Genomic DNA, 54,634 nt, shown 5'->3' on the forward strand with positions numbered 1-54,634 from the left:
CCCCGTCGACGGGGAGCCCAACGCCGTCCCCACCGCCCCCGTCCCGCCGGTGGAGGCGCCCGAGGCGCCGCCGGCCAAGCTGTGGGACCGGATGCGGGAGGATCCGCAGTACGCGCCGGAGCACCTGGCCCTGGAGGCGGTACGCCGGCTCGGCCCGGAGGCCGCCCAGTGGGCCGCCCGGGAGCGGGCACTGCGGCCGGGCGTGCCGCCGGAGCAGCTGGCCGACCAGGCGGTGCGCAAGTTCGTCAACCACGCCCGGCTCTCCGGCGCGGTCTCCGGCGCGGCCGGGCTGCCCGGTGCGGTGATCGACGTGGGCGTGCTGGCCTGGACCCAGGCCCGGCTGGTGCTGCACGTCGCGGCCGCCTACGGCGCCGACCCGACGCACGTCGACCGGGCCACCGACCTGCTGGTGCTCCAGCGCGTGCACAAGGCCGCCCAGACCGCCCGCCTGGCGCTCGGGGTGGCCGCCGGCCGGGAGCGGGCCGGCGCGTTGTTCGGCTCCGCCGCCGACCGGGCGCTGGGCCGGGTGATGCTCCAGCTCGGCGTCCGGCTGGCCCGGATGGCCGGCGTGCGGGCCGCCAAGCGGATGTTCGCCAAGGTCGTGCCGGGCGCCGCGATCGTGCTCGGCACCTGGGCCAACTCGTCGGCCACCAAGGAACTGGCCGACCGCACGCGTGCCCTCTACCGTGCCGCCGGCCCTCGGCAGCTACCCGGCCCGCGCCAGCCCTGACCAGCCTTGCGCCGGCCGCTCCACCCGGGACGGCCGGCGCCGGCCGGTCAGCTCGCCCAGCCGGAGGCGTTCCAGGCCACCTCGGCCAGCCGGCCCTGCCCGGCCGCGTTCGGGTGGAACCAGTCGAGCGCGTTGACCTGGTCCAGGTCGAAGCGGTGGCGGTGCACCGCGCCGCCGTCGAAGCGGCAGCGTGACCCGTACGCCCGGCAGGCGGCACGGAGCTGCCCGTCGTACGCATCGATCCGGTCCTTGACGCGTGCCCGCCTGGCGACCGCGGCGGGCGCGGTCGACGTGGCGTCGGCCAGCAGCGCCGGGCAGACGCCCCGCGACCAGGCCCGCACGGCGCGGGGCTCGGTGTGCCCGATCTGCCAGAGCCGGTACAGGTCCGGGATGCTGACCACCAGCACCCGGGCCTTCGGCCGGCCCTCACGCAGCACGCCCAGCGCCGCGTCGACCTGGTCGCGGAAGGTCGCGACAGGCGTCATGTCGTCGACGTCGCCCCGGCAGGCGTCGTTCGCCCCGATCAGCACGGTGGCCAGGTCGGCCTTGTCGCGCACCGCCGACCGGGCCTGGCCGGTCAGCGCGGAAGCGCGGGCGCCGGGCGCGGCCCGGTTGTACGCCCGCAGCCCTGGCGCGTCGGCGCGCAGCCGCCGGTAGAGGCTCTCCACCCGCAGGCCGTCCCCGGTCGACCAGGAGTTGCGTTCGCAGCTCACCAGCACCAGGCAGGAGCCGTAGCCGGTGGTGACCGAGTCGCCGAGCGCGGCGATGACCCGGGGCTCGCCGGGGCGGGGCGTGCCGGACGGCCGGGGTGACGCCTCGCCGGAGCCGTCACAGGCGAGCGCGACGAGCGCCGCCAGGCAGGCCAGCGCGGCGATCCAGCGTCTCATCGGTCCCCCGTCCGGCGGCGGCAACGGGCGCGTCGACCCTATGCCCCGGCGGGGTCCCGGCGGCGGTTCTGTCGGCTATCGGGCATCGACCACCGTCGTTCACATCTGTCGTGTCGGCGCAGGGCGGCCGTGCAGCCAGCGGTGCAGCGCCCGGGTGATCCGGGGCAGCACCAGGTAGGTCATCAGCGGGGTGAGCACGAGCGTCATCAGCAGCGTCCGGCCGGCCAGCGGCACGTCGGCGAGGAACCGGGTGGTCAGCAGCGTGGCGGCCAGGCTGAGCGGGAAGAACGCCAGCCAGATCGTGACCGCCTGCTTCCAGCGCGGCGGCGCGGCCGGCTCCGGCTCGCCGAACGTCTCGACCACGTGGTCCACCGGCGGGTCGAACCAGCCCTCGATGCCGGTTCGCCGCTCCACCCGGGTGTGCTCGACCATGCCCTGCGCCGAGCCGAGCCACCAGCGCCGCTGCGGCGAGTCCTCCCAGTCGCGCAGCGTGTCCGCGTCGGCGAAGCGGTACATCACGTGCCACTCGCCCGAGCCGGGGGCGCTGCGGACGAAACCGGCGCCGAGGAAGCCCGGGAAGCTCTCCGCGAGCGCCGTCCCGGCCCGCATCCACGCCACCACCTCGTCGGTACGCGCCGGGTCGGCGCGCCGGGACACGGCGACGGTCACGGGTACGGCCTGCGTCGTGGTCATGCCATCCTCTCCACCGGCCCGCGGGATCTCCGCCGGAACCGGCACCCCGAAGTAACGCACCCGCCCGCCGGCCGCATCCGGCGACCGCCCGCCGGGTGTCCCGGATCACCGGCGTTCCCGCGCCGGCCGGTTATCCCCGCCCGTGCCGGGGTAGGCCCCAGGAATGACCCGATCACAGCCCCGTCGCGCCCGTGGCACGGTCGGCCACGCGAACAGCGCCCTGAACCTGCGGCTCGTGCTCGCCACGTTCGGTCTGGTCGTGATGACCGTCTTCGCGGTGCTCGCGTTCGCCGCGGACATCGCCTGGCTGGGTGTCGTCTGCGCGCTGCTCGCCGTGGTGGCGGTGGTCGACCTGGTCGTGATCCAGCGCCGCCGCGCCGCGCGCCGCCGCGAGGAACCGGGCGTGCGGCACTCGCTGTTCGAGTGACAGGAGTACGAGATGCCCATCGCCACCACCAACCCCGCCACCGGACAGGTGCTCAAGACGTACGAGGCGATGTCGGACGAGCAGATCGACGCCGCGATCGAGCGGGCCGACCTCGCCTTCCGGCAGTTGCGGGAGACCACCGTCGCGCAGCGGGCCCGGTGGCTCACCGCCGCCGCCGACCTGCTCGACGCCGAACGCGACGAGACGGCGCGGCTGATGACCACCGAGATGGGCAAGACGTACGCCGCCGCGAAGGCGGAGGTCACCAAGTGCGCCACCGCCTGCCGCTTCTACGCGGACAACGCGCCGGGGATGCTCGCCGACGAGCCTGCCGACGCCGCCGCGGTCAAGGCGAAGCGGGCGTACGTGCGCTACCAGCCGATCGGCCCGGTCCTGGCGGTGATGCCGTGGAACTTCCCGCTGTGGCAGGTGATGCGCTTCGCCGCCCCGGCCCTGATGGCCGGCAACACCGGCCTGCTCAAGCACGCCTCCAACGTGCCGCAGACCGCGCTCTTCCTGGAGGACCTGTTCCGCCGGGCCGGTTTCCCCGAGGGCGCGTTCACCACCCTGCTGGTCGGCTCCGACGCGGTCGACCGGATCCTCAGCGACCCCCGCGTCCGCGCCGCCACGCTCACCGGCAGCGAGCCGGCCGGGCGGTCCATCGCCCAGATCGCCGGCCGGGAGATCAAGAAGACGGTGCTGGAGCTGGGCGGCAGCGACCCGTTCGTGGTGATGCCCTCGGCCGACCTGGACACCGCCGCGGAGGTCGCCACCACCGCCCGCTGCCAGAACAACGGGCAGTCCTGCATCGCCGCGAAGCGGTTCATCGTGCACACCGACGTCTTCGACGCGTTCGCCGAGAAGTTCGCCGCCCGGATGGCGGCGCTGCGCGTCGGCGACCCGATGGACGACGGCACCGACGTCGGCCCGCTGGCCAGCGAGCGCGGCCGCGACGAGGTGCACGCCCAGGTCACCGACGCGGTGGACCAGGGCGCGACGGTGCTGTGCGGCGGCGAGAAGCCCTCCGGGGACGGCTGGTACTACCCGCCGACCGTGGTCACCGACCTGCGCCCGGAGATGCGGATGTGGAGCGAGGAGGTGTTCGGGCCGGTCGCCGGGCTCTACCGGGTCGGTTCGTACGACGAGGCGATCGAGGTCGCCAACGACACCAGCTTCGGCCTCGGCTCCAACGCCTGGACCAACGACCCGGCCGAGCAGGAGCGCTTCGCCGTCGACCTGGACGCCGGCAACGTGTTCATCAACGGGATGACCACGTCCTACCCGGAGCTGCCGTTCGGCGGCGTGAAGAACTCCGGGTACGGCCGTGAGCTGTCCGCCGCCGGCATGCGCGAGTTCTGCAACACCAAGACCGTGTGGATCGGTGCGGGCGAGGCCGGCGCGGGCGCTGGCGCGCACTCCGAGTAGGGGCGATTGGCCGGACGCCGTCACGGGTAGGAGTGGCCACCATGACGGCGTTCGGCTTCCACGCATCCCACGAGCAGATCCACCCGGCCCGGCTGCTGGAGGCGGTGATCCACGCCGAACGCGCCGGCTTCGACGCGGCCATGTGCTCCGACCACTTCTCGCCGTGGAGCGAGCGGCAGGGCCAGTCCGGGTTCGCCTGGTCCTGGCTCGGCGCCGCGCTCCAGGCCACGAACCTGTCCTTCGGCGTGGTGAACGCGCCCGGCCAGCGCTACCACCCGGCGATCATCGCGCAGGCCATCGGCACGCTCGGCGCCATGTACCCGGGCCGGTTCTGGGCCGCGCTGGGCACCGGCGAGGCGGCCAACGAGCACATCACCGGCGAGGTCTGGCCGCGCAAGGACGTCCGCACCGCGCGGCTGCGCGAGTGCGTCGACGTGATCCGGGCGCTGCTGGCCGGCGAGGAGGTCAGCCACGACGGCCTGGTCACCGTGGACCGGGCGAAACTGTGGACCCGGCCGGAGGAGCCGCCCGCGCTGGTCGGCGCCGCCGTCAGCGTCGCCACCGCGCGCTGGTGCGCCGAGTGGGCCGACGGGCTGATCACCGTCAACGCGCCGGTCGAGCACCTGCGGCAGATGATCGACGCCTATCGGGACGCGGGCGGACGCGGTCCGCTGCACCTCCAGGTGCACGTGAGCTGGGCGCCCGAGCAGGAGCAGGCCGAGGCGATCGCGTACGAGCAGTGGCGCAGCAACGTGTTCGCGCCGCCGGTCTGCTGGGACCTGGAGACCCCCGAGCACTTCGACGTGGCGAGCGCCGACGTGCCGATGTCCAAGGTCGCCGAGACCGTGAACGTCTCCGCCGACCTGGGCCGGCACATCGGCTGGCTGGAGGAGTACGTGGCGCTGGGCTTCGACCAGATCGCGCTGCACCACGTCGGGCAGGAGCAGCGCGCGTTCATCGACACGTTCGGCGCCGAGGTGCTGCCGAAGCTGCGCTCCGCCGCCTGATCACACATCGGCCCTCCGGCGCTTAGGCTCCACGTTCGTGGATGCTCTGTTCGAGGTCGTGGTCTTCCTGGCCATCGCGACCTTCGGCGCGGCGCTGGCCCGCCGGCTCGGCCTGCTGGCGCCGATCCTGCTGGTGGTGCTCGGCCTCGCCCTGTCCTTCCTGCCGTTCTTCCCGCACGTGCGGCTGGACCCGGACCTGGTGCTGGTGGGCATCCTGCCGCCGCTGCTCTACGTGGCGGCGCTGGAGACGTCGGTGCCGGCGTTCCGGCTCAACCTGCGGCCGATCCTGCTGCTCGCGGTCGGGCTGGTCATCTTCACCGCGTTCGTGGTGGGCACCGTCGTGCACTGGTTCCTGCCCGAGCTGCCGTACGCGATCTGCCTGGCGCTGGGCGCGGTGGTGGCGCCGCCGGACGCGGTCGCCGCCACCGCGGTGGCGCGGCGGGTCGGCCTGCCCCGGCGGGTCGTCACCATCCTGGAGGGCGAGAGCCTGGTCAACGACGCCACCGCGTTGGTGCTGCTGCGGGTGGCGATCGTCGCCGCGACCGCCACCACCGGCGGCGTCGGCGTCGGCGACGTGGCCCGGGAGGTGGTCGTCGCGGCCGGCGGCGGCATCCTGGTCGGTCTGCTGGGCGTGGTGGTCTTCGGCTACCTGCACAAACGCATCACCGACCCGGTGCTGGACAACGCGCTGTCGCTGATCGTGCCGTTCGCCGTGGTCTTCGCCGCCGAGGAGATCCACGCCTCCGGCGTGGTCGCGGTGGTGGTGACCGGCCTGGGCATCGGGCACAAGCTGCCCACGCTGCTGTCGGCCGCCTCGCGGCTCCAGGTGACCGCGTTCTGGCGGCTGATCCGGTTCCTGCTGGAAGGACTGGTGTTCCTGCTGGTCGGCCTGCAACTGCCGGAGGTGGTACGCGACCTCGACGAGCCGTTCGGCTCGCTGGTGGCGATCACCGCGGCGGTGCTGGCCGCCGTCTTCCTGACCCGGTTCGTCTGGGTCTTCCCGGCCACCTACGTGGCGCGGCTCGTGCCCCGGGTCCGGCAGCGCGATCCGGCGCCGCCGGTGCAGTTCCCGGTCGTCATCGGCTGGGCCGGCATGCGGGGCGTGGTGACGCTCGCCGCCGCGCTGGGCCTGCCGCTCACCCTCGCCGGCGACACGCAGTACCCGCGCGGGCTGCTCATCTGGCTGGCCTTCGCGGTGATCGTCGCGACGCTGGTCGGGCAGGGCGCCACGCTGCCCTGGGTGGCCCGGCGGCTGCGGCTGCCGCCGGACGACCCGGTGCAGGACGCGTTGTCCGCCGCCGGGGTGCAGCAGCGAGCCAGCCGGGCGGCCCGGGACCGGCTCGACGAACTGGCCGCCGGCGCGCCGGCGGCGGTGGTGGAGCGCCTGCGCGGGCTGACCACCTCCCGCGCCAACCTGGCCTGGGAACGGCTCGGCGGCACCGAACGGGAAACCCCCTCCCAGGCGTACGCGCGCCTGCGGCAGGAGATGATCGACGCCGAGCGGGAGGTGTTCCGGGCCGCCCGCGACTCCGGGCAGATCCCGGAGGAGGCGCTCACCCGCGCCTATCGTGATCTGGATCTGGAGGAGTCCATGCTGCGACAGGAGGCCGTCGAATGAGTTGCCAGCACCTGGCTGAGGCGGGCACGGCCGAGCCCGACACGACCACCGAGTGCCCCGACTGCGTGGCCATCGGCAACCCGGACTGGGTGCACCTGCGCGCCTGCCTGGCCTGCGGGCACGTGGGCTGCTGCGACTCCTCGCCGTACCAGCACGCCACGAAGCACTTCGAGTCCACCGGGCACCCAGTGATGCGGTCGATCCAGCCGGGGGAGTCGTGGCGCTGGTGCTTCGTGGACGAGGAGATCGGCTGACTCAGCCGACCCGGCGTTCCAGCACCTGCCCGGTCCACGTCGGACGGCCCGGCCGCTCCACGGTGAACGGCTCGGTGGCGGTGAAACCGCAGCGCTCGTAGAACCGCACGAGTGCCCGGTCCGGGCTGCGGAAGCAGTCCACCCGCAGCAGGCCGACGCCGCGTTCGCGGGCCAGCTCCGCCGCGTACGCCAGCAGCCGCGCCCCGACCCCGCGTCCCGCGTACGCCCGGTCGGTGACCAGCAGGTTCACGTACAGCTCCGGTTCGGTGGCCGGCGGCACGTACTCGGTCGCCGCGCCCACCACCAGCGCGCCCACCACAGTCGCGTCGATCTCGGCGAGGTGCAGGCCGTTCCCGGCCGCCCACGCGTCGGCCTGGGCGATGCGGCGCGGGTCGATCGACGCCGGCTCGGTGCCCCACTGCTCGGTACGCCCGCGTTCGGCCAGCCATGCGGTGGCGCTGTCGAGCAGCCGCAGCAGCGTGGGCGCGTCGCCGGGCCCACCCGGTCGGATGGTGATGCTCTGCTGGTCGGTCATCCCGCCATGCTGCTACACCGGGCTCAGCCGGGCACCCCGGCGGGCCGTGCCTCCGGAGCCGGCCGATCGGCGATCGCCCGGCGGGCCAGCGCCGGGGCGGCCAGACCGGCGGCGGCGAAGATCCCGCCGAGCGCCAGCCAGCCGACCGGACCGCCGCCGAGCACCAGCAGTGTGAGCAGGCCCCGGCCGAGCGCCTGGGCCAGCCCGGCGAGCAGGCCGTCCGCGCCCTGGTAGGCGCCGATCGCACCAGCCGGGGCCAGGTCGTAGGCGAGGCCCGCGCCGGCCGCGCTGTGCCACAGGTCGCCCACCGTCCACACCGCCGTCGCGACGAGCAGCAGGACGACCGCCGGGAGCACCGGCAGGACGCCCGTCACGGCGTACAGGGGCGTCGCCGCGGCGAGCACCAGCCCGGCCCGGCGCAGCTTCCGGGCGGCCGGCGCGGCTCGCTCCGCGCCCCGGCTCAGCCGTACCGCGAGCAGCACCGTGAGCACCGTGTTGACGAGCAGCACCGTCGACACCACCGGTGGCGGCGCGCCGGCCCGGTTCACCGTCCACAGCGGCACGACGAGCACGAGCACCGTCACGTGCGTGCTCAGCACCGCCGACGCGCCGCTGACGGCGAGGAACCGTCCGTCCCGCAGCGGTCCGCCGCGCCGCAGTGTTCCCGGCGTGCGTCGTGCGCCGTCGGCGGCCGGTTGCGGCGGCAGGCGCAGCAGCAGCGCCGCCGAGAGCAGGTAGGTGGACGCGTTGCCGACCACGAGCACCTGGTACGCCCGGTGTGTGTCCACTGCCAGGGCGATCCCGGCCAGCGCGGTGCCGACGGTGATGCCCAGGTTCGCCACCGCGCGCAGCGTGGCGAAGGCGTGCACCCGGCCGTCCGGGCCGCCCACCGAGGCGACGAGCGCCGCCCGTACCGCCAGGTTGCCGGCCGCGAGCAGCGCCTCCGGCACCGCCACCGCCAGGAACGCCGGGAACGAGTCGACCAGCAGGTACGCCAGCGCGGCGACCGCCTGGCCCACCTGGAGGACGGCCCGGAGCGTACGCGGATCCCACCTGTCGGCCAGCCCGCCCAGCGGCACGCTCGCGCTCAGCCCGACCAGCCCGGCGGCGGTCAGTCCGGCGCCCACCGAGGTGGCGGAGAGGCCCACGTCCCGGGTCACGTAGAGCGCCCCGCCCGCCAGCCACAGCCCAGCGCCGACTGTGTTGACCAGCGTGGCGTACGCGAGCGTGCGCAGCGGCCCGGGCGGCGGGAGCGGCGAGACGCGTCCCATCAGTAGTGGGGTCCGGCGAGGGCCATGGGGTCGACGCTAGGCGCACCCGCAGTGGGTCCGATGCCCCGGACGGAGCGACGCCGCTCACACAGCGGACCGGCTGTGGCGCTCCGCTCCGGGCGGTGCCGCCGGGCGACGACCGTTCGGGTGGGTCGCCAGGCGGTCGCGTCCGGCAGTTCCGGCCCGAAAGAAGGGTGAGCTTCCAAGCGGTATGACTCTCAGGCATAAGTATGACCGAGAGTCATATCGGACGATGGGCATCTCTTCTGTTCCGGAGCGGCACGCCGCCTGCCGGAAAGCGCCGTTAACCGGTCGACCAGGGGCTCGGGCCGTGCCACGATCGCGCGGTGCCCGCCTCCGTGACCGCCCTGCTGCGCCGGCAGTTCGACCTGACCTGGGCGCTCGCCGAATATCACCTCGACCGGCTGGAGCCGGCGGACTTCCTCTGGGAGCCGGCCGCGCTGTGCTGGACGATGCGCCCCGACCCGGCGGGCGGGTGGCGTCCCGACTGGGCCGACACCGAGCCGGACCCGGTCCCGGCGCCCACGGTCGGCTGGCTCACCTGGCACATCGGCTGGTGGTGGTCGGTCGCCGCCGACCACGTGCGGCAGCGGCCGGCACGGGAACGTGACGACATCCGCTGGCCCGGGCCGGGCGCGGACACGGTCGCCTGGCTGCGAGGGCTGCGGGCGGAGTGGACGGACGCGCTGGACGGGCTGACCGAGGACGACCTGGACCGGCCGGCCGCGTACCCCTGGCCCGCCGACGCGGGGTTCACCGTCGCGGACCTGGCGGCGTGGGTGAACGCCGAGCTGATGAAGAACGTCGCCGAGATCGGGCAGCTCCGGCTGCTGCGCGCGGCGGGGCTGCCGGGCTGAGCGGGGCCGGGCGGGTCGCGCTCAGTGCGCGCCGCCGAGGTTGAGCACCACCACCCCGGCGATGACCAGCCCCGCCCCGGCCACCTTCGCCACGCTCAGCGGCTCACCCAGGAACGCCGCGCCGATCGCCATGATGGCGGCGGTGCCGAGGCCGGACCAGACCGCGTACGCGACGCCGACCGGGATGTCCTTGACGGCCAGCGAGAGCAACCCGAACGCGGACAGGTACGCCACGGCGAGGCCGAGCGTGGGCCAGAGCCGGGTGAAGCCGTCGGTGGCCTTGAGCAGACTGGTGCCGATCACCTCGGCGGTGATCGCGCCGAGCAGGAACAGGTACGCCATCGCAGGACCGTACCCGGTCCTGCGATGGCGCCCGGTTGGAGCGGCAAAGCCGGTCAGGAGACCGTGCAGGCCTTTCCGTTCAGCGTGACCAGCCCGGGGTCGGGGTTGGGACCGGGGGAGGAGACGCCGTTGAAGCCGAACGTGGTGCTGGCACCGGGCGCCAGCTTCGCGTTCCACGACAGGTTCTTCGCGGTGACCGTGGCGCCGCTCTGGCCGACCTGCGCCGACCAGGACTGGCTCACCTTCTGACCACTGAGGAAGGCCCAGCGCAGGTTCCAGCCGTTCACCGCCGTCGTGCCGGTGTTGCGGACCGTCACCTGGGTGGTGAAGCCGGACGGCCAGCTCCCGTGCGTGGTGTAGGTGACCGCGCAGGACGGCGCCGGCACCGCGCCGGCGTCACCCTGGTCGGCCAGGAACGACGCGAGCCACGCCAGCGCCGAGTTCCAGTTGATCGCCACCTCGTTCGTCGCGTACGAGTTGATGTCGTCGACGTAGCAGAACATCGGCGCGCACCCGGCGAGCAGGTTCGCCGCGAACGGGTCCTGGAGTGCGGCGTTCGGACCACCGGCGAGCGAGCCGGCCGGCGGACGCGGCAGGTCCGGGTTCAGCTGGTGGCCGAAGATCCGGCTGTGCTGGTTGCGGGCGTGCTGCTCGCCCCACCCGGTCACGTACGACATGTTCAGCGCGTTGCGGCCGAACAGGTAGTCGGCGGCCTGCACCGCGCCGTCCCGGTACTTCGCGTCCCGGCTCAGGTCGAACGCGGTGCCCAGCACGATCGCGTTGTTCACCAGGTTGCTGTTGCTGCCCCAGACGTACGCGTCGGCGCTGCCGGGGAACGGCAGGCCGTACGCCTGGCCGGCGATCGTGGCCAGGTAGCTGTCGGCGGCGGCGGTGATGGACTCGCGGATGCGGGTCTTCTCCGCCGCGGGCAGCGTGTTCGGCACGGTGGCCAGGTCCAGGCGGCCCAGCGCGGCGACGCTCTGCCAGCCGAACGCGCCGTTCGGGGCGAACACGTCGGCGGTGTGCAGCGGCGAGCCGGTGACGTCGGCCAGGTACGCCTTGTCGCCGGTGGTCAGCCACAGCTCGGCCGCGGCCCAGTAGAACTCGTCGCTGACGTTGGTGTCGTCGTACGCGCCGCCGCCGGTGCTGTCGCTGGCCGGGGCGTAGATCGCCGGGTTCGCCTTGGCCGCGGCGTACGCGGTCTTGGCGGCGGTGCCGCAGCGCGCGGCGAACGCGGCGTCGTACGGGGCGTACAGCCGCTGGCACTGCGCCGCGACGGCGGCCAGGTTCAGCGTGGCGGCGGTGGACGGCGGGTGCAGCTCACGCGGCTGCGGGTCGTCCTGCGGCTGCAGCGGCAGGCCGGTCCAGTTCCGGTCGTGGATCTTGTGGTGGACCATCCCGGCCAGCGGCTTGCCCGCCGGCACCTGCATGCGCAGCAGGAACTCCAGCTCCCAGCGGGCCTCGTCGAGCACGTCCGGCACGTCGTTGCCGCGCTCGGGCAGCCGCAGCGTGGAGTCGCCCAGAGCGGCGCCGCCGCCGGCGGTCTCGGCGGTCTTGGTCCGCTCGAAGGTGCTCAGCAGCTGGTAGGTGGCGATTCCGCCGTTGACGACGTACTTGCCGTGGTCACCGGCGTCGTACCAGCCGCCGCGCACGTCCAGCGAGTAGTCGCAGACGCCGGCCTGGCACGGCACGTCGGTGTCGCCCTGGTTGGGCTCGACGCCGAGGTGCCCGGCCGGCCGGGCGTACTCCTCGCCGATCAGGTCGCCGTCGATGGCGATGCCGCTGCGCTGGGCGTAGAAGAACTGGAGCGAGTCGGCGCGCAGCCGGTCGTAGAGCGCGCCGGAGATGTCGAACGGGTGGCTGGTCTCGCCGTCCACGGTCAGCGTGTAGCCGGTGCCCGGCTTGCGGTAGGCGGAGAAGTCGACGGTCTGCACGTTCTGCGCCGAGGCGGCGTCGGTGCCGCGCGGCGTGGTCTGCCCGCTGGCGACCACCGCGCCGCCGCCCGACTTGAGCTGCCAGGGCAGCGCGTCGGTGGCCTCGGTGACCACAGTCGCGTGCTTCGGCCCGCCGGGCAGGTAGCCGACCTGGTTGACCCGGACCCGGGGACCGGTGTCCGGCTCGTACGGCGGCGCCGGCTCCCCGCCGCGCAGCGACACGTTGTCCAGGCAGAACGTCTGCGCCTGGGCGCTGCCGCCGACCTGGAAGATCAGCTGGGCGGTGGGGTTGTCGGCCGGCGAGGTGAACGTGGTGGTGACGCGCTGGGCGGTGCCGGTGGCGGTCGCGTCGACGCTGGCGTAAGTGGTGTAGGGGGCGCTGCCGAGCTGGAGCACCGCCTTGACGGCCGCGCCGGGGGTCGCGGAGACGTCGAAGGCCAGCTCGTACTCGGCGCCCTGGGTCAGCGGCACCGCGTCCTGGCCGATGCCGGCGTCCCACGGGTTCGCGGTGCCCGCCGCGACGGAGGTGCAGAGCCGGCCGTCGACGACCGCGAGGTCGCCGGTGCCGTACGAGAACCAGGGTGAGACACCGGCGCTGAAGTCGCCGTTGCGGAGTTGTTCGGGGGCGTCCGGCGGCACCTCGGCGCTCGCCGGGCCGGCGGTGAGGCCGGTGAGCGCCAGCGTGGTGGCCGCGAGTGCGGCGAGCCGACGACGGGATCGGGTCACGGAGGTTCCTTCCGTGCTCGGGGGTGGTGGGGGAGACCGGGAGCTGGGAGCGCTCCCAATATCAGCCCGATGTTTCCACCGCGTTCCGCCGCTGTCAATCGATCCGGCCCGATGAGGGGCGCGCGCCCGCGCGCGGTGGGATTCGGCGCGCCACGTACGATGTCAGTGATCTCCTAGAGACATCCGAGCCCTCGACCTGGCAGGCTGCGATCCATGACCCTGAAGCTTCGTTCCGTCGGAGCGAGCGACCGTGGGCTGATCCGCAGCGGTAACCAGGACGCGCAGCACGCGGGCGCCTGGCTGGTCGCGGTCGCCGACGGCATGGGCGGCATGGCGGCCGGCGACCTGGCCAGCCGCATCGCCATCGACGCGGTCGCCCCGCTGGACGTGGAGACGCCGGAGCACGCACTCGTCGCCGCGCTCCAGGGCGGGATCGAGCTGGCCACCGCGCGGATCCGCGGGGCCGTCGAGGAGGACCCGGAACGCCAGGGCATGGGCACCACGCTCACCGCGCTGCTGTTCGCCCGTACCGGCAGCTGCCTCGCGCTGGCGCACGTCGGCGACTCGCGGGCCTACCTGTACCGCGAGGGCGTGCTCAAGCAGGTCACCCGCGACGACACGTTCGTGCAGATGCTCGTCGACCAGGGCGTCATCACCGCCGAACAGGCCAGCAGCCACCCCCGGCGGGCCGTGGTGACCCAGGCGCTGCAGGGCGACGAGGTCTCCCCGTCGTACGCCACGATGGTGCCCCGGGCCGGTGACCGCTGGCTGCTGTGCAGCGACGGCCTCTCCAACGTGGTCCGCGCGGACACGCTTACCGAGGTGCTCAGCGAGCAGCCGGAACGCGACGCCTGCGCGGCTCGGCTGATCGACCTGGCGCTGCGGGCCGGCGGCCCGGACAACATCACCGTCGTGATCGCCGACGTGGTCGAGGAGTAGCCCTCACCGCCGGCGCGGGCTGGCCCGGCGGGTCGGCTCGGCGGTGGTCGGGTCCTCCGGCCAGGGATGGCGCGGGTAGCGTCCGCGCAGCTCCGCCCGCACCTGCGGGTACCCGGTGCGCCAGAACGAGGCCAGGTCGGCGGTGACCGCCACCGGCCGCCCGGCGGGGGAGAGCAGGTGCAGCAGCACCGGCACCCGCCCGTCGGCGATGCGCGGCACGTCCCGCCAGCCGAACGTCTCCTGGAGCTTGACCGCCAGCACCGGTGCGGCCGGGTCGGCGTAGTCGACCCGGATCCGCGAGCCGCTGGGCACCTCCAGGCGCTCCGGGGCCAGCTCGTCCAGCCGCGCCGCCTGCCGCCAGTCCAGCAGCCGCCGCAACGCCGCCGCCACGTCCACCCGGCCGAGGTCGGCCCGGCGCCGGGCGCGGGCCAGCTCCGGGCCGAGCCAGACGGGCGCGTCGGCGAGCAGCGCCACGTCGGAGACATCCGGCCAGTCGTCACCGAGCGCCTGACGGCAGAACGCCAGCCGGTGGCGCAGCGCGGTCGCCTCGGGCGTCCACCGCAGCAGCCCCGGCCCTTCCTGCCGCAGCCCGTCCAGCAGTGCCGCCGCGACCAGCTCCGGCTCCGGCGCGGTGAGCGGCCGGTCGACCAGCTCGACAGCGCCGAGCCGCTCCACCTCGCGGGCCACCACGTCCCCGCCGGACCAGGCCACCTCCCGTTCGGCGCGCAGCAGCGCCGCCCCGGCCTCCCGGGCGGTCGCCTCGTCGATCGGCGCGGCCAGCCGCACCCGGGCGGCCGGCGCGCCGGGGGAGCGGTCGGCCACCGCGACGGCCAGCCACGCCGCTCCGGCCAGCCCCGACCCGGGCGCCAGCTCCGCGGCGGTGCCGCCCGCCATCAGGTACGCGGACCCGCCCGGCCGCCGCGCCCGGGCCAGCCGTTCCGGGTACGCGAGCCCGGCGAGCAGCCCCGCGGCCAGATCGTCCGGCAGACGCTCCCGCTCGTCTCCCGACGACCGCCCCGCGTCGCGCCGCTGCGCCGCCCGGCCGGCGGGCGCGCCGGTCTGTCGCCGGTCCGCCGGGCCGGCGGGTGAGCCGGGGGGCTCGTCCGCGCCGTCGGCGGGCAGGGCGGCGCGTAGGCGGCGTACCTCGGTGCGCCAGCGCGCGGTGGCGGCCGGGTCGGCGCCGTCGCGCAGCCGCCGCCATCGGGCGGGCAGGTCGTCCCCCGTCCCGCCCAGCGTGTCCTCGCCGAGGATCGCCACCACCTGGGCGGCCCGTTCTGCGCCGACCCGGGGCGCGCCGTCCAGCAGCGCCCGCGCCAGCCGGGGATGCGTGCCCGCCGCCGCGACCGCCCGCCCGCGCGCGGTGATCCGGCCGTCGTGGTCCACCGCGCCGAGCGTGGTGAGCGTCTCCCGCGCCACTGTCAGCGCGGCCGGCGGCGGCGGGTCGGGCAGCGCCAGCCCGGTGCCGTCCGGTGTGCCCCAGGCCGCCAGCTCCAGCGCGAACCCGGTCAGGTCGGCGGTGGCGATCTCCGGTTCGGGCTGCGGTGCGAGCCGCGCGTGCGTCGCGGCGGACCAGCAGCGGTAGACCGCGCCGGGCGCCTCCCGTCCGGCCCGGCCGGCGCGCTGGGTGGCCCCGGCCCGCGACACCGGCACTGTGACCAGCGAACCCAGTCCTCGCGCCAGGTCGGTACGCGGCACCCGGCTCAGTCCGGCGTCCACGACCACCCGTACGCCGGGGACGGTCAGGCTGCTCTCCGCCACCGCGGTTGCCAGCACCACGCGCCGTCCGGCGGCCGGCGTGAGTGCCGCGTCCTGGGCGGGCCCCGGCAGCCGTCCGTGCAACGGCAGCACAGCGGTGTCGCGCAGGCCTGCGAGCCGGCCCGCGACGGCGGCGATCTCACCCGCGCCGGGCAGGAAGACCAGCACGTCGCCGTCGCGTTCGCGCAGCGCCCGGCGGACGGTGGCGGCCACGTGGTCGAGCAGCGCCGGGTCGACCCGGCCGGCGCCGGGCGGCGTCACCGGGCGCGGCGGCGGCGCCCACACCCGCTCGACCGGGTGCAGCGCGGCCTCGGCGCGTACCACGGGGGCGGGGTCACCGGCGCCGAGCAGCGCCGCGAACCGGTCCGTCTGCGGGGTGGCCGACATCGCCAGCAGCCACAGGTCCGGGCGCAGCGTCGCGCGGGCCTCGACGCTGAACGCCAGCGCCAGGTCGGCGTCGAGGTGCCGCTCGTGGCACTCGTCGAGCAGTACCGCGTCAACCCCCGGCAGCTCCGGGTCGTGGTGCAGGCGGCGGACCAGCAGGCCGGTGGTGACGACCTCGACCCGGGTACGCGGCCCGGCACGGCGCTCGCCGCGCACCGCGTACCCGATCCGGTCGCCGACCCGCTCGCCGAGCAGGGCGGCCATCCGGTGCGCGGCGGCGCGGGCGGCCACCCGCCGGGGCTGGGCGATCACCACGCGGCCGGTGACCGCGTCGGCGACCGCGAGCGGCGCGGTGGTGGTCTTGCCGGTGCCCGGTGGCGCCACCAGGACGGCGGCGCCGCGCTCGCGCAAGGCGCCGACGAGCGCCGGCAGGACCGGGCGGACCGGCAGGTCGAGCGGGACGTCGGCGAGCACCGACCCACTCTCGCACCGCGCCGCCGGACGGTCCGCGTCGCCCCCGGGACGCGGAACGGCCCGGCCGGCGCACCGCCGACCGGGCCCGGTGGGCCGCCGCGCCGGGTCCGCCGACCCGGCCGCCCCCCTTGCTAGTACGTTCCGTCGAGCTGACCGCGCAGCTTCGTCAGGGCCCGGGCCAGCAGCCGGGACACGTGCATCTGCGAGACGCCGATCTGCTCGGCGATCTGCGACTGGGTCAGGTTGCCGTAGAAGCGCAGCGTGAGGATCTTCTGCTCGCGCTGGTCGAGCGTGGCGAGCGCCGGGCCGAGGGCCACCCGCATCTCGGCCAGCTCGAACTCGCCGTCCTCGCCGCCGAGCAGGTCGCCCAGCTCGGTGGCCCGCTCGCCGTCGCCGGTGGGGGTGGACAGCGACACCGCGTTGTACGCGCGGGCGCCCTCCAGGCCCTCCAGCACCTCTTCCTCGGTGAGCTTGAGGTGGGCGGCGATGTCGGCGACCGTCGGCGAGCGGCCGAGCGTCTGCAGCAGCGTGCTGTTGGCGTCGGAGATCGCCAGGCGCAGCTCCTGGAGCCGGCGGGGCACCCGGATGTCCCAGGTGCGGTCGCGGAAGTGGCGCTTCAGCTCGCCGATGATGGTGGGGATGGCGTAGCCGGCGAAGTCGACGCCGCGCGACGGGTCGAACTTGTCGATCGCCTTGATCAGACCGATCGCGGCGGTCTGCGCCAGGTCGTCGTTGGGCTCGCCCCGGCCGCTGTAGCGATGGGCCAGGTGGTTCGCCAGCGGCAGCCACGCCTCGATGGCGCGGTCGCGCAGCGCGGGCCGGGACGGGTGGTCGGCGGGCAGCGCGGCCATCGCGGCTAGCAGGTCGGCTGCGCTGTCGGTGAGCGAGCGGGGGTCGAGCTTCGCGGCGGCGGCCGGCGTGGTCGCCGGGGCGCTGATCGTGGGAGCGGTCATGGGTGGTCCTCCCTGCACCTCGTCCACGGAAGAAAAAAGACGTGACGCTTAGGTTTAGATGTCGGTCGTACGTTCGGAAGCCACCATAGCCCGATCGTGCTGCGGAAATCTAGCCGAAAGTACGATGTACTTAAGGTGTAAGGAGCCACGAAAGGCGTGAGGCGGGCGATATCTCGCTCGGCAGGGTGGCGAGCGGCGTCGACCGGTCGGCCCCGGTCCTACCCCGGCCGGTCAACGTGGAACCCGACAGGTGGCCGAAGTGTCGCCTTTCTGTCGTTGTCCCGCCGACGGGACCGCCCGTACCGTCCGTAGCGACACGTCAACGGAGGCACCGTGCTGGATCCCGCCGCGCCGCAACTCGTCATCAACGCCCGGACGCTGCTGTTCAGCTGGCTCCCGGCGGATCCCGGCGCGGTCGACACGCTGCTGCCCGCCGGTCTGCGCCCGCACCCGCAGCGGCAGGTGTTCGTCAACCAGTACGTGGTCGACGACGAGACGCAGACCTCCGGCTTCGGGGCGTACTCGCTCACCTACGTCGGTGTCTCACTGGCGGACATGGACCCGCCCGACGGCGAGACGCCCGGTGGCTGGTGGACGCACTACTTCTCCTCCAGCGAGCGGGTGCGGCGGTACGCCGCCGCGCGGGGCGCGCCGGCCGCCGCCGGGGAGACCCGCCTCGACCTGCGAGGTGATCAGCTCACCGCCGAGACCCGGGCCGCCGACGGCACGCTGCTGATCCGGGTCACCGCCCGGGTCGGGTACACCGGCACCGAGGCGCACAACGGCCACCACCGCTACCTCACCCGCAGCGACGGTGAGCTGATCGTCACCGACTACCCGTACGTGGCCGAGCCGGTGTCACCGTTCGAGGTCGAGTCGGTGGAGTTCCCGGCCCGGGAGCACCCGGTCCACGCGCTGCGTCCGGCCAACCCGCTGCACGTGTGCTGGGGCTTCTACTCACCGCGCGTGTCGTTCGCGTACCCGGCCCGCCCGAACGTGCCGGACGAGGTGTCGGACCTTCACCAGGTGCCCGCCCGCCGGGCACGCAGCGGCCTGCCGTCCGGGTCGTAGACCAGCCGGTACGCGGGCAGCGCCCAGAGCCGCGTACGCCAGGGCAACCGCTCCGGGCGGTGCGGCCGCAACCGGCCCGGCGGACGGGGACCGGCCCGGCCCCCGGCGTGCCAGCGGTCCAGCTCGTCGGCCGCCGCGGTGACCGCCGCCACCGCGTCCGCCGGGTCCAGCAGGTCGTCGTCCTGCGCGCCGCCGGGATCGCGGTCCAGGTGCTCGCGCCACAGCCGCAGCCGCAGGTCGCGGGCGAACACGCGGGCGCCGTCGCCCAGCCCGGCCGGATCGGCCGGCGCCCGCTCGTCACGGGTGTCGTCGAGCACCGCGCAGGACAGCTCGCTGTCGTGCGTCCAGGACCGGCGGTTGAAGTTGTCGCTGCCCACGCTGGCCCAGACGTCGTCCACCACGCAGACCTTCGCGTGCACGTACACCGGCGTGCCGTCGTGGTTCTCCACGTCGAACACGTGCACCCGCTCCGGCGCGGCCCGGTGGCACAGCGACAGCGCCTGCTCCCGGCCGACCATGTTCGGCGGCAGCGCGAGCCGGCCGTCCACGTCCGGGTGCCGGGGGACGACCGCCACCAGGTGCAGGTCCGGGTGCTCGTGCAGCGCCTGCGCGAACAGCTCCGCCACCTCGGTCGACCAGAGGTACTGGTCCTCCAGATAGATCAGCCGCCGGGCCCGGCGTACCGCCTTGGTGTAGCCGCGGGCCACCGTGCGCTCGCCGTCCGGGGCGAACGAGTAGCGGGGCCGCACGGCCGGGTAGGTGCGCAGCACCTGCACGTGGTGCGGCCCGCATGGCGGCGGGTCGGCGGGCTGCTCGGGCAGCGGGTCCGGGCGCAGGTCCGAGCCGCGCAGCCGGTCCCGCAGGTATGCCATCGGGTTCTCCGAGTCCAGCGGCATCGGATCGGTCCACCGCTCCCGGAACGTGGTGTCGAGCGCGCCGACCACCGGCCCGCGTACCGCGAGCTGCACGTCGTGCCAGGGCGGTGTGGGGCCGTACCGGGGGGACATGCCGACCGGCTGCGGGTCGCCGGAGTGACCGGCGTCGTCGCGGCGGCTGTGGCACAGGTCGATCCCGCCGGCGAACGCGATGTCGCGGCTCGGGTCGCCGGGCCGGCGCAGCACCACGAGCTTCTGGTGGTGCGAGCCGCCGCGCCGGACCCGCTGGTCGAGCAGCACCTCGCCGCCGGCCGCGCGGATCGCCTCGCTGAGGTCGCGGTTCTCCGACTCGCTGTAGGAGAGCGTGTCGAGGTGGGAGCGCCAGACCAGCCCTTTGACGATCACGCCGCGCTGGGCGGCCTGGGCGAACAACTGCGCCACCGTCGGGCCGTCCGGGCGCAGCCGCTCGTCCGGGTCACCACGCCAGTCGGTGAAGAACAGGTGGTCGCCCGCCGAGAGTGACTCCACTTCGCTGACCAGGCGGTCGAAGTACGCGGCACCGTGAATCAGCGGCTCGGCGAGGTTTCCATCGGTCCAGACGGGTAATTCAGAGCCCGGGTTGGCGCGTTCCTGTGCGGTGAGGAACCAGTCCCGCAGAGTCACGTTCCACCCCCCGAGGTCGACGACGTCCTCACACGGTAGGACCCCCGGCAGGGCCCCGCACGTCGAGCAGCAGGTCGGCGTCGCTGCGCGCGTCAGGGGTGCGCCGGACCCCTGGACCGCGAAACCGAGGAGGCACCGACATGCCCGCCGAGACGACGAACACCGTGACCGACGACCGCGACCAGGCGGTGGAGGGGGAGCGGGGTGCGCTGGTGGCGGTCCTGTTGATGGTGATCCTCGGGGTGGCCGGGATCTTCGCCGTCTCCTGAGGCCGCGGCCGGGCGCCCCGGCGAACCGGGGCGCCCGTAGCAGGTCAGGGGCGGTCGCCCTGGCCGTCGCTGTGCGGCACCCGCCCGGTCGGGATCACCCCGAGCCGGCCGGCCTGGAAGTCCTCGACCGCCTGGATCAGCTCGGCCCGCGTGTTCATCACGAACGGACCGTAGTGGGCCACCGGCTCGCGGATCGGCTGGCCGCCCATCAGGTAGAGCTCCAGCGCCGGGGCGTTGGAGTCCTGCGTCCGGTCGGCGGTGATCCGCAGCGCCTCACCGGGCCCGTGCACGGCGAGCTGGCCGAGCTGGATCGGCCGCCGGTCGGTCCCGACCGTGCCTCGGCCGGCCAGCACGTACACCAGCGCGTTGAAGTCCGACCGCCACGGCAGGCTCAACTCGGCGCCGGGCTGCAACGTGACGTGCGCGATGGTGATCGGCGTGTGCGTCGAGCCCGGACCCTGGTGCCCGGCGACCTCGCCGGCGATGACCCGGATCAGGCCGCCGCCGTCGGGCGTGGTCAGCAGCGCCGACTCCCGGCCGCGGATGTCCTGGTAGCGGGGCGCGCTCATCTTGGCCACCCGGGGCAGGTTGACCCAGAGCTGGAGGCCGTGGAACAGCCCGCCGCTCATCACCAGGTGCTCCGGCGGGGCCTCGATGTGCAACAGGCCACTGCCTGCCGTCATCCACTGGGTGTCGCCGTCGGTGATGGTGCCGCCGCCACCGGTCGAGTCCTGGTGGTCCATGATCCCGTCGATCATGTAGGTCACGGTCTCGAAGCCGCGGTGCGGGTGCCAGGAGGTGCCCTTCGGCTCGCCCGGCGCGTAGTCGACCTCGCCCATCTGGTCGAGGTGGATGAACGGGTCCAGCTCGGTCATCGGCACCCCGGCGAAGGCCCGGCGGACCGGGAAGCCCTCGCCCTCGTAGCCGCTGGGCGCGGTGGTGACCCGGCGGACCGCACGGTATTCGGTCGCCTCGCCGAGCTTCGGCAGGCGGGGCAGGACGAGGACGTCGTCGACGGTGATCGCGGGCATCGCGGGACTCCTTACTTGTCGGCCGGGGTGGACGACGCGGTGCGGTCGGCGCGCAGGCGCCGGCCGAGCCGCTCGAAGACCCGGGTGAGGCAGGCGACCTCGGCGTCGTCGAGGTCGTCGATCAGGTGGGCGCGCACGGAGCGCAGGTGGTGCGGCGCGGCCTCGCGCAGGGCGAGCAGGCCGGCCGCGGTGAGCACGGCCTCGCTGCCGCGCCGGTCGGCCGGACACGCCTCCTTCGCCACCAGGCCGCGCTTGCGCATCGTGGCGACCTGGTAGGTCAGTCGGCTCGGTGAGAACACCAGCCGGTCGGCCAGCTCACCCATGCGCAGCCGCTGACCGGGTGCCTCGGAGAGCAGCACCAGCACGTGGTAGTCGGCGAAGCTCAGGTCGCTGTCGGCGCGCAGGTCGTCCTCGAGCCGGGTGAACAGCCGCTGGCTCGACTCGATGTACGCGCGCCAACAGGCCATTCGCTCCGCGTCCAGGCTCTCCGTCATGGCTCCGAGAGTAGCACTATTTAAAATTTAAACAAGTGTGTCTGCCGTGGGTGGGTGCGCTAGACCGCAGTCTTATTAGAAGTTTGAACGTATGACCCGGCTAGGGTCGGGGGATGGACGATCTCGACCTGCTCGACTGGCGGGAGCGGGTGGCCCGGCTCTACCTGTCCGACCTCGACCTGACCGGGTTCCGGGCCGCGCGCGACGAACTGTTCCGCACCCACCCGAGCAGCCCGGTGCCGCCCGCCGACCGGGCCGGCTTCACCGGGCTGCGCTGGTACCCGCCCGACCCGTCGGCCGTGGTGGAGGCACCGCTGCGCCCCGCTTCCGGGGAGCTGCGCATCGACACCGGCGGCCCGGACGGGGTGGTCGCCTACCGGCGCGCGGCAGTCGCCGAGACGCCGTGGGGACCGCTCACGCTGTGGTGGATCGAGGCGTACGGGGGCGGACTGTTCCTGCCGCTGCGCGACGCCACCTGTGGCGACGGCTCGTACGGCGGGGGCCGGTATCTCACCGACACCGTCAAGGGCACGTTCGGTCGCGGCCTGACCGTGCTGGCCGGCGACCGGGTCCGGCTGGACCCCAACTACCTCTACAACCCCAGCTGCGCGTACGACGACAGGTGGGCCTGCCCGCTGGCCCCGCCGGAGAACCGGGTGGACGTGCCGCTGCGCGCCGGTGAGCGGGCGTACCACTGACGCGGCGAGGGAGGACCCAGGCTGGGCCCTCCCTCGATGTCGCGTACCGCCGGTCAGCGGGCGGTCGCGCCGGTCGGTGTCAGGTGCATCCGGCTGAGCAGCTGCTGGGCCTGACCGGCCAGCTCCGCGTCCACCGTGACCGCGTACTGGGCGGCCCGCAGCGAACTCGCAGACGTGAAGTCACGCTGCCCACCGCTCATGGCGTGCGCGACCGCGCCGAACACAGCACCCCAGATCGCGCCGATCACCAGCCCGACCAGGATCACCGCCAGCCAGTTGCCCGCGGTGAAGATGCCGAACAGCAACCCGATGAACAGACCGAACCAGGCGCCGGTGCCGGCCCCGAGCAGGGCCGCCCGGCCCGTGGTGAGCCGTCCCATCACGGTCTCCACGAGTGTGAGGTCCGTACCGACGATCGAGGTACGTTCCACCGGGAACCTGTTGTCGGCCAGATAGTCCACCACGCGCTGGGCGGACGGATAGTCCGGATACGAACCGATCGTGACGGTAGTGGCCCCGGCCTGCGGGCCGTGCCCGTCCCCGCTCGGCGGCGTCGGGCGACCGCCCGGGCCGGACGGGAGGTTGTCGCTGCCCGGCATTCCGGGCTGCCAGGCCGCGGTCGGAGTCGAGGGTCTGGTCATGAGCATCCTCCTTCGTCAACCCGCCGCGTTCCCGCCGCCGGGCAGCGGTAACGCGCCGACCGGGACCGATGTGGCCAGGCATGGTGGCACCCGGGCCGGGTAGCCACAGTCGTGCCGACCCGACGGATCAGCGAGCACGGGTTCCTCGCCGACGGGCGCAGCGCCGCCCTGGTCGACCGGGACGGCGCGGTCAACTGGTGGTGCCCGCCCCGGTTCGACGCGCCGTCGGTGTTCGGGCGCCTGCTCGACGAGGACGCCGGCCACTGGAGCATCCGTCCCGAGGGCCCGGCCACCAGCAGCCGGTCCTACCTGGACGACACGCTGGTGCTGCGTACCGTCTTCACCACGGCGACCGGCACGGTCGCCGTCACCGACGCGCTGGCGCTGGAGCCCGGCGCGCGCGGTCACGACATCGGGATGCGCTCGCCGAGGGTGCTCGCCCGGCTGGTCGAAGGGCTGACCGGCGAGGTGCCGATGCGCGTCGAGTACGCGCCGCGTTTCGAGTACGGCCGGGTAGGCGCCTACCTCACCGAACGTGACGGGGTGGTGGCCGCCACGGCCGGCGCCTGCCGGCTGGAGCTGCGCGCCGACGTCCCGCTGACCATCGCCGAGGGGGCCGCCGCGGGACGGTTCACCGCCCGCGCCGCCAGCACCCACCGCTTCACCCTCGGGTACGCCCCGACGTACGCCGGCGGCGAACCGGCGCTGCCCGACGCCGCCGAGGTGGTGGCCGAGACAATCGCCGGCTGGCGGTCCTGGTCGGCGCTGCACGACTACCAGGGCGAGTATCGCGACGAGGTGCGGCGCAGCGCGCTCGCGGTGCAGGGGATGACCTACGCGCCCAGCGGTGCTGTCGTCGCGGCGGCCACCACGTCGGTGCCGGAGCGGCTCGGCGGCGACCGCAACTACGACTACCGCTACGTGTGGCTGCGCGACTTCAGCCTCACCCTCCAGGCGCTCTGGCGGGCGGCCTGTCCGGACGAGGCGGACCGGCAGTTCACCTGGGTGGCCCGGGCGATGGGCCGGATCGGCGACGAGCCGGTGCCGATCATGTACGGCGTCGAGGGGGAGCGGGACCTGACCGAGCACGACCTCGACCACCTGGCCGGGTACGAGCACAGCCGGCCGGTGCTCGTCGGCAACGACGCCTGGCGGCAGCGGCAGAACGACGTGCTGGGCGAGGTGCTCGACGCCGCCTGGCTGATGCGGTACTACCTCGACCCCATGTCACCGGAGGTCCGCGATCTGCTGCGGACGCTCGCCGACCAGGCCGAGCGCGGCTGGCACCGGCCCGACGCGGGGATGTGGGAGGGGCGCGGCCCGGAGCGGCACTACGTGTCGTCGAAGGTGGAGTGCTGGACCGCGCTGGACCGGGCGGTGCGGTTCGGCTCCCGCATCGGCGAGCCCGCCGACGTGGCACGCTGGGCCTCCGCACGCGACGAGGTACGGGCGGCGGTGCTCGCCCACGGCTGGAACGAGCGGGTCGGCGCGTACACCGGGGCGTTCGGCTCGGACGACCTGGACGCCTCGGTGCTGGTCATGCCGCTCGTCGGTTTTCTCCCGGCGGACGACGACCGGATGCGCGCCACGATGGACGTGCTGGAGCGGCGGCTGTCCCGCGACGGGCTGCTGCGCCGCTGGGACGGCGACCCGGCCGGGTTCGTGATCTGTTCGTTCTGGCTGGCCGCCTGCCTGGCCGAGGCGGGGGAACTGGACCGGGCGCGGCGGTTGGTCGAACGCCTCGCCGCCCGCACCAACGACCTCGGCCTGTACGCGGAGCAGATCGACCCGGACACCGGCGAGCAGGTGGGCAACTTTCCGCAGGCGTACTCACACATCGGCCTGATCGTCGCCGCCGGCCGGATCACTGACGCCGCCGCCCGCGCCGCCGCCGAGCGCCGCCCCGCCACCTCTTCCCGTCGATCATGAGGTTGACGGCGAAGTCGATCTCCCTGAGTGCCGCCAACTTCATGATCGACGGTGCAGGGAGGGAGTGGGGGAGGATGGGGGTGTGGAACTCGTGATCATGGCCGACACGCATGTGCCCAAGCGGGCGCGGGATCTGCCCGCGCCGCTGTGGGGGGCGGTGGAGGCCGCGGATGTCGTCGTGCACGCCGGGGACTGGGTGGACGTGGCGCTGCTGGACGCGCTGGAGGAGCGGTCGCGCCGGCTGGTCGGGGTGTACGGCAACAACGACGGGCCGGCGCTGCGCGCCCGGCTGCCCGAGGTGGCCCGCGTCGAGCTGGACGGCCTGCGGGTCGCCGTCGTGCACGAGACCGGCCCGAAGACCCGTCGCGAGGAGCGCTGCGCCGCCGCGTACGGCGACTGCGACCTGCTCGTCTTCGGGCACTCGCACATCCCGTGGGACAGTGTCGCCCCGGGCGGCCTGCGGCTGCTCAACCCCGGCTCACCCACCGACCGGCGGGCGCAGCCGTACGCCACGTACCTGACCGCCCGGGTGGCGGCGGGGCGGCTCGACCGGGTCGAGCTGCACCGCCTGCCCCCGCGCTGACCTCAGCGGCCCCGGCCGGTCTCCGCCTGGAGCTCGTCGATCCGCCGGGACGCCTCGGCCTTGGTCAGGCCCTCCGGCACCGGCTCGCCCGCCTCCTGGGCCAGGGTGTGCAGGTACGACTCCTGGGCGGCGGTGGGCGGCTCGTCGCCGGTGACCCAGTCGTCCGGGTCCTTGACGGCGGCGTCCGGGTTCACGTTCCTGCCGCTGGCGTTGTTGCGGTCGGCCATGTCGATCACCTCTCCTCGAACAGGTGTACCACTACCCCAGGCTCGGCGGGTTCATGCCGCCCGCCGCCTACGATCACCTGGTGACGGCGGATCGGACGGGCGTGGTGGTGGTCGGTGCGGGCATCGCCGGGGTGGCGTGCGCGACCGAGCTGGCGCGGGCCGGCGTCCCGGTGCGGGTACGCGAACGGGCCCGGGTCACCGGCGGGCGGATGGCCAGCAAGCGCTTCGACGGCCGCCCGGCCGACCTGGGCGCCGCGTACTTCACCGTGGACGACCCGGACTTCGCCGCCGTGGTCGACCGGTGGCGGGCCGCCGGGCTGGCGCGGGAGTGGACCGACACGCTCGTCGCGTACGGGCCGGGCGGGCGCCAGGAGGTCGCCGGCCCGATGCGCTGGGCCGCCCCGCGCGGGCTGCGCTCACTCGTCGAGCACCTGGCCGGCGACCTGCCGGTGACGCACGACCGGCTGGTGATGAGCGTCGAGCCCGGCCCCCGGGTGGACGGCACCGAGGCCGAGGCGGTCGTGCTCGCCATGCCCGGCCCGCAGGCCGCGCTGCTGCTGGATCCGGCGCTGGCAGAGGCCACCCGGGCGGTGGCCGCGCAGCGCTGGTCGGCGGCGCTGAGCGGGGTGCTGCACTTCCCGGCCCGCCGCTGGCCGGACTTCCGGGGCGCGTTCGTCAACGACCATCCCGTGCTCAGCCTGGTCTGCGACGACGGCGACCGGCGCGGCGACGGCGCGCCGGTGCTCGTCGCGCACACCACCGCCGCGTTCGCCGCCGGGCACCTGCTCCAGCCCACCGCCGCCCGCCCGGCGATCGAGCAGGCGGTCCGCGACCTGTTCGCACTGCCCGAGCCGACCGTGTGGGCCCACGTGCACCGCTGGACGTACGCGACCCCGGCGGCGCTCGCCGGGGGTGCCATGTTCCACCTGGACGACGACGGAATCGGCCTGGCCGGTGACGCGTTCGGCCGCCCACGGGTGCAGACCGCCTGGCGGTCCGGCCGGGACCTGGGCCGCGCGCTCGCCGCCCGGCTGGCCTGATCCGGACCCCCGCCGGTCGCTGGCCTGATCCGGGTCGCCGCCCGGACGCTCAGCCGGTGGCGCCCACGGGTTGCGCCGCCGACCCGGCCCGCGTGTCCTCGCCGGTGCGTTCGCCCTCCCGGTCCAGCAACTGCATGACGGGTGTCGCGGCGATGCCGTGCGCCACCACCGACACCACCACCACGAGACCGACAGTGGCCCAGACCAGATCCGCCTGCGGGAAGTCGGTCTTGCTGGTGGCGTACGCCAGGTAGTAGAACGAGCCGACGCCCCGGATGCCGAACAGCGAGATCACCCAGTGCTCGGCCGGCTTGCCGGGCGCTCCGCGCAGCGACAGCCACCCGGCCAGCGGCCGGATCACCAGCACCAGGGCCAGCCCGGCCAGCGCGGCCGGCCAGGTCAGCGGCGCGAGCAGCCCGCCGATCACGGCACCGCCGAACAGCAGCAGCAACAGCACCGTGAGCAGCCGCTCCACCTGCTCGGCGAAGTCGTGCAGCACGGAGTGGAACTCGTGCGTACGCTCGGCGGCCCGGATCGCGCGGGCGGCCACGAACACGGCCAGGAAGCCGTACCCGCCGATCACCTCGACCAGCCCGTACGCGAGGAACGTCGCGGCCAGCGCGAGGAAGCCCTCGGAGTGCTTGGCCAGCCGCAGCTTGCTCGGGGCGCGGAAGAACAGCTTGCCGAGCAGCCAGCCGACGAGCAGCCCGCCACCCACCCCGGCGGCCAGCTTGTAGAGCACGTCCACGGCGAACCACTCGCCCAGCCAGCCGGACGGCGCGAGTCCGGTGGTGGCGATCGCGATGGCCGCGTACACGAACGGGAAGGCCAGTCCGTCGTTGAGGCCCGCCTCCGAGGTGAGCGCGAAGCGCACCTCGTCCTCCGAGTCCTCCACATCGGTCGGTTCGCCCACCTGCACGTCGGAGGCGAGCACCGGGTCGGTGGGGGCGAGCGCCGCGCCGAGCAGCAGCGCCGCGGCCGGTACCAGACCGGCCCACCACCAGCCGAGCAGCGCCACCGCGGCGATGCACAGCGGCATGGCGATCGCCAGCAGCCGCCAGGTCGACGACCAGCGGGACCAGCTCAGCGGACGGTCGATCTTCAAGCCGGCGCCCATCAGCGCGACGATCACCCCGACCTCGGTGAGGTGGGTGGTCAGCTCGGGCCAGCGCAGCGGGTCCGGTGTGGGCAGACCGGTGGGCAGCACGAAGACGAGCATGCCGAGCCCGAGGAACGCGATGGGCATCGACAGTGGCCGTCTCTCCAGCACCCGGGGAAGCACCCCGGCCAGCAGCGCACCGACGCCCAGCAGAGCGAACGCGACATCGACCGGTTCCACGGCGCCACCCTTCCGTCGCCCGTAGGCCGGGCGGTGGAGTCCAGCAGTGCCCCGAAGCGGGCCCGGCTAAGCCTGCGCGTGCCCGCCGGTTGACCGGCCGGTCAAGCGAGCGTGCCGATGGCGCTTTCCGGCAGGGCCTCCAGCAGCGCGGCCGGGTCGTCGTAGACCGCCACCGCGCCCGCCCCGGCCAGCTCAGCCCGGCCGGTGCCGCCGCAGGTCAGGCCGATGCAGGGGATGTCCAGCTTGCCGGCGGCGGCCACGTCCCAGACCGAGTCGCCGACGAACACCACCCGCTCGGCGGTCAGCCCCGACTGGTCCAGCGCGGCGACCAGGATGTCCGGCGCCGGCTTGCTCTCCTGCGCGTCGGCCGACGAGGTGACCGAGTCGATCACGTCGTCCACGTCCAGCGCGGCGCGCAGCGCGGTGACCTCGTGCTCGGCGGCCGAGGTCGCGAGCACCACCCGCAGCCCGCGCTCCGCGCAGGCACGCAGCAGCTCCCGCGCGCCGGGCAGCGGCGCGAGCCGCTCCCAGTACTCGCCGTAGAGCGCGTCGTGCGCGTCGCGCAGCCGGCCGTCGGCGTCCCGGTCCCGCTCCGCCCCCAGCAGGTGGTCGAGGAGCTTGTCCGAGCCCATGCCGATGGACCTGTGGATCCGCGCCATCGGCACCCGGTGGTCGGCCTGGCGCAGCGCCTCCCACCAGCTCACCGTGTGCAGGTACGTCGTGTCGACCAGGGTGCCGTCCACGTCGAAGAGGACACCGCGGCGCTTGTCGTCGCTCATGTCGGGCTCCTACCCGGCCGGGGCGTCGCCGACGCGCGCCCCGCCAGCCGGAATGAGGATTTCGAACCACACAGTCGAGCCGCGGACGGTCGGGTCGGTGCCCCAGGCGTCGCTCAGCTCCTCGATCAGGCCGAGCCCGCGGCCCCGGCTGCTGAGCGTGTCGGTCTGCGCCCGGGTGACCTGACCGCGGGTGCCGGAGTCGGCCACCGACACCAGCAACCGCTCGGCGGACAGGTCGACCTCGACCCGGGCGGCGGTGCCGGCGTGCAGCAGCGCGTTCGTGGTCAGCTCGCTCGTGCACAGCACCGCCGCGCCGATCACCGCCTCGGGCACGTGCCACTCGCCGAGCTGCGCGGTCATCCAGTGCCGGACCCGGCTCGGCGCGGTCGGCTCGGCCGGCACCTCCATGCTCGCCGACCGGCTGGGGCGCACCGCGTACTCCACCGCGAGCACCGCCACGTCGTCCTCGGTGGCGCCCGGCACCGAGGCGGTCGCCACCGCGCAGAGCGCGCGCGGATCGCCGCCGGCCGCCCCGGTCACCGCCGCGCCCAGCCCGGCCATCCCGGCGGCCAGGTCCTGCCAGCGCCGCTCCACCACGCCGTCGCTGTAGAGCAGCAGGGTGTCGCCCGGGCGGAACGGCACGGTGGCGGTACGCGCCCGCCCACCACCCAGGCCCAGCGGAGGGGCGGGCGGCACGTCGACGAACTCGGCCACCGCCGCGTCGGGTCCGGCGCGCCGGATCAGCGGCGCGGGATGACCGGCGCTGGCGAGCGTGATCAGCTCGCGGTCCGCCTCGACCACGCCGAAGACCACTGTCACGAACAGCTCCTGGGTGCCGCCCTCGACACCGAGGCTGCTGACCAGCCGGTCCAGGCCGTCGAGCACCGCGTCCGGGCGGGAGTCGACCAGGGCGAGCGCGCGCAGCGCGGCGCGTACCTGGCCCATCCGTGCGGCGGCCTGCACGTCGTGCCCGGCCACGTCGCCCAGCACCACGCCCAACGCGCCGGTGGGCAGCAGGAACGCGTCGTAGAAGTCGCCGCCGGCCGCGTTGCCGTCCACGCCCGGGTCGTAGCGGGCGGCGATGCGCAGCCGGGGCAGGTCCGGCAGCCGTTCCGGCAGCATGCTGCGCTGCAGCATCTGGGCGGTGCCGTGCTGGGTCTCGAAGCGGCGGGCCCGCTCGGCGGCCTGGCCGACCAGCTCCGCGGACGCGGTCAGCAGCGCCCGTTCGGCCGGGGACCAGGGACGCGGCGTCCGGTAGCCCACCGTGAGCGAGCCTCGGACCGCGGTGGTACGCAGCGGCAGCGCCGCCAGCGCGCGGATCTTCTCGTCGTGCCGGTCGGCCGCGACGCCGCGCAGCGGCTGCCCGTCGGCGGTGAACGAGGCCACGCCGCTGCGCGCGGTCACCACGGCCGGCAGCGGCGACTCGGCGGGCATCCGGCGCCACAGCGGGGGCAGCCGCTCGTCGGCCTCGTCGAGCAGCTCGCCGCGGATACGGCGGACCAGCCGCCACGCGCTGCCCTCGTCCACCGCGAAGGACACCCGGTCGGCGTCGAAGGAGTGCAGACAGTAGCGCAGCGTCACCCGCGCCACGTCGTCGAGCGTGAGCGTGCCGGCCAGCGCCGCCGCGAAGTCGCTCAGGCTTTGCAACTGCTGGGTCAGCTGGGTGGTCTGCGCCGAGACGGTGAGCACGCCGACGATGCGGCCGGCGGAGTCGCGGACCGGGCAGTGGCCCCGGGTGAACACGGCCGGCTCGGCCGGGCCCTGCCGGTCGGCCGGCAGTACCGCCTCTCGTTGCAGGAACGGCTCGCCGTGCCGGTAGACCCGTTCCAGCGCCTCGCCGGCGCCCGGGTCGCGCCACACCTCGGCGAACGCCTCGGCCGCCGGCCGGCCCAGCGCGTCCGGGTGCCGGTCGCCGATCAGCTCGGCGTACCCGTCGTTGTAGAAGACCACCAGGTCGTCGCCGAGGAGCAGGGCCATCGGCACGGGGGAGGCGAGCACCACTTCCGTCACGGCGCGTACCGCGGGATCCCAGGTGTGCGGGGCGCCCAGCGGCGTGCCGGCCCAGGGGTGGGCGGCCCCGGCCGTCCGCCCGCCGACGACGGGATCGGTGGGCGCTCCCGGTGCGGGGGCGGACGGTGTGGGAACCCGACCGACGGTGCCTGGCATGACCGCAGCCTAACCGGAGCGTGGCAGGCGGGTTCCGATCATGCGTCCGTGGCGGGTGCCGGCACCGGTCGGCGTGGACGTTCGGGCAGGTCAGGGTCGGTTCGGTGGGGCATGTCGGGAAATTGCCCCGGTTCGGTCCGGCGTGCTGCCCAGACCACTGGGTATGCGGGCGGCGCAGTTCACGCGACAGGAGGGACATCATGCCGAAAACCCTCGCGGTCGGCCAGGTCGACATCAGTGCGGCCTGGACCGACTTCTGGAGGTCGGTGCTGCTCTTCGTACCGCGGGCGATCGCGTTCATCGCGATCCTCGTCGTGGGTTGGCTCATCGCCCGAGCCGTCCTCAAAATTGTGGACGCGGCACTGGAACGGGTCGGATTCGACCGCGCCGTCGAGCGCGGCGGCATCAAACGGGCCCTGGAACGCACCAAGTACGACGCCAGCGACATCCTGGCCAAACTGGCCTACTACGCGGTCCTGCTGTTCACCCTGCAGTTCGCCTTCGGGGTGTGGGGACCGAACGCGATCAGCGACCTGATCCGCGGGGTGGTGTCCTGGCTGCCGCGGGCCTTCGTGGCGATCGTGATCGTGGTGATCGCGGCTGCCATCGCCAACGCCGTCCGGGACCTGGTGTCCGGCGCGCTCGGCGGGCTCTCGTACGGCCGCGTGCTGGCCGACGTGACGGCGATCTTCATCCTGGCGCTCGGCGTGATCGCCGCGCTGAACCAGGTGGGCATCGCCACCACGGTGACCACACCGGTGCTGGTGGCGTTCCTCGCCACCGTGGCCGGCATCCTGATCATCGGTGTCGGTGGTGGTCTGGTCAAGCCGATGCAGGACCGCTGGGACGGGTGGCTGCACCGGGCCTCGGAGGAGTCCCGGGCGTTCCGGGAGCAGCGGCAGGCCCAGCAGGCCGGCCGGGGCGACTACGAACGCCGGATGGCCGACCGGGGCGGGCAGCCCGCGCCGGCGGCGCAGCAGTCGTCCATGTCGGGCGCGGCCACGTACCGCTCCGGCGAGGCGGGCGACGAGACGCAGCAGTTCCGTCGGCCGGGCGGCTGACGGCAACGGGTGACGGGGTGTCCGCGGGGCGATCGCGGGCGCCCCGTAGCCGTCTCCGGGTCAGGCCAGGTGACGCGGGTCCAGCCCGCGGGCCAGCAGGCAGACCGCGAGCAGGCGGGTGAGCACCCAGTCCGGCTCGGACCAGTCCACAGACTCCGCGGGTGGCGTCCACCCGTGCTCCGACGCCGCGTCGCGGAGCCCTTCGGCGTACCCGGCGAGCGCCGCCACGGTCAGCGGGCGGCGGTCGCCGTCGAGGCTGTCGCGCACCCCCGCCGCGTGCTGGTCGACCTCGGCGAGCAGCCCGGGGTTGGCGTGGGCCGCGGCGAGGCCGGCGGTGCCGACGGCGGCGGTAAGCGTGGTGAGGGTCGACCGCGCGGCCACCGCCGCGGAGCGGGTCGCGACCCGGTTGTTCGGCACGCGCATGGTGTCCGAGGCTATCGCCGGTCACCGGGGGCCGACCTCGGCCGAGCGGCGGATGCCCGGGTCGTCCGGGGGAGCGGTCGCCTCCTCCGCCGGGATTGAGTCGCCCGTGCGGGGGCAGAAGTCCGGTACGCAGACCACACGATCGGGGCCACGGAGGGACACGATGGGACAGCGGGCCGACGGACCGGACCGGGCACACCGGCGCCCGGACGGAGTGAGTGACGCCACGGTCGAGGCGCTGGGCAAGCTCAGCGAGGCCCTGGAGTGCGTCGAGCGGGCCCGCGGCCACCTGTACGAGCTGCACCAGCTCATCGGCCACGCCGACCTGATGCTCGACGACGCGGTGGAGATGTTCCGCTCCGCCGGTCATCCGGCGCTCGCCGGGCGGATCGACAGGGAACTGCTCGGCCGCAACGTCATCGCCGGGCGGTGGACGTTCCAGATCGTCGAGGACTTCGACGACGGGTACTACGCGCTCTTCCGGGAGCTGGACCGGCAGGCCCGCGACGAGCTGGTCGAGGGCCGGCGGCACCTCTACGAGGCGGAGATGAAGGAGCGCCGCCGCAGCCGGGGGGTGGCGGGGCACGAGGCGCGCCCCGGCACGCGCTGACTCAGTCGGAGGAGCGGGCTTCGGCCGGGCGGCGGCGGGCGCCGTCGTCGGCGATGATCACGGTCGCGACCATCAGCGCCACCACCAGGCTGAACAGCCAGGAGCTGTCCTCGGTGAACCGGGCGGAGACCGGAGCCTGGATCGCGGCGAGCAGGAAGCCCAGCCAGGCGAGCTTGCGCTGACGGTTGGAGAGGAAACCGGAGCCCTGTTGCATCCCGAAAGTCTTGCGCGCATCAGGGGGAGTGCCGTCAGCCGTTCGGCCGATTCTAGATGGGCTGTCCGTTTTTCCGGCTGTCCGTACCGCACTTTTTGTCGTTTCGGCCGAGCATGAATCCGGCGGCTGCGGGCATCGGCACGGATGCCCGCAGCCGGCGGAATCACATGCTGTCCGGGCCGGTCCGCCCGATCGTCGACGGCCGGTAGGCCCGGTCCGCGTCGGTCATCTCACGGCGCTCGGCCTCCGGGCCGGCGCCCCGGTCCACCGCCTCCGGGCCGTGGCCGAACGCGGCCTCCTCGCCGGCGTCGTTGGCGGTGACGTCGTCGCCCTGGCCGTCCATGGCCGACCGGGCGATGGCCTGGTCCAGCTCGTGCAGGGGAGTACGGTCCTCGTCGCGCCACTGGCGGTCGTTGTCGGTCATTCCCCTGCGGTACCCGGACCGGATGACCGCAAACGGCCGGGCACGGCGATGGCCGCCGGCATCGCCGGCGGCCATCGAAACTCGGGTACGGGGGATGGATCAGGGGGTCGGCCGGTCGACCGCGCCGCGCCAGGCGCCCGTCTCCTGACCGCGTCGCTCGATGAACTGCTTGAACCGGTCCAGGTCGCCCTTGGCGCGCCGGTCGACCACGCCCAGCTTGTCGCCGGCCTTCTCGACCACGCCGTGCGGCTCGAACTCCATCTGGAGCGTGACCCGGGTGTGCCCCTCGTCGAGGCGGTGGAAGGTCACCACGCCCGCCTGCTGGGTGCCCCCGGTGGAGCGCCAGGCCACCCGCTCGTCGGGCAGCTGCTCGGTGATCTCGGCGTCGAACTCGCGCTTCACGCCCGCGATCTCGACGGTCCAGTGGGTCATCGTGTCCGAGAGCTGCCGGACCTCCTGCACGCCCTCCATGAAGTGCGGGAACTCCTCGAACTGGGTCCACTGGTCGTACGCGGTCCGGATCGGTACGTCAACGTCCACGTGCTCGGTAACGCCGCTCATGTCGGGGTTCCTCCTGTTCCGCTGGGTGTCTTCGTACGGGCCGTGGGCCGGCCCGCTCACCAGCGCGTCGTCTCGTTCCTGTGCCCGAGGGCGGCCCACACCTCGGAGATCGTCTGGTAACGGGTGCCCTCGGGCAGGGTCTCCAGGGCGGCGACGATGTCCGCCGGCGCCTCGTTCTCCCGCGCGTTGGCAAGCAGCGCCTCCCGGTCGCCGGGCAGGGCGGTCATCGTGATGAACCGCCCCAGACGGCTGCGCGCCTCGACGTCCTCGGAGCTCATGCCCTGCGGCGCGCCGCTGCGCAGCTCCCCGGCCGGCGCCGTGGTGGCCTCCGGCTGGTCCTCGCCGGCCGGCTCCGGGACCCGGAACTCCTCGGCCCGCGAACCGCCGGTGCCGGCGCCTTGGACGAGACCGCTGACCTCGCTGCTCATCTGGTCGTCGACCCTGGGCGAGTGCTTGCTGCTGCCACGTTCCATACCTTGGGAGATGCCCCGGGGGGCCGCCGGTAAACCGGCGCCGGCCGGGGGAGCCGGTCATCCGGGCGGCAACCGGTCGGCCGTCTTCTCCCCGTCCGCCTTCTCTGCCTTGTCCTCGTCGGCCGGGGCGCGCGGCGGCAGCACCGGGTCGTCCGGTTCCTCCACCCCGGCCTGCATCGCCCGCCCGCGTTGCAGCTCGGCGTTCACCTGGACGCCGAGCATCAACGCGCAGTTGGACAGGTAGAGCCACACCAGGAACGCGATGACCGCGCCGAGACTGCCGTACGTGACGTCGTACGAGCCGAAGTTGGCCACGTACAGGCCGAAACCGAAGGAGGCGAGCACCCAGGCCACGAGCGCGAGCGCGCCGCCCGGGGTGAGCCAGCGGAACCGCGGCTGGCGCACGTTCGGCGCGATCCAGAACAGCAGCGACAGCAGTGTCATGGCGACCACCGCGAGCAGCGGCCACTTCGCCACCGACCACGTCGTGCGGGCCACCGCACCGGCGTGCAGCAGGTCGCCGACCGCGTCGGTGACCGGGCCGCTGACGATCAGCCCGGTGGCCACCACCGCGAGCAGCACGATCGTCACCGCGGCCATGCCGATCTGCAACGGACGTAGCCGGTAGAACGGCCGGCCCTCCCGCACCCCGTAGATGGCGTTGGAGGCGCGGGTGAACGCGCCGATGAATCCGGACGCGGACCAGAGCGCGCCGAGCAGACCGAAGCTGAGCAGCACCTTCGCCGAACCCTGCTGCTCGACCACGTTGCGCACCACGCCCACGAACGCGTCGTTGCCGACCACCGAGCCGGCGCCGATCTCCCGGGCCAGGTCGATCACGGTGTCGACGGTGCGCGGGCCGTCCGAGACCAGGCCGACCAGTGCGACCACCACGATCGTGGACGGGAACAGCGCCAGCACCCCGTAGTAGGTGAGCGCCGCCGCCCAGTCGGCGCAGTTGTCGGTGACGAAACCCTTGCCGCTGCGCACCAGCACGCCCCGCCAGGTACGCCAGTTGAGCTGACGGATCCGCCGGGGGAGACGGGACCGCGTCCGGCCGCCGGCCGTCTGGGGTGTCGTCACGGTCATGTCCGCCTCCTCCAGGCCCGTGCCACCGGGCGTGGGCGGGCGGTACCCCCGGGGGGAAATCGACAAACCGGGTGCCGGTTTGCCCGCCGGGCGGGCGGGAACCACACCAGACACCCGATCGAGACTCCAGGAGGACGAGATGCCCGGGCGCGAGGTACTGCCCAGCACGCTGCGGCGCTCCCCGGCGAAGGCGCAGCGGACCTGGGAGAAGACGCACGACTCGGCGGTCGAGACGTACGGCGAGGGGGAGCGGGCGCACCGCACCGCCTTCGCCGCGGTCAAGCACGAGTTCGAGAAGGTGGGTGACCACTGGGAGCCCAAGGGCCGCAAGGGGCCCAGCGACAAGCAGGCCGAGGGCGGCGGCCCGGCCCGGCGCGCGAAGACGGCCGGCGGGGTGGACGCCAACGCCACCAAGGACCACCTCATGGAGGTGGCGAAGAAGCTGGACGTGCGCGGCCGGTCCAGGATGACCAAACCGGAACTGGTCGAGGCGATCGAGAAGGCCAACAACAACGCGACCCGCAAGGCCCGCGGGGGTCGCTGAACCCTGGGGGTACGCGTCGAGCCCGGGACCGATGCGGTCCCGGGCTCGGGTCGTCCGGCCTCAGTCGTACGCTCTCACCAGTGGCCGCCGCCCGGCGCCTCCAGGTGCACCGCCTTCACGCTGCTGAACTCGTCCAGCAGCTCCGGGCCGTACCCGAAGCCCTGACCACTGCCCCGGCGCGGCTGGGCCGCGCCGCCGGGCGCCCCGCCGAACACCGAGTTGATCTTTACGGTGCCGACCGGCAGTTCCCGCCAGGCGCGCTGGGCGTGGCTCATCGAGCCGGTCAGCACGGTGGCGGCCAGGCCGTACGGGGAGTCGGCCGCACAGCGCAGCCCTTCGCTGAACGAGTCGACGACCACCACCGGGGCGACCGGCCCGAACGTCTCCTCGCGGACCAGCGCCATGTCGTGGCGGCAGCCCTCGATCACCGTTGCCGGGTAGAACGCGCCGGGCCCGTCGGGCAGCACGCCGCCGGTGCGTACCCGGGCCCCGTCGGCGAGTGCGGCGGTGACCTGCCCGTGCACGTGGTCCCGGTGCCGCCGGTCGACGAGCGGCGCGAGCTGCGTGCCCGCGTCACGGCCGGGGCCCACGGTGAGCGCCTCGGCGCGCGCCACGAGCGCGTCGACGAAACCCTCGGCGACATCGCGGTGCACGTAGATCCGCTCCACCGCCACGCAGATCTGACCGGCGTTGGCGAAGCAGCCCAGCGCCGCCTGTTCGGCCGCCCAGACCGGGTCGACGTCCGCGTCGACCACGAGCGGGTCGCTGCCGCCGTTCTCCAGCAGCACCTTCGCCCCGGTGCGCGCGCCCGCGGCGGCGATCGCCCGGCCGGTGGCCGTGGAACCGACGTGGGCGATCACGTCCAGCTCCTGCCCGGCGAGCGCGGCACCCACCTCGCCGCCGCCGGTGAGCAGCGACAGCACCCCGGCCGGCAACGCCGAGTCCAGCGCCCGGGCCAGCAGCCAGCCGGTCGCCGGGGTCCGCTCGCTCGGCTTGTAGACCACCACGTTGCCGGTGACCAGCGCCGCGCCGAGCAGTCCGCAGGACACCGCCACCGGGTCGTTCCACGGGGTGATCGCGGCGACCACGCCGCGCGGCTCGGGGGCCATGAAATCCAGCGCGTCGTGGCCGCCGTGCAGCGTCCGGCCGCCCCGGACCGGTGCCAGCTCGGCGTACTGTCGTAGCGTGCCGACGCCCGCCGCCACCCCGCCCCGCGCGTCGTCGAGCGGCTTGCCCATCTCCGCTGTGGTCGCCTCGGCCAGCTCCCCGGCCGCCGCCTCGACCGCGTCCGCCGCCCGGTGCAGCGCCGCGGCCCGTTCCGCGGGTGCGGTCGCCGCCCACTCCGCCGCCGCGCCCCGCGCCGCCTCCACCGCCTTGGCCACCTCGTCGGCGGTGGCCACCGGGGCCCGCGTCACCGGCGACCCGTCCGCCGGATCGTGGACGACCATCTCGCCGCCCTCGCCGCCGGCGCCCCACACTCCACCAATGAGCTGCGCAACCGTGTACATGCGGCCGTGCTTGCCCCGGCCTGGGCGGGACAAACGCGTTTCGCCCGGTGACCGGCCGGGTAGGCGGATCCGATGACCTCCACCGCAGACGCCGTCGTCATCGGGGCCGGACACAACGGGCTGGTGGCCGCGAACCTGCTCGTGGACGCCGGCTGGGACGTCGAGGTCCTGGAGGCCACCGAGGCGCCCGGCGGAGCCGTCCGCTCCGCGTACGTGACCGCGCCGGGTTACCTCAGCGACCTCTACAGCTCCTTCTACCCGCTCGGCTACGCCTCCCCGGTGCTCGACGGGCTGGACCTGGAACGGCACGGCCTGTCCTGGACTCACGCGCCGGACGTGCTGGCGCATCTGCTCCCGGACGGGCGGGCGGCCGTGGTCAACCGCGACCTCGACGTCACCGCCGCCTCGCTGGAGGCGTTCGCGCCCGGCGACGGGGAGCGCTGGCGGCACGCGTACGCCGACTGGTGCCAGGTCGCCGAGCCGATGCTGCAGACCATCACCACCCCGTTCCCGCCGGTACGCGGCGGGCTGGGCCTGCTGCGGCAACTCCGGGTCGGCGGGGCGCTCCGGCTCGCGCGCCGCCTCGTGCTCCCGGTCCGCAAGCTCGGCGCCGAGCTGTTCGAGGGCGAGGGCGGCACGGTGCTGCTGGCCGGCTGCGCCCTGCACACCGACCTGTCCCCGGAGGAGGCCGGCTCCGGGGTGTACGGCTGGCTGCTCGCCATGCTCGGCCAGCAGGTCGGCTGGCCGGTGCCGGTCGGCGGCGCCCAGCGGATCACCGACGCGCTCGTGACCCGTCTGGTCGAGCGTGGGGGGCGGATCACGTACGGCGCCCGGGTGGAGCGGGTGCTCACCGCCCGGGGCCGGGCGATGGGCGTACGCACCGCGGGCGGCACCGACTGGCGGGCCCGGCGCGCGGTGCTCGCCGACGTGCCCGCGCCGGCGCTCTTCCTCGATCTGGTCGGCGCGGCGGCGCTGCCGCCCCGGATGGTCGAGGACCTGGCGCACTTCAAGTGGGACGGCTCCACGCTCAAGGTCGACTGGGCGCTGTCCGCGCCGGTGCCGTGGAAGAACCGCGACCTGGCCGGTGCCGGCACCGTGCACCTGGGCGCAGACCTCGACGGCCTCACCACGTACGCGGCCGAGCTGGCCCGCGGCGAGCTGCCGCGGGATCCGTTCCTGCTGGTGGGGCAGATGTCGGTGGCCGACCCGAGCCACTCACCGCCCGGCACCGAGTCGCTCTGGGCCTACACCCATCTGCCGTTCCGCCGGGACTGGCGGGCCGAGGAGGTGGCGGGGCACGTGGAGCGGATGGAGGAGGTGCTGGAGGCGGCGGCGCCCGGTTTCCGGGCGTCGATCGTCGGGCGGCACGTGGCCGGCCCGGCCGACCTGGAGGCCGCCGAACCGAGCCTGGTCGGGGGAGCGCTCGGCGGCGGCACGGCCGCGGCGTACCAGCAGTTGTTCCTGCGGCCGATCCCCGGCCTGGGCCGGGCCGACACCCCGGTGGACCGGCTCTACCTGGCCAGCGCCTCCGCGCACCCCGGCGGCGGCGTCCACGGTGCGCCGGGGGCGAACGCGGCGCGGGCCGCGCTGGCCCGCGACCGGGCCGTCACCGGCCCGGTGTACGCCCGGACGATCGCCGCCGCCCACCGCACCGTCTACCGCTGACCCGACCGCATCTCCACCACCGCCGCTCCCGCCGAGGCTGACCGCCGCCCGCCCCAACTGCGGAACACCCGGCGACCTCGCCGACGGGCCGGACGATCCCGGCGCACGAGACAGCAGCCCACATCCCGGGAGCGCCAGAGATCTTGGTAGGAAAGTGCCCCCAGAGGGGCTGTTTCCTACCAAGATCTACGGGCTTGGCTGGGGCGAGGCGCTCGCGGTGCATCGGCTGACCGGGTCGCTCGCACTCGCTCGGTCGGCGGCCGTTCAGGTGGGGCACGCTCAGTGTCCGGCACCGCCCCGGCGGGATGACCGCACCGCCGCCTTTGCTCTGCAGCCTTGTAGGCATCGGTTACGCGCCGTGCCAAGCGTGCGTTTGCGGCACGGCGGGGGTCCGGCGAGCGCCCCTGCTCAGAGCGGTGCTGCGTCGATGGCTGCAGAGCAAAGGCGGCGACGGGCGATGTGGCCGGATGAACGCGCCCTCACGCGCGGTTACGGTGACGCGGCGTGAGGGCGCGATGAAGTGCGGGAGCGGTCAGGAGTCGAGGTTGCGGTGCCGGCTGCGCAGCTTGAACGGCATCAGCGCGCTCTCGATCTTCGTGGCGGTGGTCATCTTCGAGTCGCCGTCGCGGCGCTCCTCGAAGCGGATCGGCACCTCGAGGATCGTGTGGCCGAGCTTGGTGGCGAGGTAGTGCATCTCCACCTGGAAGCTGTAGCCGTTCGACTGGACCCGGTCCAGCCCGATCGCGCGCAGCGCATCGGCCTGCCAGATCTTGAACCCGGCGGTCAGGTCGCGGATGCGTACCCGCAGCAGCGTGTGCACGTAGAGGTTGGCCCAGCCGCTGAGCGCGCGCCGGTACAGCGGCCAGTTCTCGTCCAGCTCACCGCCGGGCACGTAGCGCGAGCCGATGACCACCGAAGCCTGGGTGGACAGCAGCGCGCCGAGCATCCCGGGCAGCGCCTCCGGCGGGTGCGACAGGTCGGCGTCCATCTGGGCGACGAAGTCCGCGCCGTCGTCGAGCGCCCGTCCGATGCCGTCCACGTACGCCCGGCCGAGACCCTCCTTGCCCGGGCGGTGCAGCACCATCACCCGCTCCGGGTGCTCGATGGCCAGTTTGTCGGCGACCTCACCGGTGCCGTCCGGGGAGTTGTCGTCGGCGACCAGCACCTTCAGCCCCGGCAGCGGCAGCGCGAGGAGGCGCTCGACCAGCACCGGGAGGTTGCCCGCCTCGTTGTAGGTCGGAACGACGACGGTCAGGCGCGCATCCCCCCACGGGGAGGGTAACTGCACGGGTTCGATCATCACGGACATCCTCGGTCAGCCGACAGGTTCACCTGAGAGGGTAGCCAGTCCCTCGGGCGGCGGCCGCACAGACGCCCCGCCACCGATCGATCACCGCTCCGGCTTCTGCCTCGTCGCGATGTCGGAGAGCCGGGCCAGCGTCTCCCGGTTGCGCAGATGCAGCACCAGGTCGTTGAGCTTGGTCCGGACCCATCGCAGCGGACCGGCGGCGAAGTCCTCGCCGATGGTCACCCGGGTCCTGCCGCCCTCCAGCGGTTCCAGGGCGAACGCCACGATCGCCTCGCCGGCCGGCCACAGCCCCGCGCGCAGCACCAACCGGTGGGGCGCCTGGCACTCCAGCACCGTCGACTTGTCCTGGAGCGAGAACGGCCAGGGCCCGGCCCGATGGTGCAGGTTGCTGCCGACGCGCGGCCACGTGTCGTCCACGTCCCGCACGTGCGCGGTGCCCACCACCCAGTCGCTGTACGTCCACCCGTCCGCGAGCACCTCGAAGACCTGCTCCGGGGGCGCGTCGATCACCTTCTCCACAACCGCCATCACCGAGCGGTACCCCGGTGAGGGCGGTCGCTAACGGCGGACGGGTTAGCTTCTGCGGGGCGGCGGGTATCGCCGGACCGGGCAGGTCGTGGCAGGGCGTGCACCGGTCGTGCGGCACCGGCGGGGACGCCTGGCGCCGACGTCGACGTTTACTCCTCGGGGCCTCGGGAACCCGCCGCCCGTGCGACGGGACCAGGAGCGGGATCAGTGCAGGTCAGCCCGGGTTGACCCGGGTGCTGACCGGTTCCCGTCCGGCCTGTACGACGCCGTCCTGCTGGACCGGGACGGCACGCTGGTGGAGGACGTGCCGTACAACGGCGACCCGGAGAAGGTACGACCGGTGCCCGGCGCCCGGGAGGCGCTGGACCGGTTGCGGGCCGCCGGGTTGCGACTGGCGGTGGTGACGAACCAGTCCGGTCTCGCCCGGGGCTGCTTCACGGCGCACGACCTGCGCCTTGTCAACGCCCGGGTGGAGGAGCTGCTCGGGCCCTTCGACCACTGGGCGATCTGCCCGCACGCGGAGGCCGACGGGTGCGCCTGCCGCAAGCCCGCGCCCGGGCTGGTGCACGAAGCCGCGGCCGCGCTCGGGACCACGCCGACCCGGTGCGTACTGATCGGGGACATCGGCGCGGACACGGCAGCCGCCGCCGCGGCCGGCGCCGCCGCGATCATGGTGCCCACGCCCGCCACCCGGGCCGCCGAGGTGGCCGCCGCGCCCACCGTCGCCGCCGACCTGCCGGACGCGGTGGGCATCGTGCTGGCCCGGATGCGCCTGACGGCGGCGCCGCAGCCCGCGGGACGGTCGCGCCGGGGCACAGTGCTGGTGGTGCGCAGCGACGCGGCGGGCGACGTGCTGGTGACCGGTCCGGGCATCCGGGCGGTCGCGGCCGGCGCGGCCCGGGTGGTGCTGCTGTGCGGGCCACGCGGCCGGGCCGCCGCCGAGCTGCTACCCGGCGTGGACGAGATCATCGAGGCGCCGCTGCCGTGGATCGACGCGCCCGCCCCGCCGGTCGACCCCGGCGCCGTGCGCGCGCTGACCGACCGGCTCGCCGCGGTACGCGCCGACGAGGCGGTCGTGTTCACCTCCTTCCACCAGTCCGCCCTGCCCCTGGCCCTGCTGCTACGCCTGGCCGGCGTACACCGGATCAGCGCCATCAGCGACGACTACCCCGGCAGCCTGCTCGACGTACGCCACCGCGTCCCGGCCGGCGTACCTGAACCCGAACGCGCCCTGTCCCTCGCCGCCGCAGCCGGCTTCGCGCTGCCCGGCCACGACGAACCGGCGCTGCGCATCCGCACCGACCGGCTTCCGCCGCCCGCGGCCGAGGCCGGGGCGCCCGGCTACGTGGTCCTGCACCCGGGATCCTCGGTGGAGACCCGCGCCTGCCCGGAGGAACTGGCCACCCGCGTGGTCCGCGTGCTCGGCGCCGCCGGATACCGGGTCGTGGTCACCGGCGGGCCGGACGAGCGGGAGCTGACCGCGCGCGTCGCCGCGGCGGGCGGCGTCGACCTGGGCGGGCGGACCGGGCTGGACGACCTGGCGGCGGTGATCGCCGGAGCCGGCGCGCTGGTGGTCGGCAACACCGGGCCGGCGCACCTGGCCGCGGCACTCGGTGTGCCGGTGGTGAGCCTGTTCGCCCCGACAGTGCCGTTCGGACAGTGGGGGCCGTACCGGGTGCCGACCGTACGGCTCGGTGACGCGGGCGCCGCCTGCCGGGACACCCGTGCCACCGTCTGCCCGGTTCCCGGGCACCCGTGCCTGTCGGCGGTCGAGCCGGGGCGGGTGCTGGAGGCGCTGCGGCTGATCGGCGTGCCGGCACCGGTCGCGGGCGGGGTGGCCGGATGAAAATCCTGCTGTGGCACGTCCACGGGTCGTGGACGACGTCCTTCGTGCACGGCAAGCACCGCTACCTGGTGCCGGTCACCCCCGATCGCGGCCCGTACGGGCTGGGCCGCGCCCGCACCTACCCGTGGCCGGACAGCGCCATGGAGGTCACTCCCGAGGATCTGCGCCACACCGACGTGGACCTGGTGATCCTGCAACGCCCGGAAGAACTCGACCTGGCAGCCGAGTGGCTCGGCCGCCGACCCGGCCGCGACGTGCCGGCGATCTACGTCGAGCACAACACCCCGAAAGGCGACGTGCCGAACACCCGCCACCCCATGGCCGACCGCGACGACCTGCTCCTCACCCACGTCACCGCGTTCAACGAACTGTTCTGGGACAACGGCGGCACCCGCACCACAGTCGTCGACCACGGCGTCGTACCACCGAACGTGGAGTGGACCGGGGAACTCGACCGCCTCGCCGTCGTGATCAACGAGCCGGTACGCCGCTGGCGCGTCACCGGCACCGACCTGCTCGCCCGGTTCGCCGCGCTGGCGCCGCTGGACGTCTACGGGATGAAGGTGGACGGTCTCGCCGCCCACCTCGGCCTGCCCGAGGACCGGCTGACCAGCCACGACGACGTGCCCCAGCACGCCATGCACGCCGAACTCGCCAAACGGCGCGCGTACCTGCACCTGTGCCGCTGGACCTCACTCGGCCTCAGCCTCATCGAGGCCATGACCATGGGCATGCCCGTGGTGGCACTGGCCACCACCGAAGCGGTGGAAGCGGTGCCGCCTGCCGCGGGCGCGCTGTCCACCCGCGTCGACACGCTCGTCGACGCCGCCCGTGGCCTGCTGGACGAACCGGAGTCCGCCCGCCGGGCGGGCGCTGTGGCCCGGGCCGCCGCCCGGGACCGCTACGGCCTGGAGCGATTCCTCGCCGACTGGGACCGGCTGCTGGAGGAGGAAGTATGCGCATCGCGATGATCTCGGAGCATGCCAGCCCGCTCGCCGTCCTCGGCGGGGAGGACGCCGGTGGCCAGAACACGCATGTCGCGGAGCTCTCCGCCGCGCTCACGGCCGCCGGTCACGACGTGCGCGTCTACACCCGGCTCGACGCGGTGGACCTGCCGGTGAGCGTCCGCACCCCGGACGGGTACGAGGTGGTGCACGTACCGGCCGGGCCGGCCGAACCGGTGGCCAAGGACGACCTGCTGCCGTACATGCCGGCGTTCGGGCAGTGGCTGGCCGACCGGTGGCGCACCGGCGACTGGCAGCCCGAGGTGGTGCACGCGCACTTCTGGATGAGCGGGCTGGCGGGTCTCGCCGCGGCCCGCCGGGCCGGCGTGCCGGTGGTGCAGACGTACCACGCGCTCGGCACCGTCAAGCGCCGCCACCAGGGCGTGCAGGACACCAGCCCACCCGGCCGGGCCGAGCACGAGCGGAAGCTGGGCCGCTCGGTGGACCGGGTGGTCGCCCAGTGCCAGGACGAGGTCGCCGAACTGGTCCGGATGGGCGTGCCCCGGTCCCGGATGACCGTCGTGCCGTCGGGGGTGAACCTGACGACGTTCTCCCCGCTCGGCCCGGTCGCCGATCGCGACGGCGGCCGGGCCCGCATCCTCACCGTCGGCCGGCTGGTCGAGCGCAAGGGCTTCCAGGACGTCATCAGGGCCGTCGCCGAGGTGCCGGACGCCGAGTGCGTGGTCGTGGGCGGGCCGCCGGCCGGGCTGCTGGAGACCGACCCGTACGCGTTGCGCCTGCGCGCGCTGGCCCACTCGCTCGGCGTCGCAGACCGGGTACGGCTGGTCGGCGCGGTCCCCCGGGAGGAGATGGGCCGCTGGTACCGGTCGGCCGACGTGCTCGTCGCCGCCCCCTGGTACGAGCCGTTCGGGCTCACCCCGCTGGAGGCGATGGCCTGCGGCGTGCCGGTGGTCGCGACTGCGGTCGGCGGGCTGATCGACACGGTGGTTGCCGGACGCACCGGCGACCTGGTGCCGCCGCGTGAGCCGGCCGCGCTCGGCGCGGCCCTCCGGGGCCTGCTCGGCGACCGGATCCGCCGCTTCGCCTACGCCACCGCCGCGCTGGAACGGGCCCGCACCCGCTACTCCTGGGCCACCACCGCGGACCGCCTCACCGAGCTGTACGGCGAGGTGGCCACCGTGCGCCGCCCGACCCGGGTGGTCGCCTGATGGCGGCCGGGACGCCGGACGCCGGCGCAACGGTGCTGGAGGACCACCTGAGCCTGCTGGCCGCCGCGCTGCTGCCGCTGCGGGAGGCGGAACAGATGCTGGCCCGCTGGGGTGCGGAACTGGCGCAGCGGCTGGCCGCCGGTGGCCGGCTGCTGGTGGCGGGCAACGGCGGCAGCGCCGCCGAAGCCCAGCACCTCACCGCCGAACTCGTCGGCAAACTCCGCCACGACCGCCAACCCCTCTCCGCCATCGCACTGCACGCCGAAACCAGCGCCCTCACCGCCATCGCCAACGACTACGGATACGACGAAACCTTCGCCCGGCAGGTCCGCGCCCACGGCCGACCCCACGACCACCTCCTCCTCATGACCACCAGCGGCACCAGCACCAACCTCCTCACCGCCGCCCACGCCGCACACCAGACCGGCCTACGCTGCTGGGCCTTCACCGGACCCGCACCCAACCCCCTCGCCGACCTCTGCCACGAGCACCTGGCGATCGACTCGCCGGACGGGCAGGTGGTGCAGGAACTGCACCTGGTGGCCTCGCACGTGCTCTGCGAGTACGTCGAACTGGCGCTGCCCGCCGCGCTCGCCGCCCAGCCGGCGGCCGGGCCGGTACGCGCCGGCGTCGAGGTCGTCGTCGACGAGCCGGATCTCACCGAGCCGGACCCGACGGCGCCGGCCGGCCGGGGAGGCGCGGCATGAGGGGACCGGTGGTGGTGCTCGGTGACACGCTGCTGGACCGCGACGTCGAAGGTCTGGTGAACCGGCTCTGCCCGGACTCCCCGGTGCCGGTGCTGGACGAGACCGTATCCGTGGACCGTCCCGGCGGCGCCGGCCTGGCCGCCGTCTTCGCCGCCGCGCAGGGCGCCGAGGTCGCGCTGGTCACCGCCGTCGCCGACGACGCGGGCGGGGCGCGGCTGGGCACGCTGCTCGCCGCCGCCGGGGTCCGGTTGTACGCGCTTCCGCTCGCCGGCACCACCCCGGAGAAGGTCCGGCTGCGGGCGCGCGGCCGGGTGCTGCTGCGCCACGACCGGGGCGGGACGGCCGGCGCGCCGGGTCAGCCGAGCGACGCCGTGCTGCGGCTGCTCGCCGACGCGTCCGCGGTGCTGGTCAGCGACTACGGCCGGGGCGTGGCGGGGCATCCGGCGCTGCGCGCCGCGCTGGCCGCCACCCGGGCGCCGGTGGTGTGGGATCCGCATCCGCGCGGGCCGGCCGCCGTTCCCGGCGTGCACCTGGCCACCCCGAACGAGCCGGAGGCCCGCGAGCTGGCCAAGACGCCGCCGGGCGGCTCCCGCCTGGCCGTCGCGTCGCGCAGCGCGCACGCGTTGCGCCGCCGCTGGCAGGCGCGCGCGGTCGCGGTGACGCTCGGCGGGGACGGCGCCCTGCTCAGCCACGCGGGCTCCACGCCCCTGGTGGTGCCGGCGCCGCCCGCCGAGGGGGACACCTGCGGGGCGGGCGACCGGTTCGCGGCCACCGCGACGCTGGCGCTGGCCCGGGGCGCGCTGGTGTCCGAGGCGGTGCAGGAGGCGGTCGCCGAGGCGTCGGCGTACGTGGCCGGGGGCGGCGTGGCCGCCGCGCTGCCCGCACCGGTGCGGGCGGTGGCCCCCGCGGTGGTCACCGGCGGCGGGGACCGGATCGGCGCCGGGGCGGCCGGCGAGGTGGTGGCCCGGGTACGCGCGGCCGGCGGGACAGTGGTGGCCACCGGCGGCTGCTTCGACCTGCTGCACGCCGGGCACGTGGCGACGCTCCAGGCGGCCCGGCAGCTCGGCGACTGCCTGGTGGTCTGCCTCAACTCCGACGCCAGCGTGGCCGGGCTGAAGGGCCCGGAGCGCCCGGTCGTGCCGCAGGGCGACCGGGGACGGCTGCTCGCCGCGCTCGGCTGCGTCGACGCGGTGCTGATCTTCGACGAGCCGACCCCGGAGGCGGCGCTGTCCTGGCTGCGCCCGGACATCTGGGTCAAGGGCGGCGACTACGCCAGCGGCGGCGGCCCGGAGACGCTGCCCGAGACGGAGATCCTGGCCCGCTGGGGCGGTCACACGGTGGTCGTGCCGTACCTCGACGGGCGCTCGACCACCGACATGATCGCGGCGGCGCGGGCCGGGCGGGGCAGCGGCGGCTGGCCGGCCGCGCCGGTCGACCCGGCCGAGGCTGCCGCGCAGGTCCGGTCCACGGCGAAGGGAGCACGATGAACGAGCGACGCATCCGACCAGGCGCGGTCGCGCCCGCCGGTCCGACGGTGGCGGCGTGAGCGCCGGCGCGCCCGGAGCCGGGCCGACCGTCCTGGTCACCGGCGGCTCCAGCGGGCTCGGCGCGGCCGTGGTCGCCGCGGTGGCCCGCGCCGGCGGACGCCCGCTGGTGCTGGACCGGCAGCGTCCCGCCGACGGGGTGCCCTGGGCCGAGTGCGACCTGGCCGACACCCGCGCCGCCGAGGCCGCCACCCGCGATCTCGCGGAACGCTCCGGCGGGCTGGACGCCGTGGTCACCGCCGCCGGGATGGACGTCCCCGGGAAGCTGGCCGACATCCCGGCGGAGACCTGGGAGCGGATCGTCACCGTGGACCTGCTCGCCACGGCCGCGGTGATCCGGGCCGCGCTGCCCTGGCTGGAGGCGTCCCGGGGCAGCATCGTCACGGTGGCCTCCACGCTCGGGGTGAAGGCGGTCAGCGACGCGACCGCGTACTGCGCGGCGAAGTTCGGGGTGGTCGGCTTCACCCGGGCGCTCGCCGCCGAACTGGCCGGCGCGGTCGGCGTGACGCTGTTGATCCCCGGCGGGATGCGGACCGCGTTCTTCGACGAGCGGGACGCGCAGTACCGCCCCGGCCCGGACGCGGTGCTCAACGAGCCGGCCGACACCGCCGCCGCCGTCATGTTCGCGCTGTCCCAGCCGGCCGGTTGCGCGGTACGCGAGATGGTGGTCTGCGCCGCGCAGGAGTCCTCGTACCCGTGATCCTGGTGCTGCGGGCGCTCGGGGTCGGCGACCTGGCCACCGCCGTGCCGGCGCTGCGCGGCCTGCGCGCCGGCCTGCCGGGCCGGGAGCTGGTGCTCGCCGCCCCGGCCTGGCTGGCGCCGCTCGCGGAGCTGACCGGGGCGGTGGACCGGGTGCTGCCCACCACCGGGCCGGACCGGATCGCCTGGACCGGCCCGCCGCCCGAGGTGGCGGTCAACCTGCACGGCCGCGGGCCGCTGTCGCACCGGGCGCTGGCCGCCGTCCGCCCCGGCCGGCTGCTCGCCCACCGCAACCCGGACGCCGGCCACCCGGACGGCCCGGTCTGGGACGACGACGAGCACGAGGTCCGCCGCTGGTGCCGGTTGCTGCACGCGTACGGCCTGCCGGCCGACCCGGGGGACCTGGCGCTGCGGCGTCAGGCGGTGACCGGCGTACCGGCCGGCGTGACGCTGCTGCACCCGGGCAGCAAGATCCCGGCGAAGCGCTGGCCGGCGGACCGGTTCGCCGGGCTGGCCCGGGAGCTGGCCGCGCGCGGGCACCGGGTGGCGGTCACCGGCTCGCCGGACGAGCGGGCGCTGGCCGAGCGGGTCGCCCGCGACGCCGGGCTGCCGCCGGCGGCGGTGCTGGCGGGCCGGACCGGACTGGCCGAGCTGGCCGCGCTCGTCGCAGGCGCGCGGCTGGTGGTCAGCGGGGACACCGGCGTGGCCCACCTCGCCACCGGCTACGGCACCGCGTCGGTGGTGCTGTTCGGGCCGGTGCCGGCCGCGCACTGGGGTCCACCGCCGGACCGGCCCCGGCACCGGGCGCTGGGTGCGGTCGAGCGCACCACCGTCAACCGGGATTCGACCGGGTCGGGCAGGGTAGGAACCCACCCGACGTTGGATGCCATCGGGATCGACGAGGTGGTGGCTGCGGTGGTCGACGTGGAACGGGTCTCCGGTGCGGTTGCGGCGTAGCGATCCGGGCCGGCCGGGGTACGCGCGCCGGCGGCGTGGCAAGGGCTGGCTGTTCCTCGACCCGGCCGGCGAGCCTGTGCGCGACGCCGGGGAGCTGGCCCGGCTGCGCGAGCTGGTGATCCCGCCCGCCTGGCGGGACGTGTGGATCTCGCCGTACCCGAACGGTCACATCCAGGCCACCGGCATCGACGCGGCGGGCCGCAAGCAGTACCTCTACCACCCGCGCTGGCGGCGCAAACGCGACGAGGCCAAGTTCGACCACGTGCTGGAGGTGGCCCACCGGCTGCCCGCGTTGCGCGACCGGGTCACGCAGGACCTGTCGCTGCGCGGACTGCGCCGGGAGCGGGTGCTGGCCACCGTCGCCCGGCTGCTCGACATGGGCGCGTTCCGGGTCGGCAGCGACCAGTACGCCACCGGCGACGACCCCACGTTCGGGGTGTCCACGCTGCGCCCCGAGCACGCCCGCTCGCGGGGCGGCTGCGTGGTGTTCGAGTTCCCGGCCAAGGGCGGCATCGACCAGGTCCGCCGGATCGAGGACGCCGAGTTGTGCCGGGTGCTGCTCAACCTGCGCCGCCGCCGGCGCGCCCAGGAACGGCTGTTCGGCTACTGGGACGGCCGGGCCTGGCGCGACGTGCGCAGCGACGAGGTGAACGACTACCTGCGCGACGCCAGCGGCGGCGAGATGACCGCGAAGGACTTCCGCACCTGGCACGCGACGGTACTGGCCGCCGCCGAACTGGCCACAGTCGGTCCGCAGCGCTCCGCGACCGCCCGCAAGCGGGCCGTGGCGGCGGTGATGCGGTCGGTGGCCGACCTGCTCGGCAACACCCCGACGGTGGCCCGGACCTCGTACGTGGACCCGCGCGTGGTCGACCTCTACCACGACGGGGTTCTGGCGCCGGTGCAGCCGGAGATGCCGCGCGAGGCGGTGGAGAAGTCGGTGCTGGCGCTGCTGGAGGAGGAGGCCGGCTGACCGCCGACCGGCCCCGTCGGTCCTGGGGGGGATGCACGACGGGGCCGGAAACCTCGGCCGCCGGTGCGGTCCGGGGGCACCTACCGGGCGGGGCCGCCCGCGGCCGGGACCGCCGCGGACGCCACGCCCGGCCCCCCGATATCCGTGGGCCACCGCGAGCGGTGGCCCAGGTTTCAGTATGTACGGGACAGGTTGACGGCGGATGCCGTGCTGTTGACGATCCGTGCCGATTCCAGGTGACGAGCCCGGTACGTCTGCGGCGTCTCACCCTGCGCGGCCCGGAAGACCCGGCTGAAGTGCGCCTTGTCCCGGAAACCCCAGCGGGCGGCGATGACCTGGATCGAGCGGTCACTCAGCGCCGGGTCGGCGAGGTCACGACGGCACCGGGCCAGTCGCTCGTCCCGGATGTAGGCGGCCACCGTGGTCTCCTCGTCCTCGAAGAGCCGGTGCAGCGAGCGCACCGAGATGTGGTGCGCGTCGGCGACCGCGCCCGGGTCCAGCGTGGCGTCGCCGAGGCGCTGGCGCACGTACGCGCGCACCTGGGCCAGCAGGGCACGCCGCCGGACCTCGGTGGGCACCGCGTCCTCGGAGACGAGGTTGCGGCCGAGCAGCGTGGCGACCAGGTCCAGGCCGACGGCGCCGAGCCGCTCCGCGTCGGCCGCGTGGTACTGCTCGGGGTTCGTCGTGATCCGGACGAGGAAGTCGGCGACCAGGCCGCCGACACCCTCGGAGCCGGACATCCGGCCGGCGAACAGGGGAGCGAGCCGGCGGGGCGGCAACGGCAGCGCGTCGTACGGCATCAGGGCCACGATCGACCGGGCGTACCCGGGCCCGGCGGCGTCGGCGTGGTGACTGACCTCGTGTGGACGGGAGCAGTCGTAGAAGGTGAGGTCGCCGGGGCGGCACCGGGCGCGCTGCCCCTCCTGGTCGGCCTGGCTGGTCCCGCTGAGCGTCAGCGCGAGCAGGTAGTAGTCGGGGTCGGAGCGCTGGATCAGTTTCGAGGTGCGCACGCAGTCCACCGAGGGGTAGCGGTAGCGGATGAGCTGCATCCGGCCCAGGTCGATGAACTCGGCCCGGGCGACGAAGTCGTCGGCGTGCGCGGTGTGCACCCGCAGCGGCGTCGGCGTGCTCGCCATCATGTCCAGCCACATGCCGAAGCGCTCCGGTGGCGGCAGCACCTCCGTGTCGAGGACCTGACGTTGCAGCTTCCCGTCCATCAACGACCCCCCGTGGCTCGTCACTCCTGCTGTAAGCAGGACGCCCCACGGGGCCCGAAAGCGACGCCGGTGGGGCGTGATGTCCGTCATTGACGGACCTGCGAGCCTTCTGTTAGGAGTCCGTTCAGTCGTTCAGCACCTGGGCCAGCCGGTCCCGGAACCGGCGCTCGGAATCGGTCACCGCGTCGCCGCCCAGACCGAGGATGCCGCCGGTGGAGGCCGCGCCCACCACCTGCTCGGCGATCTCCACCAGCCAGTGCCGGTACGCTCCGGCCTGCCCCTCGTCCACCCGCGCGGCGAGCAGCGCGGACGCCTGCCCGGCCCGGCCCAGCACGTCCTCGATCGTCGCCTTCGGATCCTGCGGCGTGAGAACCGGCAGCTCCGCGCCGGTCTCCGGGTCGCCCACCCGGTCGACGATCTCACCGGCCACCGCGGCGACCAGCGGACTGGCCGACTCGCGGCCGGCGGCGATGGTCTCCAGCCCGGCGGCGTTCTCGGCCATGGTGCGGCGGGTGCCGTCGGACTCGGCGGCGGCCGCCGCGGTGAGCACCGACTGCGGCAGCCCCACAAGCAGTCCCCACTCCTCGTCGGAGACGCCGAACCGGGTGTACGCCGGCTGCTCGATCACGATCAGGCCCCTTTCGCCGTGGTCGTCGTTGTCGACGGGCGCCCCCGCGGCGCCCGGGTCAGGCTAGTCCAGCTCCAGCAGGCCCTGTTCGGACACCACGCGCACGGACAGCGTCTTGTAGCCCACCTCGTCGAAGAGGACGGTCATCCGGTCCTCCTCGTAGCTGAGCACCAGGCCGGCGCCCCACTCGGGGTGGCGTACCTGGCTGTGCACCGGGAACGGCCCGACGGCGCCGTCACCCGCCACACTGGTGCCCGCGTGGCAGTTGTCGCAGTGCCCGCAGACCTCGTTCATCTGCTCACCGAAGTACGCCAGCAGGGCCTGGCCCCGGCAGCCGGTGGTCTCGGCGAACGCGCGCATCATGTCGGTACGCGACCGGGTCACGGTCTGCTGCCGTTCCGCCTCGGCCAGCGCGGCGCGGCCGGACTCGGCGGCGGCCGGGGCGTACCGGGGCGCGCCGATACGCTGCTTGGCCCGTGGCTCGGCCGCCCCGACCTGCTCCAGCAGGGACAGGTACTGCCCCAGCTTGCGCGGACCGAGGCCGGTCAGCTCGCGCAGCTCCTTGCGGTTGCGGGCCTTGCCGCGCAGCACCGCGGCGAGCTCGGTCAGTTCTTTCTCGTCCGGCAGGCCGCCGCTGAAGTAGCGCTGGAGGCCGACGTCCTCGGAGCGCCACAGCAGCAGCACCCGGGCGGGCGAGCCGTCGCGTCCGGCCCGGCCGATCTCCTGGAAGTAGCTGTCCGGCGAGTCGGGCAGCGCCATGTGCGCCACCCAGGCGATGTTCGGCTTGTCGATGCCCATGCCGAACGCCGACGTGGCCACCATGATCGGCACCCGGTCGGCCAGGAACGCCTCGTGCAACTCGTGCCGGGCCGCTGTGGGCATGCCGCCGTGGTAGAAGTCGGCCGGGTAACCGGCGCCGGTGAGGCGCTCGGCCAGCTCCTCGGCCGCCCTGCGGGTCGGCACGTAGATGATGCCGGGCCGCTCGTCGTCGCTCAGCAGCGCGATGAGCCGACGCCACCGGTAGTCCTCGGTCGGGCAGTGGGCCACCTCCAGGAAGAGGTTCGGCCGGTCCAGCCCGGAGACCACCACCTCCGGCTCGCGCAGCCGAAGCCGGGCGATGATGTCGTCGCGTACCGGCGGGGAGGCGGTCGCGGTGAGCGCCACCACGGGCGGCCGGCCCAGACCGTCGATCAGGTGACCGAGGGCCAGGTAGTCCGGCCGGAAGTCGTGACCCCACGCCGAGATGCAGTGCGCCTCGTCGATCGCCACCAGCGCCGGCTTCAGCTCGCGTACCTCGGCGAGCCGGTCCGGGTTGCTCAGCGCCTCCGGCGTGATGAACAGGAACTCCGCGCGCCCGGCGCGGATGTCCTCGATCGCCTCGGCCTGCTGGGCGGCGCTCTCGTCCGAGCTGATCCGCACCGCGCGCAGCTCCGGACGCTGCCGTTCGTTGAGCGCGGCGATCTGGTCCTGCTGCAACGCCAGCAGCGGGGAGATCACCACCGTCGGGCCGGGGATCAGGCTGGCCGGGATCTGGTAGATCGCCGACTTGCCGGCGCCGGTGGGCAGCACCACCAGGGCGTCGCGGCGCTTCATGACGGCGCGCATGGCGGCGAGCTGGTTGGGCCGCAGCGCGGTCCAGCCGAACAGGTTCCGCGCCGCCCGGCGCAGGCTGGTGGAGTGCGTGGTCAGTTTCATCAAGCGCCTCAGCTACCCCCGGCGATCCCGCGCGAAACCGCCGCCCGGCTCACCGGAGCCGGGGCAGTACCTCGCGCCGGTACAGGTCGAACAGGCCCTGCCAGTGCGGGCCGGTGTTCGCCACGTAGACCTCGTCGTAGCCGGCTTTGGCGTACTCGTCGATCATCTCCAGGTGGGCGTCGGCGTCGCGGCCGCAGACGAACGCCTCCCGCACCTGCTCGGGCCGCACCAGTTCGGCGGCCTGCTCGAAGTGCCGGGGCGAGGGGAGCACCTGGGACAGCTCGCCCGGCACGCCCGCGTTGGGCCAGCGCTCGTACGCGATCCGCGCGCCCTCGTCGGCGGTGTCGGCGTACGCCGCCTTGAAGCCGCCCTGGCACGGCTTGTCGCCGCCGCCGGACTCGCGGAACCGGCGCACCATGTCGGCGTCGGGCATGGTGCTGACGTAGCCGTCGCCGATCCGGCCGGCCAGCTCGATCGACTTCGGGCCGAACCCCGAGACGTAGATCGGCGGGGGCGTGTCCGGCCGGGTGTAGATCCGGGCGTGCTCGACCGTGTAGTGCTTGCCGTGGTGGTTGACGAACTCGCCGCGCCACAGCTCGCGGATCACCTCGACCGCCTCCTCCAGCATCTCCAGCCGCACGTCGGTCTGCGGCCAGGCGTCGCCGAAGATGTGCTCGTTGAGCGCCTCGCCGGTGCCCACCCCGAGCACGAAGCGACCCTCGTGCAGCACCGCGCTGGTGGCCGCCGCC

The 54,634-nt window shown here is 74.5% G+C and carries 55 protein-coding genes (1 of these 55 cut by a window edge); 26 read left to right on the plus strand and 29 right to left on the minus strand.

The genetic code is table 11. The features are described 5' to 3' along the window. Positions 1 to 730 (plus strand): EcsC family protein (locus tag F8279_RS06320; protein WP_225853159.1); only part of this gene is annotated, 730 nt, incomplete at its 5' end. A 47-nt stretch (positions 731 to 777) separates the two neighbouring features. Here F8279_RS06320 and F8279_RS06325 read toward each other — a convergent pair. After that, positions 778 to 1,617: a GDSL-type esterase/lipase family protein gene (locus F8279_RS06325; protein ID WP_151499368.1), complete on the minus strand. Its 840-nt coding sequence runs from the start codon at positions 1,615 to 1,617 to the stop codon at positions 778 to 780. Between the two features lie 99 nt (positions 1,618 to 1,716). Further along, positions 1,717 to 2,310 carry an antibiotic biosynthesis monooxygenase gene (locus tag F8279_RS06330; RefSeq protein WP_091423872.1) on the minus strand — a complete coding sequence of 198 codons (594 nt, stop codon included), beginning with the start codon at positions 2,308 to 2,310 and terminating at the stop codon, positions 1,717 to 1,719. A 163-nt stretch (positions 2,311 to 2,473) separates the two neighbouring features. On the opposite strand from F8279_RS06330, the gene F8279_RS06335 reads away from it, so the two are divergent. Genes F8279_RS06335 through F8279_RS06355 form a run of 5 tightly spaced genes read left to right on the plus strand, consistent with a single transcriptional unit; the run spans position 2,474 to position 7,041 of the window. Next, positions 2,474 to 2,737: a DUF6343 family protein gene (locus F8279_RS06335; protein ID WP_091423875.1), complete on the plus strand. Its 264-nt coding sequence runs from the start codon at positions 2,474 to 2,476 to the stop codon at positions 2,735 to 2,737. 12 nt (positions 2,738 to 2,749) lie between these two features. After that, a complete protein-coding gene (locus tag F8279_RS06340; protein WP_151499369.1) occupies positions 2,750 to 4,162 on the plus strand; it encodes an NADP-dependent succinic semialdehyde dehydrogenase in 1,413 nt (470 codons plus the stop codon). Between the two features lie 32 nt (positions 4,163 to 4,194). Beyond that, positions 4,195 to 5,169: a TIGR03885 family FMN-dependent LLM class oxidoreductase gene (locus tag F8279_RS06345; RefSeq protein ID WP_255474079.1), complete on the plus strand. Its 975-nt coding sequence runs from the start codon at positions 4,195 to 4,197 to the stop codon at positions 5,167 to 5,169. Between the two features lie 37 nt (positions 5,170 to 5,206). Beyond that, the gene (locus tag F8279_RS06350) at positions 5,207 to 6,787 is read left to right on the plus strand and encodes a Na+/H+ antiporter (RefSeq protein WP_151499370.1); all 1,581 of its coding nucleotides are present in this window, start codon (positions 5,207 to 5,209) and stop codon (positions 6,785 to 6,787) included. Continuing rightward, on the plus strand, positions 6,784 to 7,041 hold the full coding sequence (locus F8279_RS06355; RefSeq protein ID WP_091423884.1) for a UBP-type zinc finger domain-containing protein: 258 nt from the start codon (positions 6,784 to 6,786) through the stop codon (positions 7,039 to 7,041). Before F8279_RS06350 ends, F8279_RS06355 begins: the two co-directional genes overlap by 4 nt. A 1-nt stretch (position 7,042) precedes the next feature. On the opposite strand, the gene F8279_RS06360 is transcribed toward F8279_RS06355, so the two are convergent. Further along, on the minus strand, positions 7,043 to 7,576 hold the full coding sequence (locus F8279_RS06360; protein ID WP_151499371.1) for a GNAT family N-acetyltransferase: 534 nt from the start codon (positions 7,574 to 7,576) through the stop codon (positions 7,043 to 7,045). Between the two features lie 23 nt (positions 7,577 to 7,599). Next, positions 7,600 to 8,847, minus strand: a complete 1,248-nt coding sequence (locus F8279_RS06365; protein ID WP_151499372.1) for an MFS transporter — start codon at positions 8,845 to 8,847, stop codon at positions 7,600 to 7,602. A gap of 347 nt (positions 8,848 to 9,194) precedes the next feature. On the opposite strand from F8279_RS06365, the gene F8279_RS06370 reads away from it, so the two are divergent. Next, a complete protein-coding gene (locus F8279_RS06370; RefSeq protein WP_151499373.1) occupies positions 9,195 to 9,725 on the plus strand; it encodes a DinB family protein in 531 nt (176 codons plus the stop codon). Positions 9,726 to 9,746: 21 nt separating this feature from the next. Here the strand turns inward: F8279_RS06370 and F8279_RS06375 are convergent, their stop codons facing one another. Together F8279_RS06375 and F8279_RS06380 are read right to left on the minus strand one after the other, a co-directional pair. Continuing rightward, positions 9,747 to 10,067 (minus strand): multidrug efflux SMR transporter, encoded by a 321-nt coding sequence (locus F8279_RS06375; RefSeq protein WP_151499374.1) that lies wholly within the window; start codon positions 10,065 to 10,067, stop codon positions 9,747 to 9,749. 53 nt (positions 10,068 to 10,120) lie between these two features. Next, positions 10,121 to 12,727, minus strand: a complete 2,607-nt coding sequence (locus tag F8279_RS06380; RefSeq protein ID WP_091423898.1) for a glycoside hydrolase family 9 protein — start codon at positions 12,725 to 12,727, stop codon at positions 10,121 to 10,123. A gap of 213 nt (positions 12,728 to 12,940) precedes the next feature. On the opposite strand from F8279_RS06380, the gene F8279_RS06385 reads away from it, so the two are divergent. Next, on the plus strand, positions 12,941 to 13,666 hold the full coding sequence (locus F8279_RS06385; protein WP_091423904.1) for a PP2C family serine/threonine-protein phosphatase: 726 nt from the start codon (positions 12,941 to 12,943) through the stop codon (positions 13,664 to 13,666). Between the two features lie 3 nt (positions 13,667 to 13,669). Here the strand turns inward: F8279_RS06385 and hrpB are convergent, their stop codons facing one another. Further along, positions 13,670 to 16,279 (minus strand): ATP-dependent helicase HrpB, encoded by a 2,610-nt coding sequence (hrpB, locus tag F8279_RS06390; RefSeq protein WP_151499375.1) that lies wholly within the window; start codon positions 16,277 to 16,279, stop codon positions 13,670 to 13,672. Positions 16,280 to 16,410: 131 nt separating this feature from the next. Then, on the minus strand, positions 16,411 to 17,232 hold the full coding sequence (locus tag F8279_RS06395; RefSeq protein WP_091423912.1) for a SigB/SigF/SigG family RNA polymerase sigma factor: 822 nt from the start codon (positions 17,230 to 17,232) through the stop codon (positions 16,411 to 16,413). Positions 17,233 to 17,565: 333 nt separating this feature from the next. Here F8279_RS06395 and F8279_RS06400 point away from each other — a divergent pair, with 333 nt between their 5' ends. Then, complete coding sequence (locus tag F8279_RS06400; protein ID WP_091423915.1) at positions 17,566 to 18,303, plus strand: hypothetical protein; 738 nt, start codon at positions 17,566 to 17,568, stop codon at positions 18,301 to 18,303. Here the strand turns inward: F8279_RS06400 and F8279_RS06405 are convergent. Next, complete coding sequence (locus F8279_RS06405; RefSeq protein ID WP_091423917.1) at positions 18,252 to 19,841, minus strand: phospholipase D-like domain-containing protein; 1,590 nt, start codon at positions 19,839 to 19,841, stop codon at positions 18,252 to 18,254. The genes F8279_RS06400 and F8279_RS06405 overlap by 52 nt on opposite strands. Before the next feature lie 140 nt (positions 19,842 to 19,981). Here F8279_RS06405 and F8279_RS30805 point away from each other — a divergent pair, with 140 nt between their 5' ends. Further along, positions 19,982 to 20,110, plus strand: coding sequence for a hypothetical protein (locus tag F8279_RS30805; RefSeq protein WP_255292629.1), 129 nt, complete (start codon positions 19,982 to 19,984; stop codon positions 20,108 to 20,110). Positions 20,111 to 20,154: 44 nt separating this feature from the next. Here the strand turns inward: F8279_RS30805 and F8279_RS06410 are convergent, their stop codons facing one another. Further along, entirely contained in the window at positions 20,155 to 21,141 is a 987-nt protein-coding gene (locus tag F8279_RS06410; protein ID WP_091423920.1) for a pirin family protein, read from the minus strand. Between the two features lie 11 nt (positions 21,142 to 21,152). Continuing rightward, a complete protein-coding gene (locus F8279_RS06415; RefSeq protein WP_151499376.1) occupies positions 21,153 to 21,635 on the minus strand; it encodes a MarR family winged helix-turn-helix transcriptional regulator in 483 nt (160 codons plus the stop codon). Positions 21,636 to 21,748: 113 nt separating this feature from the next. Between F8279_RS06415 and F8279_RS06420 the strand changes: the two genes are divergently transcribed. Then, entirely contained in the window at positions 21,749 to 22,333 is a 585-nt protein-coding gene (locus F8279_RS06420; RefSeq protein WP_151499377.1) for a DUF1684 domain-containing protein, read from the plus strand. Positions 22,334 to 22,386: 53 nt separating this feature from the next. Here the strand turns inward: F8279_RS06420 and F8279_RS06425 are convergent, their stop codons facing one another. Further along, a complete protein-coding gene (locus tag F8279_RS06425; RefSeq protein ID WP_091424544.1) occupies positions 22,387 to 22,974 on the minus strand; it encodes a general stress protein in 588 nt (195 codons plus the stop codon). A gap of 111 nt (positions 22,975 to 23,085) precedes the next feature. Between F8279_RS06425 and F8279_RS06430 the strand changes: the two genes are divergently transcribed. Beyond that, complete coding sequence (locus tag F8279_RS06430) at positions 23,086 to 24,903, plus strand: glycoside hydrolase family 15 protein (protein ID WP_091423929.1); 1,818 nt, start codon at positions 23,086 to 23,088, stop codon at positions 24,901 to 24,903. 82 nt (positions 24,904 to 24,985) lie between these two features. Next, positions 24,986 to 25,486, plus strand: a complete 501-nt coding sequence (locus tag F8279_RS06435; RefSeq protein WP_091423932.1) for a metallophosphoesterase — start codon at positions 24,986 to 24,988, stop codon at positions 25,484 to 25,486. A 2-nt stretch (positions 25,487 to 25,488) separates the two neighbouring features. On the opposite strand, the gene F8279_RS06440 is transcribed toward F8279_RS06435, so the two are convergent. Beyond that, positions 25,489 to 25,713 (minus strand): DUF3072 domain-containing protein, encoded by a 225-nt coding sequence (locus tag F8279_RS06440; RefSeq protein ID WP_091424546.1) that lies wholly within the window; start codon positions 25,711 to 25,713, stop codon positions 25,489 to 25,491. A 53-nt stretch (positions 25,714 to 25,766) separates the two neighbouring features. Between F8279_RS06440 and F8279_RS06445 the strand changes: the two genes are divergently transcribed. Next, positions 25,767 to 26,753 (plus strand): NAD(P)/FAD-dependent oxidoreductase, encoded by a 987-nt coding sequence (locus F8279_RS06445; protein WP_192580640.1) that lies wholly within the window; start codon positions 25,767 to 25,769, stop codon positions 26,751 to 26,753. A 49-nt stretch (positions 26,754 to 26,802) separates the two neighbouring features. Here the strand turns inward: F8279_RS06445 and F8279_RS06450 are convergent, their stop codons facing one another. From F8279_RS06450 to F8279_RS06460, 3 genes are all read right to left on the minus strand, one after another. After that, complete coding sequence (locus F8279_RS06450; protein ID WP_091423938.1) at positions 26,803 to 28,092, minus strand: sodium:proton antiporter; 1,290 nt, start codon at positions 28,090 to 28,092, stop codon at positions 26,803 to 26,805. A gap of 101 nt (positions 28,093 to 28,193) precedes the next feature. Next, complete coding sequence (locus F8279_RS06455) at positions 28,194 to 28,871, minus strand: HAD family hydrolase (RefSeq protein WP_151499379.1); 678 nt, start codon at positions 28,869 to 28,871, stop codon at positions 28,194 to 28,196. 9 nt (positions 28,872 to 28,880) lie between these two features. Beyond that, on the minus strand, positions 28,881 to 31,037 hold the full coding sequence (locus F8279_RS06460) for a SpoIIE family protein phosphatase (protein ID WP_151499380.1): 2,157 nt from the start codon (positions 31,035 to 31,037) through the stop codon (positions 28,881 to 28,883). Between the two features lie 200 nt (positions 31,038 to 31,237). Between F8279_RS06460 and F8279_RS06465 the strand changes: the two genes are divergently transcribed. After that, positions 31,238 to 32,098 (plus strand): hypothetical protein, encoded by an 861-nt coding sequence (locus F8279_RS06465; RefSeq protein WP_151499381.1) that lies wholly within the window; start codon positions 31,238 to 31,240, stop codon positions 32,096 to 32,098. 60 nt (positions 32,099 to 32,158) lie between these two features. Here F8279_RS06465 and F8279_RS06470 read toward each other — a convergent pair whose 3' ends face one another. Further along, the gene (locus F8279_RS06470) at positions 32,159 to 32,521 is read right to left on the minus strand and encodes a DUF6401 family natural product biosynthesis protein (RefSeq protein ID WP_151499382.1); all 363 of its coding nucleotides are present in this window, start codon (positions 32,519 to 32,521) and stop codon (positions 32,159 to 32,161) included. A 163-nt stretch (positions 32,522 to 32,684) separates the two neighbouring features. Here F8279_RS06470 and F8279_RS06475 point away from each other — a divergent pair, with 163 nt between their 5' ends. Next, positions 32,685 to 33,131, plus strand: a complete 447-nt coding sequence (locus F8279_RS06475) for a hypothetical protein (RefSeq protein ID WP_151499383.1) — start codon at positions 32,685 to 32,687, stop codon at positions 33,129 to 33,131. A gap of 1 nt (position 33,132) precedes the next feature. Here the strand turns inward: F8279_RS06475 and F8279_RS06480 are convergent, their stop codons facing one another. From F8279_RS06480 to F8279_RS06500, 5 genes are all read right to left on the minus strand, one after another. Beyond that, positions 33,133 to 33,345 (minus strand): hypothetical protein, encoded by a 213-nt coding sequence (locus F8279_RS06480; RefSeq protein ID WP_018784964.1) that lies wholly within the window; start codon positions 33,343 to 33,345, stop codon positions 33,133 to 33,135. 163 nt (positions 33,346 to 33,508) lie between these two features. After that, complete coding sequence (locus tag F8279_RS06485) at positions 33,509 to 33,769, minus strand: hypothetical protein (RefSeq protein WP_151499384.1); 261 nt, start codon at positions 33,767 to 33,769, stop codon at positions 33,509 to 33,511. A 99-nt stretch (positions 33,770 to 33,868) separates the two neighbouring features. Continuing rightward, positions 33,869 to 34,330, minus strand: a complete 462-nt coding sequence (locus tag F8279_RS06490) for an SRPBCC family protein (RefSeq protein WP_091423965.1) — start codon at positions 34,328 to 34,330, stop codon at positions 33,869 to 33,871. Between the two features lie 56 nt (positions 34,331 to 34,386). Next, the gene (locus F8279_RS06495; RefSeq protein WP_091423971.1) at positions 34,387 to 34,803 is read right to left on the minus strand and encodes a DUF2795 domain-containing protein; all 417 of its coding nucleotides are present in this window, start codon (positions 34,801 to 34,803) and stop codon (positions 34,387 to 34,389) included. A 57-nt stretch (positions 34,804 to 34,860) separates the two neighbouring features. Continuing rightward, a complete protein-coding gene (locus F8279_RS06500; RefSeq protein WP_151499385.1) occupies positions 34,861 to 35,892 on the minus strand; it encodes a YihY/virulence factor BrkB family protein in 1,032 nt (343 codons plus the stop codon). Between the two features lie 139 nt (positions 35,893 to 36,031). On the opposite strand from F8279_RS06500, the gene F8279_RS06505 reads away from it, so the two are divergent. Then, positions 36,032 to 36,436 (plus strand): ChaB family protein, encoded by a 405-nt coding sequence (locus tag F8279_RS06505; protein ID WP_091423977.1) that lies wholly within the window; start codon positions 36,032 to 36,034, stop codon positions 36,434 to 36,436. Positions 36,437 to 36,510: 74 nt separating this feature from the next. On the opposite strand, the gene F8279_RS06510 is transcribed toward F8279_RS06505, so the two are convergent. Next, positions 36,511 to 37,944 (minus strand): aldehyde dehydrogenase, encoded by a 1,434-nt coding sequence (locus tag F8279_RS06510; RefSeq protein ID WP_091423982.1) that lies wholly within the window; start codon positions 37,942 to 37,944, stop codon positions 36,511 to 36,513. Positions 37,945 to 38,016: 72 nt separating this feature from the next. Here F8279_RS06510 and F8279_RS06515 point away from each other — a divergent pair, with 72 nt between their 5' ends. Next, complete coding sequence (locus F8279_RS06515) at positions 38,017 to 39,609, plus strand: NAD(P)/FAD-dependent oxidoreductase (protein WP_091423987.1); 1,593 nt, start codon at positions 38,017 to 38,019, stop codon at positions 39,607 to 39,609. A gap of 532 nt (positions 39,610 to 40,141) precedes the next feature. On the opposite strand, the gene F8279_RS06520 is transcribed toward F8279_RS06515, so the two are convergent. Both F8279_RS06520 and F8279_RS06525 read right to left on the minus strand, forming a co-directional pair. Beyond that, a complete protein-coding gene (locus tag F8279_RS06520) occupies positions 40,142 to 40,909 on the minus strand; it encodes a polyprenol monophosphomannose synthase (RefSeq protein WP_151499386.1) in 768 nt (255 codons plus the stop codon). 90 nt (positions 40,910 to 40,999) lie between these two features. Next, on the minus strand, positions 41,000 to 41,446 hold the full coding sequence (locus F8279_RS06525) for an SRPBCC family protein (RefSeq protein WP_091423995.1): 447 nt from the start codon (positions 41,444 to 41,446) through the stop codon (positions 41,000 to 41,002). Between the two features lie 256 nt (positions 41,447 to 41,702). Here F8279_RS06525 and F8279_RS06530 point away from each other — a divergent pair, with 256 nt between their 5' ends. From F8279_RS06530 to F8279_RS06565, 8 genes are read left to right on the plus strand one after another with little or no spacing between them, the layout of a single operon-like run. Then, positions 41,703 to 43,292, plus strand: a complete 1,590-nt coding sequence (locus F8279_RS06530) for an HAD-IIIA family hydrolase (RefSeq protein WP_192580641.1) — start codon at positions 41,703 to 41,705, stop codon at positions 43,290 to 43,292. Further along, positions 43,289 to 44,263 (plus strand): glycosyltransferase, encoded by a 975-nt coding sequence (locus F8279_RS06535; RefSeq protein WP_151499388.1) that lies wholly within the window; start codon positions 43,289 to 43,291, stop codon positions 44,261 to 44,263. The genes F8279_RS06530 and F8279_RS06535 overlap by 4 nt, the downstream gene beginning before the upstream one ends. Next, on the plus strand, positions 44,248 to 45,465 hold the full coding sequence (locus F8279_RS06540; RefSeq protein ID WP_091424004.1) for a glycosyltransferase: 1,218 nt from the start codon (positions 44,248 to 44,250) through the stop codon (positions 45,463 to 45,465). The genes F8279_RS06535 and F8279_RS06540 overlap by 16 nt, the downstream gene beginning before the upstream one ends. After that, positions 45,465 to 46,172 (plus strand): SIS domain-containing protein, encoded by a 708-nt coding sequence (locus F8279_RS06545; protein ID WP_091424009.1) that lies wholly within the window; start codon positions 45,465 to 45,467, stop codon positions 46,170 to 46,172. Before F8279_RS06540 ends, F8279_RS06545 begins: the two co-directional genes overlap by 1 nt. Continuing rightward, positions 46,169 to 47,659 (plus strand): PfkB family carbohydrate kinase, encoded by a 1,491-nt coding sequence (locus F8279_RS06550; protein ID WP_091424012.1) that lies wholly within the window; start codon positions 46,169 to 46,171, stop codon positions 47,657 to 47,659. Before F8279_RS06545 ends, F8279_RS06550 begins: the two co-directional genes overlap by 4 nt. 55 nt (positions 47,660 to 47,714) lie before the next feature. After that, on the plus strand, positions 47,715 to 48,416 hold the full coding sequence (locus F8279_RS06555; RefSeq protein WP_091424016.1) for an SDR family oxidoreductase: 702 nt from the start codon (positions 47,715 to 47,717) through the stop codon (positions 48,414 to 48,416). Next, the gene (locus F8279_RS06560) at positions 48,413 to 49,372 is read left to right on the plus strand and encodes a glycosyltransferase family 9 protein (RefSeq protein WP_151499389.1); all 960 of its coding nucleotides are present in this window, start codon (positions 48,413 to 48,415) and stop codon (positions 49,370 to 49,372) included. The genes F8279_RS06555 and F8279_RS06560 overlap by 4 nt, the downstream gene beginning before the upstream one ends. Continuing rightward, on the plus strand, positions 49,356 to 50,345 hold the full coding sequence (locus tag F8279_RS06565) for a DNA topoisomerase IB (RefSeq protein WP_151499390.1): 990 nt from the start codon (positions 49,356 to 49,358) through the stop codon (positions 50,343 to 50,345). The genes F8279_RS06560 and F8279_RS06565 overlap by 17 nt, the downstream gene beginning before the upstream one ends. A gap of 173 nt (positions 50,346 to 50,518) precedes the next feature. Here F8279_RS06565 and F8279_RS06570 read toward each other — a convergent pair whose 3' ends face one another. The 4 genes from F8279_RS06570 to F8279_RS06585 form a co-directional block, all read right to left on the minus strand. Further along, positions 50,519 to 51,562 carry a helix-turn-helix domain-containing protein gene (locus tag F8279_RS06570; protein ID WP_091424024.1) on the minus strand — a complete coding sequence of 348 codons (1,044 nt, stop codon included), beginning with the start codon at positions 51,560 to 51,562 and terminating at the stop codon, positions 50,519 to 50,521. 124 nt (positions 51,563 to 51,686) lie between these two features. After that, positions 51,687 to 52,190, minus strand: coding sequence for a hypothetical protein (locus F8279_RS06575; RefSeq protein WP_151499391.1), 504 nt, complete (start codon positions 52,188 to 52,190; stop codon positions 51,687 to 51,689). A gap of 63 nt (positions 52,191 to 52,253) precedes the next feature. Then, positions 52,254 to 53,885, minus strand: coding sequence for an ATP-dependent DNA helicase RecQ (locus tag F8279_RS06580; RefSeq protein ID WP_091424030.1), 1,632 nt, complete (start codon positions 53,883 to 53,885; stop codon positions 52,254 to 52,256). 49 nt (positions 53,886 to 53,934) lie between these two features. Next, a protein-coding gene (locus F8279_RS06585; protein ID WP_151499392.1) for a TIGR03557 family F420-dependent LLM class oxidoreductase crosses the window boundary here: on the minus strand, positions 53,935 to 54,634 show its 3' portion. 251 nt of this gene lie beyond the right edge of the window; the window shows 700 of its 951 coding nt (coding positions 252-951); the start codon falls outside the window, past its right edge — the gene reads right to left on this strand; its stop codon occupies positions 53,935 to 53,937.

It is taken from the genome of Micromonospora sp. AMSO1212t, from assembly GCF_008868145.1.
Lineage (GTDB): Bacteria > Actinomycetota > Actinomycetes > Mycobacteriales > Micromonosporaceae > Micromonospora > Micromonospora tulbaghiae.

What these genes read in the sequence shown, in the direction of transcription:
- F8279_RS06395 (WP_091423912.1), bottom strand. Translation starts at nt 17,232, where the DNA reads ATGACCGCTCCCACGATCAGCGCCCCGGCGACCACGCCGGCCGCCGCC.
- F8279_RS30805 (WP_255292629.1), top strand. Translation starts at nt 19,982, where the DNA reads ATGCCCGCCGAGACGACGAACACCGTGACCGACGACCGCGACCAGGCG.
- F8279_RS06550 (WP_091424012.1), top strand. Translation starts at nt 46,169, where the DNA reads ATGAGGGGACCGGTGGTGGTGCTCGGTGACACGCTGCTGGACCGCGAC.
- F8279_RS06475 (WP_151499383.1), top strand. Translation starts at nt 32,685, where the DNA reads ATGGGACAGCGGGCCGACGGACCGGACCGGGCACACCGGCGCCCGGAC.
- F8279_RS06445 (WP_192580640.1), top strand. Translation starts at nt 25,767, where the DNA reads ATGCCGCCCGCCGCCTACGATCACCTGGTGACGGCGGATCGGACGGGC.
- F8279_RS06325 (WP_151499368.1), bottom strand. Translation starts at nt 1,617, where the DNA reads ATGAGACGCTGGATCGCCGCGCTGGCCTGCCTGGCGGCGCTCGTCGCG.
- F8279_RS06545 (WP_091424009.1), top strand. Translation starts at nt 45,465, where the DNA reads ATGGCGGCCGGGACGCCGGACGCCGGCGCAACGGTGCTGGAGGACCAC.
- F8279_RS06580 (WP_091424030.1), bottom strand. Translation starts at nt 53,885, where the DNA reads ATGAAACTGACCACGCACTCCACCAGCCTGCGCCGGGCGGCGCGGAAC.
- F8279_RS06520 (WP_151499386.1), bottom strand. Translation starts at nt 40,909, where the DNA reads ATGATCGAACCCGTGCAGTTACCCTCCCCGTGGGGGGATGCGCGCCTG.
- F8279_RS06410 (WP_091423920.1), bottom strand. Translation starts at nt 21,141, where the DNA reads ATGCCCGCGATCACCGTCGACGACGTCCTCGTCCTGCCCCGCCTGCCG.
- F8279_RS06480 (WP_018784964.1), bottom strand. Translation starts at nt 33,345, where the DNA reads ATGCAACAGGGCTCCGGTTTCCTCTCCAACCGTCAGCGCAAGCTCGCC.
- F8279_RS06330 (WP_091423872.1), bottom strand. Translation starts at nt 2,310, where the DNA reads ATGACCACGACGCAGGCCGTACCCGTGACCGTCGCCGTGTCCCGGCGC.
- F8279_RS06375 (WP_151499374.1), bottom strand. Translation starts at nt 10,067, where the DNA reads ATGGCGTACCTGTTCCTGCTCGGCGCGATCACCGCCGAGGTGATCGGC.
- F8279_RS06355 (WP_091423884.1), top strand. Translation starts at nt 6,784, where the DNA reads ATGAGTTGCCAGCACCTGGCTGAGGCGGGCACGGCCGAGCCCGACACG.
- F8279_RS06495 (WP_091423971.1), bottom strand. Translation starts at nt 34,803, where the DNA reads ATGGAACGTGGCAGCAGCAAGCACTCGCCCAGGGTCGACGACCAGATG.
- F8279_RS06525 (WP_091423995.1), bottom strand. Translation starts at nt 41,446, where the DNA reads ATGGCGGTTGTGGAGAAGGTGATCGACGCGCCCCCGGAGCAGGTCTTC.
- F8279_RS06440 (WP_091424546.1), bottom strand. Translation starts at nt 25,713, where the DNA reads ATGGCCGACCGCAACAACGCCAGCGGCAGGAACGTGAACCCGGACGCC.
- F8279_RS06510 (WP_091423982.1), bottom strand. Translation starts at nt 37,944, where the DNA reads ATGTACACGGTTGCGCAGCTCATTGGTGGAGTGTGGGGCGCCGGCGGC.
- F8279_RS06540 (WP_091424004.1), top strand. Translation starts at nt 44,248, where the DNA reads ATGCGCATCGCGATGATCTCGGAGCATGCCAGCCCGCTCGCCGTCCTC.
- F8279_RS06335 (WP_091423875.1), top strand. Translation starts at nt 2,474, where the DNA reads ATGACCCGATCACAGCCCCGTCGCGCCCGTGGCACGGTCGGCCACGCG.
- F8279_RS06425 (WP_091424544.1), bottom strand. Translation starts at nt 22,974, where the DNA reads ATGACCAGACCCTCGACTCCGACCGCGGCCTGGCAGCCCGGAATGCCG.
- F8279_RS06455 (WP_151499379.1), bottom strand. Translation starts at nt 28,871, where the DNA reads ATGAGCGACGACAAGCGCCGCGGTGTCCTCTTCGACGTGGACGGCACC.
- F8279_RS06420 (WP_151499377.1), top strand. Translation starts at nt 21,749, where the DNA reads ATGGACGATCTCGACCTGCTCGACTGGCGGGAGCGGGTGGCCCGGCTC.
- F8279_RS06500 (WP_151499385.1), bottom strand. Translation starts at nt 35,892, where the DNA reads ATGACCGTGACGACACCCCAGACGGCCGGCGGCCGGACGCGGTCCCGT.
- F8279_RS06570 (WP_091424024.1), bottom strand. Translation starts at nt 51,562, where the DNA reads ATGGACGGGAAGCTGCAACGTCAGGTCCTCGACACGGAGGTGCTGCCG.
- F8279_RS06470 (WP_151499382.1), bottom strand. Translation starts at nt 32,521, where the DNA reads ATGCGCGTGCCGAACAACCGGGTCGCGACCCGCTCCGCGGCGGTGGCC.
- F8279_RS06460 (WP_151499380.1), bottom strand. Translation starts at nt 31,037, where the DNA reads ATGCCAGGCACCGTCGGTCGGGTTCCCACACCGTCCGCCCCCGCACCG.
- F8279_RS06490 (WP_091423965.1), bottom strand. Translation starts at nt 34,330, where the DNA reads ATGAGCGGCGTTACCGAGCACGTGGACGTTGACGTACCGATCCGGACC.
- F8279_RS06485 (WP_151499384.1), bottom strand. Translation starts at nt 33,769, where the DNA reads ATGACCGACAACGACCGCCAGTGGCGCGACGAGGACCGTACTCCCCTG.
- F8279_RS06535 (WP_151499388.1), top strand. Translation starts at nt 43,289, where the DNA reads ATGAAAATCCTGCTGTGGCACGTCCACGGGTCGTGGACGACGTCCTTC.
- F8279_RS06385 (WP_091423904.1), top strand. Translation starts at nt 12,941, where the DNA reads ATGACCCTGAAGCTTCGTTCCGTCGGAGCGAGCGACCGTGGGCTGATC.
- F8279_RS06365 (WP_151499372.1), bottom strand. Translation starts at nt 8,847, where the DNA reads ATGGGACGCGTCTCGCCGCTCCCGCCGCCCGGGCCGCTGCGCACGCTC.
- F8279_RS06505 (WP_091423977.1), top strand. Translation starts at nt 36,032, where the DNA reads ATGCCCGGGCGCGAGGTACTGCCCAGCACGCTGCGGCGCTCCCCGGCG.
- F8279_RS06515 (WP_091423987.1), top strand. Translation starts at nt 38,017, where the DNA reads ATGACCTCCACCGCAGACGCCGTCGTCATCGGGGCCGGACACAACGGG.
- F8279_RS06465 (WP_151499381.1), top strand. Translation starts at nt 31,238, where the DNA reads ATGCCGAAAACCCTCGCGGTCGGCCAGGTCGACATCAGTGCGGCCTGG.
- F8279_RS06415 (WP_151499376.1), bottom strand. Translation starts at nt 21,635, where the DNA reads ATGACGGAGAGCCTGGACGCGGAGCGAATGGCCTGTTGGCGCGCGTAC.
- F8279_RS06360 (WP_151499371.1), bottom strand. Translation starts at nt 7,576, where the DNA reads ATGACCGACCAGCAGAGCATCACCATCCGACCGGGTGGGCCCGGCGAC.
- F8279_RS06340 (WP_151499369.1), top strand. Translation starts at nt 2,750, where the DNA reads ATGCCCATCGCCACCACCAACCCCGCCACCGGACAGGTGCTCAAGACG.